Here is a 56,621-nt window from a genome sequence, read left to right on the forward strand (position 1 = left end):
GCACCAGCGCGACGTCCTCGTTGCGCTCGAGCTGCTCGATGCCCTCACGGCCGTTCTCCGCGTAGACCACCGTCGAGCCGTAACGCTCGAGCACGCTGGTCAACGCGAACACGTTGCGGATGTCGTCGTCCACGATCAGGATCTTGGCCCCGGTGAGCGGGTCCTCGCCCTTCCACGCCGGGATCTCCTGCTGCGGGAAGTGCGAGACCGGCATCTCCTCCGGCAGCGGGATCTCGGGGAGCTCCTCGGACTCCTCGAGCACCCCGACGATCGTCTGCCCCCTGGACAGGGAGTTCGGCGCCGCCGCGCCGCCGTCGCGTGAGGCCAGCGGGCCGACGTAGGACGGCGGGAGGTACAGCGTGAACGTGCTGCCCTGCCCGACCTCGCTGAAGACGTGGATCTCGCCGCCGAGCAGGCGGGCGATCTCGCGGCAGATCGACAGACCCAGGCCTGTGCCGCCGTACTTGCGGCTGGTGGTGCCGTCGGCCTGCCGGAACGCCTCGAAGATGACCTCCAGCTTGTCGGCGGCGATGCCGATGCCGGTGTCGACGACCTCGAAGGCCAGGATGCCGTCGGCCCCGCGCAGGGTGTCGTCGACGAAGGCGACCGTGCGGGGCGCGTGGATGACGCGCAGTCGCACCTCGCCCTTGGGGGTGAACTTGATCGCGTTGGAGAGCAGGTTGCGCAGCACCTGCTGCAGGCGCTGCTCGTCGGTGCGGAGCTCCTGCGGGATGGACGGGTCCACCTCGACCGCGAACGACAACCCCTTGTCCTGGGCCAGCGGGGCGAAGGTCGCCTCGAAGTAGTCGACGAGCTTGGGCAGGGAGATCCGCTGGGGGTGGATGTCCATGCGCCCCGCCTCCACCTTGGACAGGTCGAGGATGTCGTTGATCAGCTGAAGCAGGGCCGAGCCCGCGCCGTGGATGGTCTTGGCGAACTCCACCTGCTGCACGGTGAGGTTGCCCTCGGCGTTCTCGGTGAGCAGCTTGGCCAGCACCAGCAGGCTGTTCAGCGGGGTGCGCAGCTCGTGGGACATGTTCGCCAGGAACTCGGACTTGTAGCGGGAGGAGACCGCGAGCTGCTCGGCGCGCTCCTCCAACGTACGGCGGGCCTGCTCGATCTGGAAGTTCTGGATCTCGATGGCCCGGTTCTGCTTGGCCAGCAGGGCGGCCTTGTCCTCCAGCTCGGCGTTGGAGCGGCGCAGCTCCTCCTGCTGGCGCTGGAGCTCGTCCGAGCGCTCCTGCAGCTCGGTGGTGAGGCGCTGCGACTCGGTCAGCAGGTCCTCGGTGCGGGAGTTGGCGATGATCGTGTTCATCGTGACGCCGATGGTCTCGACGAGCTGGTTCATGAAGTCGTGGTGGATCTCGCTGAAGTGGCTGAAGGAGGCCAGTTCCAGCACGCCGAGGACCTGGGTCTCGAACAGGATCGGCAGCACCACGATCTGGGCGGGCACCGAGCTGCTCAGACCGGTGTCCACCGTCAGGTAGCGGGCGGGGACCTCCTGCAGGACGATCCCCCTGCCCTCCAGCGCGGCCTGCCCCACGATCCCCTCGCCGGTCGCGAAGCGCTGCCTGATGCGGGAGCCGGGGCGCGCGCCGTACCCGGCGATCAGGTGGAGGTCGTGGTCGCCGGTGGGCTCGGCCAGGTAGAAGGCCCCGTAGTGGGCCGAGACCAGCGGGGTCAGCTCGCTCATGATCAGCTTGGCGACCTCCATCAGGTCGCGGTGGCCCTGCATGAGGCGGGAGATCCTGGCCAGGTTGGACTTCAGCCAGTCCTGCTCCTGGTTGGCCGTGGTGGTGTCGCGCAGGTTGGACACCATCGTGTTGATGTTGTCCTTCAGCTCGCCGATCTCGCCCTCGGCGTCGACGGTGATCGAGCGGGTCAGGTCGCCTCTGGCGACGGCCGTGGTGACCTCGGCGATCGCGCGGACCTGGGTGGTGAGGCGGCCCGCCAGCTCGTTGACGTTCTCGGTGAGCCGCTTCCAGATGCCCTCGGCGCCCTCGACGCGGGCCTGGCCGCCCAGCTTGCCCTCCGAACCGACCTCGCGGGCGACGCGGGTCACCTCGGAGGCGAAGGAGGACAGCTGGTCGACCATCGTGTTGATGGTGGTCTTCAGCGCGAGGATCTCGCCCTGCGCGTTCACGTCGATCTTGCGGGTGAGATTGCCGTTGGCGACGGCCGTGGTGACCTCGGCGATGTTGCGCACCTGGTAGGTCAGGTTGTTGGCCATCGAGTTGACGTTGTCGGTGAGGTCCTTCCACACGCCCGAGACGCCCCGGACGCGGGCCTGGCCGCCGAGCTGCCCCTCGGTGCCGACCTCGCGGGCGACGCGGGTGACCTCGTCGGCGAACATCGACAGCTGGTCGACCATGGTGTTCAGGGTGTCCTTGAGCTGCAGGATCTCGCCCTGGGCGTCAGCGGTGATCTTCTTGGACAGGTTGCCCTGGGCCACCGCGGTCGACACGGCCGCGATCTGGCGAACCTGGGTGGTGAGGTTGTTCGCCATGACGTTGACGTTGTCGGTGAGGTCCTTCCAGGTGCCGGAGACGCCGCGCACCTGCGCCTGGCCGCCGAGCTGCCCCTCGGTGCCGACCTCCCTGGCGACCCTGCTGACCTCGGAGGCGAAGGAGGACAGCTGGTCGACCATCGTGTTGATGGTGGTCTTCAGCGCGAGGATCTCGCCCTGCGCGTCCACGTCGATCTTGCGGGTGAGGTCGCCGTTGGCGACGGCGGTGGTGACCTCGGCGATGTTGCGCACCTGGTAGGTCAGGTTGTTGGCCATGAAGTTGACGTTGTCGGTGAGGTCCTTCCAGACCCCGGAGACGCCCCGGACGCGGGCCTGGCCGCCGAGCTGCCCCTCGGTGCCGACCTCGCGGGCGACGCGGGTGACCTCGTCGGCGAACATCGACAGCTGGTCGACCATGGTGTTCAGGGTGTCCTTGAGCTGCAGGATCTCGCCCTGGGCGTCAGCGGTGATCTTCTTGGACAGGTCGCCCTGGGCCACCGCGGTCGCCACCGTGGCGATCGCGCGGACCTGCGTCGTCAGGTTGCCCGCCATGAAGTTGACGTTGTCGGTGAGGTCCTTCCACACGCCCGAGACGCCGCGCACCTGCGCCTGGCCGCCCAGCTCGCCCTCGGTGCCGACCTCGCGGGCCACGCGGGTGACCTCCTCGGCGAAGGCGGACAGCTGGTCGACCATCGTGTTGACCGTCGTCTTCAGCTCGAACATCTCGCCGACCGCGTCGACCGTGACCTTGCGGCTCAGGTCGCCCTTCGCGACCGCGGTCGTGACCAGCGCGATGTCGCGGACCTGCGCGGAGACGCGACTGGACATGGTGTTCACGGCCTCGGTCAGGTCGCGCCAGCTGCCCGACATGCCCCGCACGTTCGCCCGGCCCCCCAGACGGCCCTCCGTGCCGACCTCGCGCGCGACCCGCGTCACCTCCGAGGTGAACAACGACAGCTGGTCGACCATGCCGTTGATCGCCTTGCCGAGCCGGCGCACCTCGCCCCGCGCGCTGCGATCCAGGTCGATCCTGCGGGACAGGTCTCCCTTGGCCACCGCGTCGATCACGTCCGCCGCCCCGCTGACCGGCCCGACCAGCGCGTCGATCAGGGCGTTCACCGAGTCGACGCTCTCCGTCCACGACCCGACGCCGGGACCGGGCGTGAGACGCTCCCCGAACCGACCCTCCCGCACCACCTCGCGGCGCACCCGGTGCAGCTCGTTCGCGAGGTGCTCACGCCGGTCGGCCAACTCGTTGAGCAGCAGGCGGATCTCACTCAGGATCCCCGGCGGGGCGTACGGCACCCGGCGGCGGAAGTCACCGTCGCGCCAGGTGATCAGTGTCTGGAGAATCGGCTGCAGGTCCGATTCGGTGTAACGTCGTTCCTCGACGCCAGACACGGTGTTGGCCGTGGTCATGTGACCTCCTTGACTCCCGGGGGGCGCAGCCGCGAGTCATCCCAGTCTGTCACGGTGCGCAACTCCGAGTCCCGCCTTCGATTTACCCCATGTCAGCAGCAAGTGTGGTAGGCACGGAACAGTGACCAACGCTCCCCGGGCCGTCCTGGCCGCGACCTTCGCACCAGGAGACACGGCCGTTCCCGCAGCCAGGCGGTTCACCAAGGAGGTGATGACCGCCTGGGCCGCCGTGTCCGCGCTCGCCGCCGCCGAACGGCTGGTCGAGGAGCTCGTCCCCAAGGCGGCCGACACGCCGTTCGAGGTCGTCTGGAGCCACCTCGGCGACGGCCTGCGGGTCGAGATGCGGCAGAGGGGCGCGTCGGAGACGGCCGTGGGCCGTGGGCCGTCCGTGCCGGTGGAGGAGTGGGGCGTCACCTTCACCGGAGACCAGCGTACCCACTGGGCGAGGCTGCGCCTTTCCGGTTCGGCGGAGGGGCAGGCCGCGGAGTGGTCGGCCGACGAGCCGAGCCGGGGACCGCTCTGGATGGGCTTCCTCGCCGACGCCAGCGACCTGCTGGCGGGCACCCTCAACCCGGACATGGTGCCCGCGATCATCTCCCAGATCGTGGTGCCCCGCCTCGCCACCTGGTGCGCCGTCTACACCTGGAGCGACGGCGGCGTCCCGCAGCGCCCCGCCTACCTGTGGCACACCGACGAGCGGCGCATCGACGAGCTGCGCGAGGAGCTCGACACGGTCCAGGTCCCGCAGGCGGGCGGCTCCATGCAGCTCGGCGACTCGCAGGTGCTCGTCATCCCGCTGCTGGCACGGGGCAGGGCGCTGGGCGCGATGTGCCTGGGACGCCCGGACCGCTTCGCCGAGGACGTCTTCCAGTACGCCGAGGACATCGGCCGCCGCGCCGCCCTCGCCATGGACAACGCCAGGCTCTACGCCACGCAGGCGGCGGCGAACCGGGCCCTTCAGCGCAGCCTGCTGCCGCCTGACGAGCCCGGCGAGATCCCCGGCCTCGACCCCGCCGTGGTCTACGAGCCCGCGGGAGAGACCAACGAGGTCGGCGGCGACTTCTACGACCTGTTCGCCGCGGGGGACGGCTCCTGGCGTTTCGCGGTCGGCGACGTCTGCGGGACAGGCCCCGAGGCGGCGGCGGTCACGGGCCTGGCCCGCCACACGCTGCGCCTGCTCGCCAGGGAGGGATACGGCGTCGCCGCCGTCCTCGACCGCCTCAACCAGGCGATCCTGGAGGAGGGCGACAGAGCCCGCTTCCTGACCCTGCTGCACGGCGAGATCAAGCCCGTGCCGACGGGGCTGGACGTGTGGATGGTCTCCGCGGGCCACCCCGAGGCGCTGCGGCTGCGGCCGAGCGGCGTCGTCGACACCGTGGTGACCTCGCAGTCGCTGCTCGGAGTCTTCCCCGAGGCGACGTTCAAGGCCCAGCTCGTCCATCTCGACCCCGGCGACGTCCTGCTCGCGGTGACCGACGGGGTGACCGAGCGCCGTCAGGACGGCAGGCTGCTCGACGACGACGGGGGACTGGCCAAGCTGTTCGCCGAGTGCGTCGGGCTGTCCGCGCGGGCGGTCGCGGAGCGGATCCGCCGTGCCGTGCAGGACTTCGCGCCCGAGCCGAGCGCGGACGACATGGCGATCGTGGTCCTGCGGGCCCGATAGCCGTGTTTATCTGCGACGCTACGCGTCGCGGGCTTGGGCGCCCCCGGGTCGGTGTCTTCCCTCGTCACTCCGTCGCTTCGCTCCTGCTGTCTCACTGCGACGCTGCGCGTCGCGGGCCTGGGCGCTTCCGGGTCGGCGTCTTCCCTCGTCACTCCGTCGCTTCGCTCCTGCGTTCCTCAGTCCAGACACCGACGCGCCCAAGCCGGTTTATCTGCGACGCCTGGCGGCGTCGCGGGTCACGTCTCCGTGTTGACGTGCTTGCGGGCGAAGTCGAGCTGGGTCGACATCTGGGCGATGCGCTCGGAGACGACCAGTGAGCCGTGGCCCGCGTCGTAGCGGTACACCTCGTGCCGGTGGCCGCGTTCGGCGAGCCGGGAGACGTAGGTCTCGATCTGCCCGATCGGGCAGCGCGGGTCGTTCTCCCCGGCCAGGATCAGCACCGGTGCCTCGACCTGGTCGACGTAGGTGATCGGCGAGCACTTCACGTAGCGCTCCGGCTGCTCGTCGGGCGAGCCGCCGAGCAGCGCCCTGTGATAGGCCCGCAGCGCCTCGGTCTCCTCCTGGTAGGTGGCCAGGTGGTCGGCGATGGGCACCGTGGCGATGCCCGCCGCCCACATCCCGGGCTGGGTGCCCAGGCCGAGCAGCGTGAGGTAGCCGCCCCACGACGCGCCGGCCAGCACCAGCCGCGCCGGGTCCGCGAGGCCACGGTCGATCATGACCTTCCGCACCGCGGCCACGTCGGACAGCTCGATGTGCCCGACCTCGCCGCTCAGGGCGTCCCGCCAGGCGGACCCGTAACCGGTCGACCCCCGGTAGTTGACGCGCACGACGGCGAAACCGAGGTCCACCCACGCGGCCACCTGGGGCACGAAGGAGTCGTCGTCCTGGGAACTCGGCCCTCCGTGCAGCAGGAAGACCGTCGGGAACGGCCCCGACCCCCGTTCCGGGCGTGAGACCAGCGCGTGGATGCGTCCGCCGGGGCCCTCGACGTCCACGTCCTCGACCGGCACGGACGGCGGCGAGGTCGGCCCGCCGTGGCTCAGCACGATGTGGCCGTTGGTCGACCTGATCACCGGCGGGTGGGCGCCGCTCGACCAGGAGTACTCGACGGAGCCGTCCGGCCTGGGGCCGGCGGCGTCGATCACGCCGTGCGGGGTGTCGATCGGGAACATCCTGCCGCCCGCGAGGTCGTAGCGGTGCAGGTGCGTGCGGCCCCGGTTGGCTCGTACGACGAGCAGCGAGCGGCCGTCGTCGTACCAGTCCGCGGTGATCTCGCCGGGGTCGCGCAGCCAGATCTCCCGCTGCTCGCCGCTCTCCGGATCCCACACCAGCGGCTCCCTGCGACCCCTGCGCTCGTGCAGGGTGAGCAGCCTGCGGTCGCCGCGCACCGGCGCGAAGCGCAGGCCGAGCACACCTTTGCCCACGCCGTCGTGCAGGTCGCCGACGACGGCGCCGCTCCGCCTGAGCACCCGCAGCGCGGGGTGGCGGGAGTCGCCGTGCTCGCTGTGACTGATCGCGATGAGGGAGCCGTCCAGGGACACGGCGGCCACGGACGCGGCCTCGGAGTGCTCGTAGATCACCCGGGCGGGTTCGCCCGGCCGTACGACGTAGACCTTGAAGCCCTCTCCCGGCCTGGCCAGGCCGATCACCGCCTCACCCGTCGCGGACAGCGCGATCCCCGAGGGGAAGCCGGGCGACAGGTCGATGGGCTCGTCGGGGCCGCCGGTGAAGGGCTGACGCATCCAGCCGCCCCACTCGTCGCCGTCGGTGTCGGAGAACCACCAGATCCACTGGCCCGTGGGGTCGATCGTGCCGTGCGAGGTGCCTTTGGGGCGGGCGGTCACCTGGCGTGTCGAGCCTGTCGCGCGATCCCAGGCGTAGATCTCCCACGCGCCCGAGGCGTTGCTGCGGTAGACGGCCCTGGCGGGAGCCTGGCGCGCCCACACGGGCAATGTCACGCGGGGCGCTCGGAACCTGGACTGCCAGCGTTCCTCCGCCTTCATATTGTGCTTCCCCTCGTCAAGGCGTGACTTCAAGCGTCCAGGCGCGGGCTCGCCGGATTGCCGTCCAGTATGTCGCTTCCAACACTGATTTGCTTAGTTAATGTGCGGGAATTTCAGGCTAAATGTCACTCCAGTAACATCGAACTCGAAGCTATCTGTCAAGCTCAGGCCTTGATCAGGAGCGGCATAGAAAGATAGACATACGGAAAGAAGCGGTCACCTCACTGGTTTCTGGGAGTTCCCCGATCCTTGCCCGCATAACTTGTGAATCGGTGTGCCAGGCGCTCGGTCCCATGCCCACGACCGCCTCGACCGCATCGTGACCGAGCGTCATGCCGAATTCGTGGAGGCTCCGCTCCGACTCGACGAAGTGCTCGTTCAGGCTCTCCGAGACCCGCCGCTCCTTCGACTCGTCGACCGACAACAGCCCGAGACGCTCGACCAGAGGTTCCAGGTGCCGGGACGTCGGGGTGACCACGACCAGCGCGCCGCCGTCCCCGAGCACCCGGGCGAACTCCGCGCCGTTCCTGGGGGCGAACACGTTCAGCAGAACGTCGACCGCGTCGCTCCTGACGGGCAGCGGACGCCACACGTCGGCCACGACGGCTCCCAGCCGGGGATGCGCCCGCGCGGCACGCCGGATCGCGTGCTTGGACACGTCCAGCGCGATCCCGACGGCGTCGGGCAGCCGGTCGAGCACCCTCGCGAGGTAGTGACCGGTTCCCGCCCCCGCGTCCGCGACCACCTTCGTGCCGCCGCGGCCCGAACCCCCGGTCCCGGCTCCGGCCCTGGCACGGCACGCCCGCGCGATCGCCTCCGCCAGGGGGTCGAAGTGCCCGGCCCCGAGGAACGCCTCCCTGGCCGCGACCATGTCCGTGCTGTCAGCCGTTCCCGGCGCGCGCGAGCCCGTCAGCAGGCTGACGTATCCCTGTCTGGCGACGTCGAAGGCATGCCCCGCGGGGCAGCGCACGGCTCGCTCGCCGAGCTCCAGATCTCCTCCGCAGACCGGGCAGACGAGGTGTTCGACGATGTCTGTGAGGCTCACCAGGCAACCAACTAACTGAAGATCGTTTCCGCTGACACCGGGTGGCCGCGGGTCGGCACAGCCGGAAACGGCCCCGAGCGGGTGCGGTCGACACCGGCGTCAGACCCCGGTCGGCCGACTCGGCCGATCCGCGTCCGACCCTACCGACGCGCCCGCGCCTGTCACAAACACACCTCCGGCAGGAGAGGGAACGACGCGCCGGTCGGCCGTCTCCCGAACCGCGGCGGGGAGGGGACGGCAAGCGCCGTCCAAGGCGATCACAAGTCACGGCCCCTACAAATCCGGAGTATGAGAAGAACATCCTTTGCGGGCGTGGTCGTGGCGGCCCTGCTGACGAGTGTCTCGGCGGTCTCCATGACGGTGGCCCTCCCCGCGTCCGCGAGCGCCTCCACGAGCGCGGACCATCGGCTGGGGTCGATCAGGTCCTCGGCCGCCCACGGCGGTTACGCCAGGGCGACGATCACCGTCACCGGCTTCAGCGCCGAGACGTTCAGCGTGTACGGCACTCTCTACGACCGCGACGGCCACCGCGACCACTGCGCCTACATCCGGGCGAGGTTCCACTACAGCGGCGGAGGCACGGGATGGGCGCAGCCGCGCTGGTTCTGCGTTCCCAGCCATGTCTACGACCTCACCTCGGACGGCGAGATCAGGAGGGTGGACGTCAAGATCTGTGTCTACGACCGCAAGAGGCGTTCGATCTCGCACTGCCGGGTCGAGACGATCAGGGACGAGGACCTGGCGAACTGAGGACCGGGCAGGGCGGGGCCGGATGTGAGGGCCGGGTGTGAGGGCAGGGGGCCGGGTCAGGCGGCCTGGACCCGCAGGAGGAAGGCGGCGTTCGAAGGGGTCTCCCTGAGCCGGTCGGTGAGGACCTCGAGGGCCCGCTGCCGGTCGAGCCCGCCCAGCGTGCGGCGCAACCGCCGGGTGAGGTCCAGTTCCCGGGGGTCGAGGAGGATCTCCTCGCGGCGGGTGCCGGAGGCGTCGAGGTCGACCGCCGGGTAGAGGCGCTTGTCGGCGAGGGCGCGGCTGAGACGCAGCTCCATGTTGCCGGTGCCCTTGAACTCCTCGAAGAGGCTGTCGTCCATCCGGGATCCGGTCTCGACCAGGGCGGTCGCGAGGATCGTCAGCGAACCGCCGTCACGCAGGTTGCGGGCCGCGCCGAAGAAGCGGCGGGGCGGCAGCAGGGCCGCGGCGTCGAGGCCGCCCGCCAGGGTGCGCCCGCCGCCGGGGGCGAGGTTGTTGTACGCCCTGGCGAGGCGGGTCAGGGAGTCGAGCAGCACGACGACGTCGTGACCGGTCTCCGCCAGGCGCTTGGCGCGCTCGACGGCGAGTTCGGCCACGGCGGTGTGATCGCGGTCGGCGCGGTCGAAGGTCGACGCGGCGACCTCGCCGCGGACGGACTCGCGCATCTCGGTGACCTCCTCGGGGCGTTCGCCGACGAGGACGACCATGAGGTGGCACTCCGGATGGTTGCGGGTGATCGCGTCGGCCAGGTCACGCAGGACCGTCGTCTTGCCCGCCTTCGGCGGCGCGACGATCAGGCCGCGCTGGCCCTTGCCGACCGGCGCGAACAGGTCGACGACCCTGGTGGTCACCGACTCGGTCTCGAGGCGGAGCCGGTCGCGGGGGTGGACGGGTGTCATGTCCGCGAAGTCGGCTCTGTTCCGCCAGGACTCGGAGCCGTTGACGCTCCGCACCCCGATCAGCCTCTCGTACGGCCTGCGCGTCTCGGCGACGACGTGGTCGCCGGGGCGCAGGCCGTACTGCCTGATCTGGGAGTGGGGGACGCGCACGTCGCCGGGCCGGGGCAGGTAGCCGCCGACTCTGAGGTGTCCGGTCTTGTCGTGGACGTCGAGCAGGCCGGACACGGTCTCGACGGGGGCGTCGCTTTCGCGGGGACGGGGAGGTTTCGCAGTTGTCTGGGTGGTCATGGATGACCTCTCGCATGGGAGAACCTGGAAGATCTTTTCCAGGGAAGGAATGACCGCACGCCTGAAAAGGGGCGGTGATGAGGGAAAATAGGCGGATCATCGCACGCGGCTCTGCCAGCGGTGCGTCACACCCACCATCACAGTAGCACTGTCAATCCGTCTGGAACAGGAGATCGGATGCCACACGAGCCCGTAACCGTCGCCGGTGTCGAGGTGTTCCCGTTGTGCGACGCCGTGGGGCCCATGGGGGAGGCGATCCGGCGTCCGCTGACGGAGATGTTCCCCGGCGGCTGTCACGGGGAGTCGGACGAATGGGTGCTGCACTTCCACTGCTACCTGCTGCGTGACGCGGTGGGCAGGACCGTGCTCGTCGACACCGGCGTCGGTCCCGAGGACTCGCTCGCGTCGAGCTGGGCGCCGGTCCCCGGGAGGCTCGGCGCCGAGCTGGCGCGGGTCGGCGTGGCGGCCGGGGAGATCGACGCGGTGGTGATCACACACCTGCACAGCGACCACGCGAGCGGCGCGGTGATCGGCGGGGCGCCCGTCTTCCCCAACGCCAGGCACCTGCTCCAGCGGTCCGAGATCGACACGGCCTCGCAGGAGGTCCTCGACCGGGTCGTCAGGCCGCTGGGCGAGCGCGTCCAGGCGGTCGAGGGCCAGGCGGACGTCCTTCCCGGCATCCGGCTGTTCCACACCCCCGGGCACACCCCGGGCCACCAGGTCGTCCAGGTGGGAGACCTGGTGCTGACCGGCGACGTGGTGCTTCATCCCGTGCAGCTGGACGACCCGGGGATCCCGTACATGTACGACGACGACCCCGAGCTCGCCGCGGTCACGCGGGTGAAGCTGCTGGAGCAGGTGCGGGCGGAGGGGGGCGTGATCGGCACCGCCCACTTCGCCGAGCCGTTCACCCGCGTCGGCGGATGAGCAGCAGCAGGACGGCGACCAGCGTGTACGGCAGGCCGCCGGCCGACGACCCGACGCCGCGAGGGAAACCCGGGCCCGGGGGTCTCCGCGGTCTCCGGCCCGGGGCATCCCGTGGTCTTCACCTTCGGACCTCTCCGTCAGACTCGGGCGCTCCGCGCCGTCGCCGGATCTCACCCGCTCACGGACTCCTCGTGGCTCACGAACTCCGCGCGGCGAGGAGCAGTCGCCGGGCCTTGCCGCGGTAGCGGAGGACCTGGAGCGCGCCCAGTGCCCAGATGGGGTACTGCGCGGCGAGAGCCACCCGGAAGGTGTCCAGGGTGGTCTCTCCCATCAGGTCCAGGATGATCCCGACAACGGCGATCAGGGTCATCGACGCGACGAACCCGCCGCCGTTGACGATGCCGCTGGCCGCGCCGATCCTGGCGGCGGGGTTGAAGGTCCTGGCGTAGTCGAAGCCGATCATCGACCCGGGGCCGTTGGTCGCCAGGACCACCATGAGCAGCGCGAGCAGCCAGAGCGGCGCCCGCCCAGGCCAGGCCAGCACGGCGGTCCACGTGCCGGCCGTGCTCCCGACCACGAGGAACACCATCCGGGACCGGTGGTAGGGGAAGCGGCCCGCGAGATAGCCGAGCAGCGGCCCGCAGACCATGCCGCACAGGGTCAGCGTGGTCAGCAGCACACCCGCCGTCGCGGGGGACAGCCCCTGGCCCTGGACCAGGAACGGATACCCCCACAGCAGCAGGAACGACGCGGCCGAGCACTGCGTCGCCGCGTGGGTCCACATGCCGAGCCGGGTGCCGGGCTCGGCCCAGGCGGCTCCCAGGCTCGGCCGGTGCTCGGCCGGGCCGGGGCGGGAGTCGCGCAGCACCGTGAGCAGCAGGAGGGCCGAGAGCACGCCCAGCACGGCGGCGCCCAGGAAGGTGGGGGTCCAGCCGTAGGCGTGCAGGGACTGGATCAGCGGAACCGCGGAGGCGATCGCGCCGACCTGCCCGATCAGGCCGGTGAGCTGCACCATCACCGGATTGCGGTGGGGCGGGAAGTGGACGTTGACGAGCCGGATCACGCTGATGAACGTCATCGCGTCGCCGCAGCCGATCAACGCCCTGCCCGCGATTCCCGGCAGGAGCCCCTCGGCCAGTGCGAAGACCAGCTCGCCGCAGGCCATCACGACCGCTCCGACGACCAGCATCCGCTTCGAGCCGACCCTGTCGACCAGCACCCCGACCGGCACCTGCATGACCGCGTAGACCAGCAGCTGCAGCATCGCCAGGGTGGAGAGCCCGGCCGCGCCGACGTCCAGCCGCGCCGCGGCCTCGATGCTGGAGACGCCCAGGGACTGACGGTGGAAGATCGCGATGACGTAGGCCAGAACACCGACGGCCCAGAAGATCCCTGCCGTGGACCGTGGAGTCATGAGGTAAATATTACTTTTGGGGGATTTTTGCGATGAGTTGGGGTTACGGGGCCGCCCGGCACCGCGACCGTCCAGGCCCTGCGAGGCCGTTCTCCCTCTGAGGGCTCACGCCTGCAGGTGAGGGCTCACGCCTGCGGGGAGGCGTCCGAATCCTCGGGTGACCGCTCGTCCCCCCGGCGGCGCGGGTAGCGGATGAGAAGGCTGGCGTGGACGTCCTGGTCGCCGACCGCCGCGTAGACGTGGGGGACGTCGGACAGCCAGCTGATGTGCTCGCCCGGCCCGGCCAGCAGCGGGGAGTCCGCGGGGCCGACCCTGAGCGTCCCGCCGAAGACGGTGATGTGCTCGGTGACGCCCTCGTGGTGGGCGGGTGAGAGCTGCCTGGCCCCCGCCGGGATCATCAGCCGGTAGAGCTCGTAGGTGACGTTCTCGTCCTCGAAGACCTTGAGCAGGACGCCCGCGACCGCGGTGCCCCTGATGGTGGCGCCGGAAACGACGGGGTCGGCGCCGAGGGCGACGGCCAGGGGCACGCCGAGTTCGGCGGTGACCGCCCAGAGCGTCTCCAGGGTGGGATTGCGGGTGCCGTTCTCCAGTCCCGAGAGCGTGGCCTTGCCGACACCGGCGCGACGGGCGAGCTCGGACAGCGAGAGGCCGCGTTCCTCGCGCAGACGGCGGATCCGCGGTCCGACGTCGTGGCTGCCGGTCTCCAGGGCCGGACGGGGGGTTTGTGAGCCGCAGTCCATGAGGCTATGGTGCAGCATGACGGTCGTTCCGTATACGGAACGATTGTCGCGTGTCGGCGCCATGTCCGAGATCTGTGGAAGGGCGGGAGGTCGCCCGGCTGTCCGGCGGGCCCTCGACGGCCTGGCGGCGTGCCGACGCGCCGGCGCGGTGGCCCGTGGAGAGGACGGAAACGATGACACGCCTTCTGCAGCCGACGCTGGCCGGGGTCGTCACCGCGCTCGTCGGCTTCGCCAGCTCCTTCGCCGTGGTCCTGGCCGGGTTGCGGGCGGTGGGCGCGGACCAGCGGCAGGCGACGTCAGGCCTGCTCGCGCTCTGCCTGGCCAACGGCGTCGTGGCGATCTGGCTGGGGCTGCGACAGCGGGTGCCGATCACCATAGCCTGGTCGACGCCGGGCGCGGCGCTGCTGGTCGCGACCGGCGCGGTCGAGGGGGGCTTCCCCGCCGCCGTCGGCGCGTTCGCGGTCTGCGGGCTGCTGATCACCGCCGCCGGGCTCTTCCCCGTGCTCGGCCGCCTGATCGCGGCCATCCCCACCCCGATAGCGGGCGCCATGCTCGCCGGAGTCCTGCTCAACCTGTGCGTCGCGCCGGTCAGGGCTCTCGGCGAGGTGCCGCTGATGGCCGGTCCGGTGGTGCTCGCCTGGGCGCTGTTGAGCCGCTTCGCCCGCAAGTGGGCGATTCCTGGCGCCCTGCTGGTCGCCGTCGTGGCGATCGCGCTGACCGGTCCCGGCCTCGGCGCCGTCGACGTGCGCCCCGTCGTCGAGCTGACCGTCCCGTCATGGAGCTTCTCGGCCATGGTCAGCGTCGCGTTCCCGCTGTTCCTGGTCACCATGGCCTCCCAGAACGTGCCGGGCATGGCGGTCCTGGCCCAGTACGGCTACCGCCCCCCGCTGCGCGGGATCCTGGTCGGCACCGGCCTGGCCAGCGCGCTCGGCGCCCTCCTCGGCGGCCACGCGGTGAACCTGGCGGCCATCACCGCGGCCCTGACCGCCGGTCCCGACGCCGACCCCGACCCCGGCCGCCGGTGGATCGCCTCGGTCACCGCGGGAGTCTCGATGATCGCGCTGGGCGTCGGCTCAGGGCTGGCGACCGCGCTGGTCCTGCTCTCCCCGCCGGTGCTCATCGAGGCCGTCGCGGGCCTGGCCCTGATCGGCGCGCTCGTCTCCGCCCTCGCCTCGGCCCTGGCGGAGCCGGAGAGAAGGGAGGCCGCCGTGGTCACCTTCGTGGTCACCGCGTCGGGGCTGACCCTGATCGGGATCGGCGCCGCCTTCTGGGGACTGGTCGCCGGCGGGCTCATGACACTCCTGCACGCCCGCCGCCGCGTGCCGTCCCCCGCCGCGCCTTCCACTCCTCCGGATCCTCCCGGCTCTTCCCTTTCCGCTTCTCCCGCGTCCTCCGGTTCTCCTGGTTCTTCCGTGCCTTCCTGAGCCTCCGGAGCCCCCGCGACATCAGGTGGGCGATGCTGCCCAGCCACACCACAGGGATCTTGGGCGGGGTCCGCAGCTCCTCGCCCGAGGCCAGGTCGCGAACCGCGAAGGTGTCCTCCTTCGCGCTGTAGTAGGCGATCTTGCGGCCGTCCTGGGTGATGGCCCGTGGGCTGTCCAGCGGTCCTCCTCCCTCGTAGCCGTTGAGGCTGGAGAGCGCCTGTGGCACATGTTCACTCGGGGAGCAACGGCCGCATGAAGGTCCGTTCGTAGCGGAGCACACACCCGCTTTCGTCTCTGATGCGATCGGCCTCGACGAAGTCGGGGTGGGTGCCGAAGAGGCCGCGGTATTCCTCGTAGGCGGCGAGGCTGGGGAAGCTGAACAGGGCGAGGGCCTTGTCGCTGGCGCCCTCCGACGGCAGGAAGTAGCCGTGATGCGTGCCACCGTGGAGGTTGACCAGTTCGATCCAGCGGCGGCCGAAACGTTCGAACGCGTCGATCTTCGCGGGATCGATCACGTACTCGACGACACAGGTGATCATGGAACCATTCCTACCCTGAGCGGCGATCACCTGATGGCTCGAAGGCTCATGAAACGACGATCGCCGGTACGGCGGGCTGCCGTACCGGCGGATCGAAGAGGGAAATCCGGTTACCTGGTCGACGAACGGCTGTGGCGGCCGGCGACGAGCTGGTCGGTCGAGTGCTGACGGGGAACGTCGATGCGGGGGTGGGGGCCGGTGTCCTCGAGGCGGTCGTCGACGCCGTCGCGGTCACGGTCGACCACGGGGGTCGTGCGGTCACGGCCGGCCACGGGGGTCGTGGACGTCGCAGGAGCCGCGACGGGGGCGGAGGGGGTCTCCTCCAGCTTGCGCTCCAGCTCCCGCTTCTCCTCCTCCAGGCGGGCGACCTGGTCACGCGCCTCAAGGCGGGAGTCACGGAGCCTGCGTCGCCGCACGGCCGAGTGCCGCATCCCGGCGAACAGCATCGCGAGGCCGAGCAGGAAGACCGCTCCCGTGATGGCACCCGCGAAGAAGAACTCCAGCTGGGAGAGCTGGATCGTCTGGTCGAAGACCGTGAACGTGGCGGTGCTCGCCGCCGTCGTGGTCTCATCCCAGGAGACCGCGATCACCGTCGCGCCCGCGAGGACGATCAAGAGTAGTCCCAGAACTAGCATGTGACCTCATCTCGGGCTTGTCATCTGCTGTGGTAGTCTCCGCTGCCCCGTGCGGGCGGGATTATTCACCGGCCGCCGACGGTTGGCAGGAGACGTGGCGGAGATCGACGTCGTGGTCATCGGGGCGGGGCAGGCCGGACTGTCCAGCGCCTACTTCCTGAGCAGGGCCGGACTGGATTTCGTCGTGCTCGATCGCTCGCCGCGCCCCGGCGGAGCCTGGCAGTTCCGCTGGCCCTCGCTGACCCTCGGCGCGGCCCACCGCGTGCACGACCTTCCCGGACTGCCGATGGGGGTCGTCGACACCACCCGCCCCTCCTCCGAGGTCGTCTCCGAGTACTTCGCCGCCTACGAGCGGACCTTCGACCTGCCCGTCCGCCGTCCCGTCGAGGTGCGTTCCGTGCGGGAGGGAGAGGGAGGGCGGCTGCTGGTGCGGACCTCGGCGGGCGACTGGTCCGCCCGCGCGCTGGTCAACGCCACCGGCACCTGGGACCGCCCCTTCTGGCCGCGCTATCCGGGCCAGGAGACGTTCCTCGGCAGGCAGCTCCACACCGCCGACTACGTCAGCCGCGAGGAGTTCGCGGGCAGGCACGTCGTGGTGGTCGGCGCGGGAGCCTCCGCCGTCCAGCTCCTGATGGAGATCGCGGAGGTCACCACGACCACCTGGGTCACCCGCCGTCCGCCGGTCTTCAGGGAGGGGCCCTTCGACGAGGAGACGGCGCGCGCGGCCGTCGCCCGGGTCGACGCCCGCGTCCGCGCCGGCCTCCCGCCGGGCAGTGTGGTCGGCGCCACCGGCTACCCGCTGACGCCCCAGGTGCGCGCCGCCATGGAGGCCGGGGTCCTGAACCGTCTGCCGATGTTCGACCGGATCGTCCCCGACGGGGTGGTCTGGGACGCGGGCGACGACGGGGGAGACGACGTGGGCGACGACGGGGGAGACACGGCCTTCGCAGGAGACGTCGCAGCCTCGGGAGGAGGACGCTTCGTCAGGGCCGACGTGATCCTGTGGGCCACCGGCTTCCGGCCGGTCGTCAACCATCTGGCGCCGCTCCGCCTGCGCGAGCCCGGCGGCGGCATCCGGGTCGAGGACACCCGGGCGGTCCTCGACCCCCGCGTCCACCTGGTCGGATACGGCCCCTCCGCGAGCACCATCGGGGCCAACCGCGCGGGCCGCGCCGCCGTACGGCACATCCGCCGTCTGCTCGCCGCGCCGGCGGCGGCCTGAGGCGGGCGGGGGAGACCGCTCGGATGTCCGCGGAGAGCGGGCGCGTCAGGGTTTGAACCTCCGATTTCGGACTAGGGTTGACGGACATGGACCGCACCCGTCTGTACCGCAACGGCGTTCTGGAGGCCGAGGGTTTCCCCATCGACGACGTCTCCGACCACGTCGGGGACAAGTCGGCTGTCGTGTGGTTCGATCTGTGCTCGCCGACGGCCGCGGACCTGGGAAAGATCAGCGAGGAGCTGGGGCTGCACCAGCTCGCCGTCGAGGACGCGCTCCACAGCCACCAGCGTCCCAAACTGGACAGCTACGACACCCACCTGTTCATCACCGCCTATGGCGCGAAGATGGTGGACAGGAGCCTCGACCTCATCGAGCTGTCGATCTTCGTCACCAAGAACGCCCTGGTCACGGTCAGAGAGAACCCCGGGTTCGACATCGACGAGGTGGTCAGGCGCTGGGACGCCAATCCGGAGATGGTCAAGTACGGCGTGCCGTACCTCCTGCACGGCCTGCTCGACTACGTGGTCGACGGATACTTCGACGTGCTGCAGACGATGGACGACCGGGTCGAGGCGCTCGAGGACGACCTCTTCGCCGACGATCCGGGTGACCGCGTGCACATCCAGCGGCTGACCTACGAGATGCGCAAGACGCTGGTGCGCTTCCGGCGGCTCGCGGTGCCGATGCGCGAGATCGTCGGCAGTCTGCTCCGCAGGAGCGTGGAGATGCTCGACCCCGCGCTGACCCCTTACTACCAGGACGTCTACGACCACACCCTGCGCGCCGCAGAGTGGACCGACTCCCTGCGCGAGCTGGTGGGCAACGTCAGGGAGGCCCACATCAACCAGCAGGGGTTCAGGCTCAACGACATCATGAAGAGGATCACGAGTTGGGCGGCCATCATCGCGGTGCCCACGATGATCACCGGTTACTACGGCCAGAACGTCCCCTATCCGGGCTTCGGTCAGTCGATCGGCTTCTGGACCTCGACCCTGGCCATTCTCGTGGCCTCCTCCATCCTCTACACGATCTTCAAGAAGAAGGGCTGGCTGTAGGCCCCGCCGACGAGGGGGCGGCCTCCACGGGCGCCCCGCCCGCTTCGGCGAACGCCGCCGACCGTGGCGGGCGGCGCGCACGCCGGTTCACGGTCGCGTGGCCAGGTCTTCTATTCTCGGAGGACATTTCGACCAGCAGGCGAAGGAATCCCCGTGACCTTTTCGGCTCTGAACCTCGACGAGCTGACCGCTCAGCGTGACCGCGCCCTGAGTGACTACGACGCGCTCGTCCGGCGCGGGTTGTCGCTCGACCTCACCCGGGGCAAGCCGTCGGCGCGCCAGCTGGACCTGGCCGCCGCCATGTTGACGCTGCCCAGCGGCCACACCGCCGCGGACGGGACCGACTGCCGTAACTACGGCGGCCCGCAGGGCCTTCCCGAGGTCCGGGCGATGTTCAGCCGCCTGCTGCAGGTCCCCGTCGCCCAACTGGTCGCGGCGAACAACTCCAGCCTCTCCCTGATGCACGACTCCATCGTGCACGCGATGCTCGGCAGGCTGCCGGGCTCCGAGCGCCGCTGGGCGGACGAGCCGCGGATCGCCTTCCTCTGCCCGGTTCCCGGATACGACCGCCACTTCGCCCTGTCCGAGCGCTTCGGCATCGAGCTGATCGCCGTGCCGATGGACGACGAGGGCCCCGACATGGACGTCGTGGAGCGCCTCGTGCGTGAGGACGCCCAGGTCAAGGGCATCTGGTGCGTGCCCAAGTACAGCAACCCGAGTGGCGTCTCCTACGGAGAGGAGACGGTGCGGAGGCTGGCCGCCATGCCCGCGGCCGCTCCGGACTTCCGGATCTTCTGGGACAACGCCTACGCCGTGCACCACCTCACGGACACCCCGGTGGAGATCGCCGACATCCTGGCGCTGTGCGCGGAGAACGGCAACCCCGACCGCGCCTTCGTCTTCGGCTCCACCTCGAAGATCACCTTCGCCGGTGGCGGCGTCGCGTTCTTCGGCTCCTCTCCGGCCAACGTGGCCTGGATGACGGGGAACACCGGCAAGCGCACCATCGGTCCCGACAAGATCAACCACCTCCGCCACGTGGAGTTCCTCCGCGACGAGGACGGCGTCCTCGAGCACATGCGCCGCCACAGGGAGCTGATCCGGCCGAAGTTCGAGGCGGTGGACCTGATCCTCACCAAGGAGCTGGGCGGCACCGGCCTGGCGTCCTGGTCCAGCCCCCTCGGCGGTTACTTCATCAGCCTCGACGTGCTGGAGGGGTGCGCGCGCCAGGTCGTGAGCCGGGCGGCGGGGGCGGGCATCGCCCTGACCCCGGCGGGCGCCACCCACCCCTACGGCGACGACCCCCGCGACAGCACCATCCGCATCGCGCCCACCTATCCGGAGCTGGACGAGGTCGAGCTCGCGATCAGCGGACTGGCCACCTGTGTGCGCCTGGTCGGCACGGAGAAGCTGCTGGAGCGGGCCCGGTAGTCCCGAGCAGGCCCGGCGGCCCGGGCGCCGACCTGGAAACCGGCCGGGCGGCGGCTCCGGAGCTCCCGCGCCGGCCCGGGGACACTCCCGCGTCGGCCCGGGGACACTCCCGCGCCGGCCCGGGGACACTCCCGCGTCGCCCGGGGACACTCCCGCGTCGCCCGGGGACACTCCCGCGTCGCCCGGGGACACTCCCGTGTCGCCCGGGACAACGGATGCGGAGTTCGCGCGTCGGCCCGGGCAGCGGGGCATTGGCCCAGCCGGTTATGCGGTCATTGGCTCTTATGGGAGCGCGACGCGCTCCCTAGGGTTGGTCCTCGCGATGTCCGAACCGGACGGGAGGGCGATGCGACGACCACCGTCCACGTCGTCGGAGCCGCTGTCCACGCCACCGGATCGGCGGTTCACGGACCGTCGGCCCGGCGGTGGTGACCAAGGAGCTCCATGTTCAAGCGGATCCTCCCGTCCTCGGGACCGCCGCGGGTCCTCGCCCTGGCCCAGCTGGCCAACTCCGTCGGCGACGGCGCGTACTACGTGTGCTCGGCGCTGTACTTCACCCGGATCGTGGGTCTCTCGCCGACCCAGGTGGGGTTCGGCCTGACGCTGGGCTGGGGGGTCGGGTTCCTGGCGGGGGTTCCGCTCGGGCACCTCGCCGACCGCCGTGGGCCCAGGGGCACGGCGGTCCTGCTGGCCGTCGCGACGGGCGCCGCGGTCGGCTCGTTCATGTTCGTCAGGTCCTTCGCCCTGTTCGTCGTCGCCGCCTGCGTCTACGCGTGCTGTCAGTGCGGCCTCGGAGCCGCCAGGCAGGCGCTGCTCGCCGGGCTGGTGGACAGGGCGAAGCGGACCGAGGTCAGGGCCTACCTGCAGGCGACGGTGAACGCCGGGCTGGCGGTCGGCGCGGCGGTCGGCGGGCTGGCGCTCCACGTCGACACCCGGCAGGCCTACCTCGCGGCCCTGGCGACGGACGCGCTGAGCTTCCTCGCCTCCGCGCTGGTGCTGCTCAGGGTTCCCGCCGTGCCGCCCTCGCCTCCCGCTCCCGCGGGTGAGCCCGCCTTCGCGGTGCTCAGGGACAGGCCGTACGCGCTGGTCTCCTTCCTCAACATGATCACGCTGCTCAACATGCCGCTTCTCAGCCTGGTGATCCCCCTGTGGATCGTGCAGCGGACCCAGGCTCCCGGCTGGACGGTCTCGACGCTGCTGGTGATCAACACGCTGAGCGTCGTGGTCTTCCAGGTGAGAGTGGCCCGGCGGGTCACCGACCTGGCCACCGCGTCGCGGGCCGTACGGCGGGCGGGCGCGCTGATGCTCGTCTCGTGCGCGGTGTTCGCCCTCTCCGCGGCGGGTTCCTCGGCCTGGGTGGCCGCGGCCGTGCTGCTCGTGGCCGCGGGGATCCAGGTGGCGGGGGAGATGACGCAGGCCTCAGGCTCCTGGCAGATCGGGTTCGACCTGGCCCCTCCGGACAGGCAGGGCCAGTACCAGGGTTTCTTCGGCGCCGGTACGGCGGTCGCGAGGATGCTCGGCCCCCTGCTGCTCACCGCGATGATCGTCGAGTGGGGCCCGCCGGGCTGGTTCCTCCTGGGAGGTCTGTTCCTGCTGGCGGGGTCCGCCATGGGCCCCGCGGTGCGCTGGGCGGAACGGACCCGCGTCACGGCGTCCCCCGCCTCCGACGTTCCCCCGGTGCCGGACCCAGGGGTCAGGGACGCGGGGCGAGTCCCTTGAGCGCCTGTCGACGGCGTTACCGGCGAGCCTCCGCCTGAGCCGTCAGGGCGCGCCGAGCGTGGCCCGCATCCGCGCGACGGCCCGCAGGATCTCGTCGCGGTGCTTGGCGTTCTTGATCCAGGCGGGCAGGGCCTCGACCAGCGTTCTGGCCCCGGCCGAGGCCCGCGGGACGCGGTGGCCGGAGCCGTCGGTCGGGACGGGGCGCTCGCGGTGCCTGGCCGCCACGTACTCCTCGAGCAGGTCCAGGTGCCGCCTGCCGTACGCCCACAACGTCCGGCCGCGGCAGGGGGAGCACAGCCACAGCGGGAGACGGAAGTACGGGTCCTCGGGGTCGTCGTAGCGGCCGACCCGGTCGCCCTCCCAGTCGCGGACGTGCCCGCACGCCGGGCAGAGCAGCCTGCGCGGGGCGAAGAGGCCGCGCCCGGGGCCGCCCTCCCGGGGAAGGACCGCGGCCATGCCGTCGCACCGGGGGCAGCGGACGAGGATCTCCTCCTCCAGCAGGCCGTACCAGGAGGCGCCGGGATCGCGGAACCGTTCGCTCACCACCGTGACGTTAGCGCGATGTCCGGGAACGTCCACCGTACGGGGCCGGGTCCCGGCGGCCCGTGTGGCCCTGTTCGGCCTCCCGGCCAGGGTGCCGCGGGTTCTCGGGGCGCGGGCTCCGGGCTCAGGCGCCGCCGGGCCGCAGGACGCCGAGCAGGACGCGGAACTCGCCGATGCGCAGTGCCCGGGCCGCCAGGCAGTAGAGGAGCGCCCCGCAGGATCCGCCCGAGAGCACGACGACGAGCGACCCCGTCCACCCGGTCCCGGCGACGTCTCCGGCCAGGTGGGCGACGGCGGCCGTCACCCCGCCCGCCGCGACGGCCGCGACGAGCATGCGGCCGTGCGCGCTGAGCAGGCGGTGGCCGTCGACCCTGCCGATCCTCCGGCGCAGGACGGCGGCCGCGGCGAGGAACCCGACGGCGTAGGCGACGGCGTATCCCGTGGCCATCCCGGCCAGCATGCGCGGTCCCGGCACCAGACGCGCGGAGACCACCGCGCCCGCGGTCGCGGTCACGGCGACGAGGAGGCTGATCACGGCGGGGGTGCGGGTGTCCTGCAGGGCGTAGAAACCGCGCAGCATGATCTGGTAGCCGCAGAACGGCACCAGGGCCAGGCCGTAGGCGGCCAGGACCGAGCCCGTCAGGGCGGCGGCCGAGGGGTCGGCGTTGCCGTGGGCGAACAGGACGGTGGTGACCCGAGGGCCCAGCACGACGAGGGCGGCGGCCGTCGGCAGGAGCACCACGCCGGACAGCCGCAGGCTCTGGGACAGCTCGGCCGTCACCTGGGGCAGGTCGTGTCTCGTCGCGGCCTGGCTCAGCCTCGGGAGGACCCCGGTGATGATGGACACGGTGACGACCGCGTACGGCAGCTGGAACAGGGTGTAGGCGTTCGCGTGGACGCCGAGCGCGCCGGAGCCCGCGGCGGAGGCGAGCCGGTTGACGACGACGAGCGCCGCCTGCGAGGCCGCCACGGACAGGAGCGTCCAGCCCGCCATGGCCGCGATCCGCCTGGCCCCGACGCCCCTGGGGTCGGCGCGCAGCCGCATCCGGAACCCCGTGCCGCGGGTCGCGACCCAGAGGACGAGCACCTGTACGGCCACGCCCGCGCTGGTGCCGAGGCCCAGCAGCCACGTCTGGCCCGATGTCAGCGTCTCCAGCCGATCGGTGCCGCCGACCGCCAGGTAGGCGGCGGCGGTCGCGATGACGACGAGGTTGTTGGCGACGGGCGCCCACATCGGCGCGGCCTGGCGGCCCCGGGTGCTGAGGACGGCGGCCACGGTCGCCCCCACGCCGTAGAGCAGGATCTGCGGCAGGAAGAACCGGGTGAGGGTGATCGCCGTCTGCCGCTGGCCCGCGCTGAACTCGGACGTGCACAGGTCCACGAGCTGCGGGGCGAACAGCATGGCGACCGCCACGGTGACGCCCAGCCCGTAGACCACCAGCGACAGCAGCCGTTGCGCGTACAGCTCGTCGGAGTGCCGCACGAGCAGGGGCACCAGGACGCCGGTCAGGGCTCCGCCGAGCACCAGGTCGTAGATCGAGTTGGGAAGCGTGTTCGCGGCGGTGTAGGCGTCGAACAGGCATGATCCCAGGCCGAGCGTCGCGACCAGCGCCAGCGTGCGCGCGAACCCGGTGATCCGGGAGACGAGCGTGGCCACCGCCATCGCCCGCCCCGCCCGCGCCAGTCTCGGTTGCTCCCGCACGGTCGCCCCCTGTCTCCCCGTCCCGGTCCTTCCCCGCGCGGGTCCGCCTGTGCGGTTCCGCTCGCGCGCGGGATCGACGGCTCCAGGCGATGATCCCTGAACTGTCGGAAAGACGGGGTGGAAACCCGTGATGTCCCGTCAGAACGGACGGAGGCCGCCCGCGCCGAAGCCGGTCTCGTGGTTCCACAGGTGGGTGCAGCCGGGGCACTGCAGATGGAGGAGGCTTCCGGTGTTGCCGATGAGGTAACGCCAGTGCTCCGAGCAGTTCCTGCCGTCGGAGCAGTCGCCGCAGTCCCTGTCGTCGCGGCATCCCGGGCAGGGCACCCACGCCCTGCGGCCCAGGTCGGCCTGGGGATCAAGCGGCAGCATGCCCGGGCCTCCTGCGCGGGAGGACCTCGGCCGCGACGAGCATGTCGTAGATCTCCTGCTGCCGCTCGTCGAGGCCGGAGTAGAGGAGGTCGTAGGCCTCCTCCTCGCCCCGCATCGCCTCGAGCGGATTCCAGTCCGCCTCCAGCGCCTCCATGACCGAGGCCCGTCGCCGGGCCTCCTCCAGGGTGAGGTCGATCTCGAGGACGACGTGTGCGCTGTTGCTGTCCTGGCTCATGACGCGGCTTTCCGGTGGGATGGAGAACGTGTCACAGGTGTGATCAGCGGGCGGGCGCGTGGAGGGCCTGGGAGAGGCTGGGGAGCGGCCCGGCCTGCGCGAGACCGATGTGGCCGGTTCTTTGCGATCACCTGAACGTTCGTCGGAACGGAACCCCCAGCGGGGGAGTTCTTTATACCTTTATATACCTTATGTCGTTTTCCTTGCCTAGTTCGTGACACACTTCACGACCGCCCCTGTCTCTTTTGCGGCGCGACCTCGGCGCCTGTCGCCTCTCGCTCCCCTGCGGTCGCCGTGCCGTTGCGCGACGAGGGTGGGACGAGTTGACCTCACCTAAAGTTGAGGTTTTAGGGTTCAGGTGTCGCCACCCGAGAACACCGGAGACGCCGGGGCGCTCGCGACGTCACGGCGTCCACGAGGTCACGGCGTCCACGACACCGCGGCGTCCGCGACGTCACGGCTCCTGCGGCCTCCGGCTCCCACGGCGTCACGGTGTTCGCGACACCGTGGCGCTCACGGTCCCGCGCGGTTCCCGGCGTCCGCCGCCGCGGTTCTGTCGGTGGCGGATGAGATCGTTCGAGACGTCGTAAACCTGTTCGAAGCATCGGCTCGGAGAGCGGCCGAGACCCTCACCCCCGGAGACAAGCGATGGACATGGAAGTCACCGCGTGGACGTCGCTTTACCACGCGATGCACGCCCAGGAGGACCGGCGGCCCTTCTCCAGGGCCACCCTGCGGCGCATCGGCGGGTTCGCCGTGCCGCACCGCAGGCAGCTGGTGTGGTTCCTGCTGCTCAGCGTCGTGACGGCGGTGCTGGCGGTCGCCACCCCCGTGCTCGCGGGCCGGGTCGTGAACGCGATCGACAAGGGCGCCGAGGTGAGCCTCGTCGTCCGGCTCGCCGCGCTCATCGCCGTCATCGCGGTGGCGGAGGCGGGGCTCGGGCTGGTGACGCGCTGGCTGTCGGCGAGCATCGGCGAGGGGCTCATCCTCGACCTGCGCACCACGGTGTTCGACCACGTGCAGCGCATGCCGATCGCCTTCTTCACCCGCACCCGCACCGGCGCGCTGGTCAGCAGGCTCAACAACGACGTCATCGGCGCGCAGCGGGCGTTCAGCGACACCCTTTCCGGCGTGGTCGGCAACCTCGTGACGCTCGTGCTCACGCTCGTCGTGATGATCGGGACCTCGTGGCAGATCACCCTGATCGCGCTGCTCCTGCTGCCGGTGTTCGTCCTGCCCGCCAGGCGGATGGGCACCCGCCTCGCCCGGCTCGAGCGCGAGTCGGCCAACCACAACGCCGCGATGACCACCCAGATGACCGAGCGGTTCTCCGCGCCGGGGGCGACGCTCGTGAAGCTCTTCGGCAGGCCCGCGGAGGAGTCGGCGGAGTTCGCGGCGCGGGCCAGGAGGGTGCGGGACATCGGGGTGCGCACGGCGATGGCGCAGTCGGTGTTCATCACCGCGCTCGTGCTGGTCTCGGCGCTCGCGCTGGCCGTCGTCTACGGTCTCGGCGGGTTCTACGCCCTGCGGGGGCAGCTGGACCCCGGGGCCGTCGTCGCGATGGCTCTGCTGCTCACCCGCCTCTACGCGCCGTTGACCGCCCTGGCCAGCGCGCGGATCGAGGTGATGAGCGCACTGGTGAGCTTCGAGCGGGTCTTCGAGGTGCTCGACCTCAAGCCTCTGATCGCCGAGCGGCCTGACGCCCGGCGGGTGCCGGAGGGGCCGGTCTCCGTGGAGTTCGACGGGGTCCGCTTCGCCTACCCGTCAGCGGACAAGGTGTCGCTCGCCTCGCTGGAGGAGGTCGCGACCCTCGACACGCGCGGCGGCGTCGAGGTGCTGCACGACGTGTCGTTCCGTGTCGAGCCCGGGCAGATGGTCGCGCTGGTGGGATCGTCGGGGGCGGGAAAGTCGACGATCGCGCAGCTGGCGGCACGCCTCTACGACGTCGACGGCGGCGCGGTGCGCCTGGCGGACGTGGACGTCCGCGATCTGACCGCCGAGTCGGCCCGTGAGACGCTCGGGATGGTGACGCAGGACGGCCACCTGTTCCACGAGTCCGTCCGTGCGAACCTCCTGCTGGCCCGCCCGGAGGCCTCCGAGGAGGAGCTGTGGGAGGTGCTGCGGCGTGCCCGCCTCTCCGACCTCGTCTCCGCGCTGCCCGACGGGCTGGACACCATCGTCGGCGAGCGTGGCTACCGCCTCTCCGGCGGAGAGCGTCAGCGGTTGACGATCGCCAGGCTCCTGCTGGCCCGTCCCCGGGTGGTCATTCTCGACGAGGCGACCGCGCACCTGGACTCCACGTCGGAGGCGGCGGTGCAGGAGGCGCTCGGTGAGGCGCTCGCGGGGCGGACCTCGGTGGTGATCGCGCACCGCCTCTCCACGGTCAGGGCCGCGGACCTCATCCTCGTGATCGAGAACGGGCGGGTCGTGGAGCGCGGCACGCACACCGACCTGCTCGCCGCGGGCGGCCGCTACGAGGAGCTGTACCGGACCCAGTTCGACCAGTCCGTCGCCGAGGAGCCGGTCCACTGACCCTCCCGGAGAAGGCACCGGCCTCAAGGACATCCCTGATAGTCGGAGCGAACCAGGGAAAATGAGGCGGAGGGCGTGGCGGGCAGGCGGTCGAGTCGTTTCCCGTGATCCTCGCGGCCGGCGGACACCGCGCCTGTCACGGACGGCGCGCAACCATGGTGTGATGACGTCGTGAGCCGCGCCGCAGAAGAGAGCAACCGCCGCATGCTTCGGGCACGGGACGCGATGGACCGCGCCTACGCGCAGCCGATGGACGTCCCGTCCCTGGCCCGGATCGCCCATGTGTCGGAGGCGCACTTCACGCGCACCTTCCGGGCCACGTTCGGCGAGACGCCGCACCGCTACCTGCAGCGCCGTCGTGTGGAGCGTGCGATGTCCCTGCTCCGGGACACCGACCTCAGCGTGACGGACATCTGCTACCGGGTCGGGTTCGGCAGCCCCGGGACCTTCAGCCGCACCTTCCGCGACATCGTCGGACGCTCACCGAGGACCTACCGCAGGGAGGCCGTGGTCACGGGCGTGCCGACGTGCTTCGCGATGGCGTGGATGCGGCCGAGCGCCTGACCGTCCACACCGTCCGCGCCGTCCGTCGACTGAGCGGTTTCGGATAAGTTTTCGGACGGCTCGCTCGGTAGCGTGATGCGCATGTTCAACGCCATCACGCACTCACAGATCTACGTCCTCGACCAGGACGAGGCCCTCGACTTCTACGTCGGCAAGCTCGGCCTGGAGGTCAACACCGACATCGACCTGGGGATGATGCGCTGGCTGACCGTCAGCGTCCCCGGTCACCCGGAGCGCCAGATCATGCTGGAGAAGCCCGGCGGTCCGGCGATGTCCGAGGAGACAGCTCAGCAGGTCCGCGAGCTGGTGACCAAGGGCGCGACGGGCGGTCACCTCATCTTCAGCACGGACGACTGCCGCAAGACGTACGAGACCTTGCTGAGCAAGGGCGTCGAGTTCACCGAGGAGCCCACCGAGCGCCCGTACGGAACCGACTGCGGCCTGCGCGACCCCTTCGGCAACCACATCCGCTTCACCCAGCCGAAGGCCTGAGGGCCGTACGACGGGTCACGGCCGGGCGAGACCACGCGGTCCCGCCCCTGGCGGAGGCCGGTACGGCTACGCCACCTCCGAGGCGGGAGCCGACCAGGTGTCGCAGTCACCGGGGGAGGCCTTGGCGAAGCCCTCCTCCATCCAGTGGACGATGGAGGAGCCCTTGCCGTACTCATGGGTCTTCCAGAGGTCGTCGCCCCCGCTCCACATGCCTGCGAGCAGGACGTGCCAGTCGTTCTTGGGGCGCTTCAGCGACTTCCACACGCTGCGGGTGAAGGCGGCGCTGAGGCACTCCGCCTGCAGGTCGTGCCTGCGAGTCTGCTCCTGGCGCTCCCCGGTGGTGCGGTGGGGCAGTCGCGCGTAGGCGTCCTGAATCCCGGACATCTGCTGCACGTGGTGACCGTACTCATGACCGATCGACAGGAACGAGTAGAGCCTGGACGGATCCTCGAGGATCACCGGGGAGATCAGGAACGCGATGGTCTCGTCCTGGGGGCAGTATTCGGACAGCAGGCTCTTGGCCCACGGCTTTCCGCAGAAGGCGCGAGGCTTGGTGAAGATCTTGACGAGGGGCGGCCTGAAGGGTTTTCCCATTTTCGCGAACTGCGCCGACCACGTCTCGTCCAGGCATTTCTTCACGGTCAGCAGATAACGCTTCACCGAAGCAGCGTCTCCGGCTTTCTGCGGAGGCGTCCGGCATTCCGTGGTTTCGAGTCTCCCCGACGAGTAGAGGGGATTGTCGGTGAGCTCGGGGGAGTTCTCGACGGGGTGCCGGGCGGCATGGGCCGTGCCGGGGAGCAGCGCGCCGACCAGCAGGCAGGACAGCAGAAGCGTGAGGGGAGCTCGCATAGTACGGGGGAGATTAGAGGAGATGACCATGCTCTGTCACGTGATATCCGAAGACGGCGCGCTCGTCGGATCCCCATTCGGTCCAGGACGTCCCCGGCCGTCGGTGAGAGCGGACACCTCGCATGACGCGGCGTTTACCCGGGCTTTCGCCGCCCGCTCCTAGCATGGAGCGGTGACGCCCTTTCACCGATATCTCGCGGAAGAGGTCGCGGTCGACCACGCCGAGGGGCTCATCCCGCGTCGTGAGGCGCTGCGCCGGCTGGCACTCCTCGGGGTGGGGCTGCCCGCCGCCGGCGCCATGCTCGCCGCCTGCGGAGCCGGTGGGGAGAGCACCGCGACCGCGGCCACCCCGTCGGCTCCTGACGCCACGCCGTCCGCCTCCGCCTCCCCGGCGGGGCCGTCCCCCCTGCCCGCCGAGGCGATCACCTTCCCCGGTCCAGAGGCCGGAATCACCCTCCAGGGCGCCTGGGCGGCGGCTGCGGAGCCGAAGGGCGCGGTGCTGGTCATCCACGAGAACCGAGGGCTCAACGACCACATCCGGTCGGTGGCCGGACGCCTGGCCGCCAGCGGCTACTCCGCCCTCGCACCCGACCTGCTCTCCAGAGAGGGCGGAACCGCCTCCTTCGCCGACCAGGCACAGGCCACCGCGGCTCTTGGGCGGGTCCCGCAGGCGCGCTTCGCCGCGGACATGAAGGCCGCCCTCGACGAGCTCGAGCGACGAGCCCCGGACAGGAAGCTCGGCGTCGTCGGCTTCTGCTTCGGCGGGGGCATGGTCTGGCTGCTGCTCTCCTCGCACGAGCCGCGCCTGTCGGCCGCCGTCCCCTTCTACGGCCCGCTCCCCGACAACGCCGACTTCTCCGGCTCCAAAGCCGCTGTCCTCGCGATCTACGCGGAGCAGGACGACCGGGTCAACGCCACCCGCGACCAGGCCAGGGCCGCCCTGAAGAAGGCGGGCCTCAAGCACGAGATCGTCACCTACCCCGGCGTCAACCACGCCTTCTTCAACGACACAGGACCGCGTTACAACTCCGAAGCCGCGAACCAGGCCTTCCACCGCGTCCTCGACTGGTACGCCCGCTACCTGGGCTGAGCCCGAGGGGCCGCGAACGCGCTTCCCGCCCTTCGGGGCGGAGCCGGTTTGGATTTCATTGAATGCGCGACGGGTTTTTCTTGAACGTACGTCATCTCCCCGTAAGAGTTGGTCGGCTCCGACTGCCATAACGTCTGAATTCAGATGTCGTTTCGATGTCGCACGCAATGTCGATCCGGCATTTCATCGGCCCGGACATCGCCGGGTGCGACCAATTCGACATGGAGTGATCTGCCATGACCAAGTTCAGGAACGCTCTCGCGTCGGGCACGATGGCGGCTTTCGCCCTCATCGCGCCCGCGACACTGTCGGCCCGGCTCGCCGACCCCGACCCCATGGGTGAGAACGCCTCGGCCGCGTCCGCCTTCGCCGTTCGGCTCGGAATCGACGACATCGGCGGCGCCCTTGGCGGGGGCACCAACCCCGGAGGCGGCGGCAGTGCCAGAAACAACTGAGGGGGAAAGGCGCAGGAATTCGTTGTTCCTGCGCCTTTCAGAAACCCGGGACTCCGCACGGCGATCACACGTCACCGCGACGGCACCGCGACGGGGCTCGGGGCGGGAGCCGGACGGTCTGACGCCGGAGGCCTCCCGCTTCCCTGACGCGCCGCGCCCGTGGGCGCGGCGCGCGAGTGACAGGTCCGGGTCAGGGAAGCCGCAACGTGACCCACGGGACGGTGTCTCCCGGCAGCAGGTAACGCTCGGTCTCGACGAACCCGTGCTTCTCCGCGAACCGCAGTCCGTCCTCGTTGGACGACAGGATGACGGTCTCGATCACCTCGGCGCCGAGCTCTCGCGCCCGGTCGAGCCCTCGCGCGTAGAGCTCCTCGCCGAATCCCCGCCCGCGGTGGGCGGCGAGCACGCGGGCGATCACCGTGACCGTCGACGTGTCGTCCTCCGGCGGGCGCACCGTGCTGCAGCCCACGAGAACGTCACCGAGGTACGCGACCTCCAGGTGGTGACGCCGGGCACGCTCTCGCACCTCGTCCAGGGACAGGACATGGGTCGGGATGATCACATTGTGGACGTGCCGCCAGTCTTCGAGCGCGGCGTCGCCGTTCGGGCGTTCGATGCGAAGGTCGGACATCGAAGCAGGAAACCCGAACGCGCTCCGGCGCGTCAACCGGCTTTCCGGACCCGGCGAGCAGGACGGCGGCCCCGTCGCCGATCCGGGGTGAGTCCGGGGGCGGACAGGCCGGCGAACGGCAGCCGGGCGTACCGCGCCTGCACGCCGTCGGCACGGTGGCCGAGGATCCAGCCGGCGCGATCACCGGGGGCGGGTTGAAGGGCGAACGTCCTTTCCGGTCAGGACGATCGCCTCTGGAGGAGTCGCCCGGGCCGGGATCCGCTGGAAGCAGAGCCAAGGGGGATGAGTCATGATCGAATCGATCGTCGTCGGGACGGACGGCTCACCTGCCGCCACGGTCGCCGTGAGCTGGGCGGTCGACGACGCGGGGCGTCGGAGGCTGCCGGTGCGGATCGTGCACGTCGTGGAGCACTGGCCGTACGGCATCTCGGCCTTTCCTCCGCCCGGCTGGCAGGAGGCGATGACTCACGCCGGCGAGCAGGTGATCGCCGAGGCGGCGAAGACCGCCGCGGGACGCCGGCCGGACGTCGACGCGACGACCGCGCTGATCGGCGGGACGCCGCTTGAGATCCTGCGCGAGCAGGCCTCGGAGGCCACCGAGCTCGTGATCGGCAGCCGGGGGCTGGGCGGCTTCACCGAGGCCCTGCTGGGGTCGGCCGTCCTGCGGCTGGCGGGTCACGTGCCCGGCGCTGTCGTGGTCGTCAAGGCCGAGGAGAGTGAGCGGCGCGGTGAGGTCGGTGAGGTCCTGGTGGGAGTCGACGGCTCCCCGGCGGGCGAGCCCGCTGTGGGCTTCGCCTTCGAGCAGGCCCGGCTGCGCGGCTGCCCCCTGCGCGCCCTGCGCGCCTGGCAGGTGCCGCCTCACGCGTTCATGCCGGACATCGTCGACGTCGCCGGGATACGGCAGGAACAGCAGCAGATGATCGACAGCTGGCTCGCTCCCTGGGTGGAGAGGTTCCCCGAGGTCAGGGTCGTGCCGGAGGTGACCTGCGCCAACCCCGCGTCGGTTCTGACGGAGGCCTCGGCCCAGGCCGATCTGCTGGTCGTCGGATCCCGCGGCCTGGGCGCCGTCGGCTCGATGGTGCTGGGCTCCGTCAGCCGGGGCGTGCTCCCGCACGCGCGCTGCCCGGTGGCCGTGGTCCGGTCATGAGCGCCCGCTGAGGAGGGGCGTCGGCTGCCGCTGGGCGCGGTCGGGGCCCGGCGCCGAGGACCACACCGGCGGACAGTCCCAGGCCTGCCGCGCCCGATCGGGAGGAGAAAGCCCGAAAGAGCCGGAAACAGGTCCGTCCACTGCCGCGGTCCGAATGCGGTTCACAAGCAAAAAGCCTGGTCATCGTTTCCGATGACCAGGCTTCCGACTTCGGGAAGAACAACTACGTCGGGGTGACAGGATTTGAACCTGCGACCTCTTCGTCCCGAACGAAGCGCGCTACCAAGCTGCGCCACACCCCGGTGCACGCCGTTCTTGCTCGTGCTTGGAAAAGTCTAGCGGACTTCGCGGGTGCTTGCGTCACCCCTTTGGCGGGGCAGCAGTGTGAGGAGGGTGGCCTCGGGGAAACAGGCGAAGCGGACCGGGGCGTAGGGGCTGGTGCCGAGGCCGGCGGAGACGTGGAGGTAGGCGGAGTCGTGGCGGCTCAGGCCCTTGACCCTGGCTCTGTCGATGCCGCAGTTGGTGACCAGGGCGCCGTAGAAGGGGACGCAGAGCTGGCCGCCGTGGGTGTGGCCCGCGAGCAGCAACTGGTAGCCGTCGGAGGCGAAGCGGGTCATGTTGCGGGGCTCGGGGGAGTGCATCACGCCCAGGCGGAGGTCGGCGTCCGCCGGGGCGGGGCCGGCGATCAGGTCGTAGCGGTCGAGGTTGATGTGGGAGTCGTTGATGCCGCCGACGGCCACGTCGAGGTCGCCGACCTTGAGGCGGGCGGTGGTGTTGTTCATGTTCAGCCAGCCCTCGACGGACATGGCGGTGCCCAGCTCCTCCCAGGGGAGTGAGGGGATCTTCTGGACGTGGTCCCCCTTCGAGGTCCGCCAGAGGTAGCGCGCGGGGTTCTTCGGCTGCGGGGCGTACATGTCGTTCGAGCCGTAGACGAACAGGCCGGGACGGGTCAGCAGCGGCTCGAGGGCGTGCAGCAGCGGCGGGATGGCGTCGGGATGGGCGATGGAGTCGCCGGTGTTGACCACCAGGTCGGGCTTGAGGTCGCCCAGTGAACGGACCCAGTCGACGAGCATCCGACGCCCCGGCGTGAGGTGCAGGTCGGACAGGTGCAGGACGCGCACGGGACGCTGGCCGGGCTCCAGCACGGGCACGTCGAAGCGCCGCAGGCGGAAGGCGTTGCGCTCGACGACCGAGGCGTAGGCGAGACCGGCCAGGCCGACACCGAGCAGGGACAGGGGCACCGCGGCTGCTTTCCTCACCTTCTCATCATGCCCGACATCGAGCCGTCCAAAGGAAACTCGGGATACGGCGGGGCTGGTGAGGCGGCAAGATGGACCGCATGAGCGCATTGAAAGACAAGTTGAAGGCCGATCTCACGGCTTCGATGAAGAGCAGGGACGAGGTCCGCACCCGGACGATCCGCATGGCCCTCGCGGCGGTGAACGTCGAGGAGGTCTCGGGCAAGGAGGCGCGTGAGCTCTCCGACGACGAGATCGTCAAGGTGCTGGCCAAGGAGGCCAAGAAGCGCCGCGAGGCGGCGGAGGCGTTCAGCGGCGCGGGCCGTGCCGAGCAGGCCCAGGCCGAGGTGGACGAGCAGGCCGTGCTCGAGGAGTACCTCCCGGCCCAGCTGTCCGACGAGGAGCTCGGCGAGCTCGTCGACGAGGCCATCGCGGAGAGCGGCGCCTCCGGGCCGCAGGCCATGGGGCAGGTCATGAAGATCCTGAACCCCAAGGTCGCGGGCAGGGCCGAGGGCGGCCGGGTGGCGCAGGCCGTGCGCAGCCGCCTGACGGCCTGAGCGCCTCGCGACGCCGCCTGAGGGGCTCGGAGGCGGCCTCGAGGCCGCTCCCGTACGGCAAGAAGCCCTCCCCGATCGCGGGGAGGGCTCCGGTGCGCTGTGAAGGGCTGAGGGCGGCCAGGGGGCCGGGAGGTCAGGCCCTACGGGTTGATCTGGTCGATGAAGCCGTTGTTGTCGTCGTTGTCGTTGTCGTTGTTACGACCGAACCAGCCGCCGTTGCCGTCGTTCTCGATGTTGCCGTTGCCGTCGGGGCGGCCGTTGTCGCCACGCACCGGGCCGTCGCCGCGGTCGGACTTCGGGGGCGGCTTGGGCGCGCACCTGGAGCAGCCGCCGAAGCGGTCGTTGTCCACCGGGGTGAAGGGGGTCGGGTCGACGCCCTTCAGCGCGTCGATCATGGAGTACTTCCAGATCCGTCCCGAGATCGTGGCGCCGTAGATGTAGGGGTAGTACGTGCCGCCGATGGTCACGCCCGTCAGGTCGTGCTTGAAGGCGCCACGCGGGTCGCCGATGCTGACCGCGGAGGCCAGGTCGGGGGTGAACCCGGCGAACCAGGCGGCGGTGTAGCCGTCGGTGGTGCCGGTCTTGCCCGCCGCGGGACGGCCGATGCCGCCGTACTCGCTCATCGTGCCCTTGGTGAACACCCCGGACATGATGTGGGCGGCCGCGTCGGTGACCTTCTCGTCCAGGACCTGCTCGCACTTCGGCTTGTACTCGGTGGCCTTGTTGTTGCGGTCGCGGATCTCGGTGATGGCCATCGGCTTGCAGTAGGCGCCGCGTGCGGCGATTCCCGCGTACGCGGCGGCGACCGTCACCGGGTCCATCTCGTTGATGCCGAGCGTGAAGGTCTCGTACTCGCCGAGCTTGTTGCCGTCGGCCCGCTTGATGCCGAGGCTCTTGGCGGTCTTGACCACGTCGCAGAGGCCGACCTCCTCCTCCAGGCGCATGAAGAAGGTGTTGACCGAGCCCAGGGTGCCGGTGGTCAGGGTCTTGAAGCCGCCGCCGCCCTCGCTGGAGTTGTGGATGTCGTGGTTGGGGTCGCCGACCGCGTTGCCCTTGCAGTCGCGGAAGGCGCCGTAGCTCGGGGCGTTGTAGGCCGAGCCCGTGCTGAAGCCGTCGTTGAGCTTGTAGCCCTTGCTCAGGGCGGTGAGCAGGGTGAAGACCTTGAACGTCGACCCCGCCTGGAAGCCGGTGCCGCCGCCGTGCATGACGTCGCCGGCGAGGTTGTAGCTCATCTGGTTCTTCTTCTTGTTGCGCCCGAAGTCACGGCTGGCGGCCATCGCCTTGATGGCGCCGGTGCCGGGCACGACCATCGCCTGCGCGGCGACCGGCTTGTCGCTGGGCCTGACGAGCTTCTTGATGGCCTTCTCCGAGGCCGCCTGCGCCTTCGGGTCGAGCGTCGTCTTGATCGTCAGCCCGCCCCGCTGGAGCAGCTTCTGCCGCTGCTCGGCGGACTTGCCGAAGATCTCGTTGTTGAGGATCTCGTTCTGGGCGTACAGGCAGAAGTAGGGGTACGGGCTCTCGTCGCAACCGCCCGGGACCGGGATGTCCTTGTAGCCGAGCTTCTTGGCCTTCGCCTCCGCGGCCTCCTGCGGCGTGATCTTGCCGAGCTGCTCCATCCGGGCCAGGACGGTGTTGCGCCGGTCGAGCAGCCGCGCGCGGGCCTCCTTGCCGGCGTTCGGGTCGGTCCTGCTGGGGTTCTGCACGGCCCCGGCCAGGGTCGCGGCCTCGGACAGGTTCAGCTTGGAGGCGGGCTTGTTGAAGAAGCGCTTCGAGGCGGCCTGGATCCCGTGGGCGCCCGCGCCGAAGTAGGCGATGTTGAGGTAGCGCTCGAGGATCTCGGACTTGGTGTACTTCTCCTCGACGTTGAGCGCGTAGCGCAGCTCGTTCAGCTTCCGGGAGAGGGTCTGCTCGATCGCGGCCTTCCGCTCCGCCTCGGTCTCGGCGGAGTTGACCAGCACGAGCTTGACGTACTGCTGCGTGATGGAGGACCCGCCCTGGACGTCGCCGCCGCCCGCGAAGTTCTTCACGGCGGCGCGGAGCGTGCCCTCGGGGTCGATCGCCCCGTGCTCGTAGAACCGGAAGTCCTCGATCGAGACGATCGCGGTCTTCATGACGTCGGCGACCTGGTCGAGCTTCACCGACTCGCGGTTCTCGAAGTAGAACTGGGCGAACTGCTTGCCGTTCGCGTCGAGCAGGGTGGTCTTCTCCGCGAGCGGCGGCTCGCTGAGCTCCTCGGGGAGCAGGTGCAGCTCCTCCGTGGCGGACTTCACCGTCATCCCCGCGCCACCGACCGCGGGAAGCGCGACGGCTGCGACCAGCACACCCGTGGCGACGGCCGCGGCGAGCAGCCGCACCGCGCTTCCGATGCTCCCGAGCGCGGACCCCTGAGCTTTGCCTTCAGCTTGCACGAATCCAAGAGTACGTCGGACGGATGACCCAAACGGTAACGGAACACCATTTCGTCTTGACTCGCCCCTGTATCGGACGCAGGTGACTAGTCATTCCCGGCCACATGGCCGACGATGACCATGCGAGAAATTGGTCCCGCCGGGGTCTGTCGGCCTGAACGTCTGATTGCGTACGTTCTCTTTCTGCGGCAACTGAATACGGAGGCTCGACGCCCGCGCCCGTCGGCCCCAAGTCACGACTGACCACCTAAGGGGAGTGGGGTCGAATGTGGATCACGGATTGGACCTCCCGTGCGGCCTGTAAGGGTGCGGATCCTGACGCGCTGTTCGTTCAGGGCGCTGCCCAGAACCGAGCAAAGCTGATCTGCCGAGGATGCCCGGTCCGGACCGAGTGCCTCGCCGATGCGCTGGACAACCGCATCGAGTTCGGGGTGTGGGGCGGGATGACCGAGCGCGAACGTCGTGCGCTGCTGCGCCGGCGACCGGACGTCGACTCCTGGCGAGACCTGCTGGAGTTGGCCAAAGAGGAATACGAGCGAACGAACGAGCTGATCGCAGGCTGAGTTCACGCCGATCGGTACGGCTGGCAACGGAGCCAGCCGTACACGCACATCCGCCGCCGGTCACGCTCGCGAATCCGCGGGCGGCCGGAGGCGTTCCACCCGGCGTCGTGTGCGTCCCCCACAGGGTGACGATCACCGGCACAGGGTGACGATCACCGGCGCGACCGTCCCTGAAGTCCTGACGCTCCCGGCGGCCCGCCGCCGCGGACGGTCACTGGGCGGCCAGCAGCTCGCCGACCCGGCGCAGGCCCTCCAGGTCGTGCACGTCCTCGGACATGGCGGGAACCTGGGCGACGGGAACCGTCGGGTGCGCGGAGACGAAGTGCTCCTGCTCGCGGTGCTCGCGGGCGGCCAGCTGCATCCGTCCCGCGTGCAGGCGCAGGACGGCGGAGGTGAGCTCGTGCTCGCCCCGTGACTCCAGGTCCTCCGCGGCGGCGGTGCTGCGCGCGGCCGACAGCACGGCGGCCGGTGCGCGGTGCACCCGGTTGACCACGAGCCCGGCCAGGGGCATGCGCTCCTCGGCGAGCCTCTCCACGAAGTAGGAGGCCTCGCGCATGGCGTCGCGTTCGGGGGCGGCCACGACGACGAAGGCCGTTCCCGGGGCCTGCAGGAGCTTGTAGGTCTGCTCGGCCCTGGCCCTGAACCCGCCGAAGACGGCGTCCAGCGCGGAGACGAACGTCTGCAGGTCCTTGAGCACCTGCGCGCCCAGCAGCTTGGTCAGGGCTCCGGCGACGATGCCGAACCCGGCGTTGAGCAGCTTGAACGCGCTGCGTCCTCCCGCCTTCGCCGGAGCCATGAGCAGCCTGATGAGCCTGCCGTCGAGGAAGCGGCCGAGGCGTTCCGGCGCGTCCAGGAAGTCGAGCGCGGAACGGGACGGCGGGGTGTCGACGATGATCAGGTCCCAGTCGCCGGCGCGGCGGAGCTGGCCGAGCTTCTCCATCGCCATGTACTCCTGCGTGCCGGAGAAGCTGGACGACAGAGACTGATAAAAGGGATTTGTCAGGATTTGGCGGGCTCGTTCGGGGTCCGCGTGCGCCTCGATGATCTCGTCGAAGGTGCGCTTCATGTCGAGCATCATGGCGTGCAGCCTGCCCTCGCCCTCCACGCCCGCGACGGGTCGCGGGGTGTTGTCGAGCTCGGTGAGCCCCATGGACTGGGCGAGCCGCCGTGCGGGGTCCACGGTGAGCACCACGGCGTTACGGCCGCGCTCGGCCGCGCGCAGCCCCAGCGCCGCCGCCGTCGTGGTCTTGCCGACGCCTCCCGAGCCGCAGCAGACCACGATCCTGGTGCCGGGGTCGTCGATGATCGCGTCCAGGTCGAGGACCGGAGCGGTCCTGTGCCTGCCGGATCGCTCCCGCTCGCTCATGCCGCTCCCTGCGCGTGGATCGATTCGGCCAGTTCGTACAGCCCCGCCAGGTCGACCCCGTCGGCCAGCAGCGGCAACTCGTAGCGGGGCCTGCCCGAGGTGTCCAGCGACCGCCGCTCGCGGCGTTCGAGCCTGGTGCGGCGGGCGTGCTCGGCGATCTCCTCGGCCAGGGCCTCGGCCACGGCGGCGGCGTCGGAACCGCCCTCCGCGAGCCCCGCGGCCTTCAGTCCGAGCGCGAGCTCCGCCGGATCGAACCGGCCCTTCGCGGCCGCCTCGAGGACCGACGCGGGGAGCAGCGACTCCCTGACCATGTTCGTGAAGATCCCTCCGGGCGGGAGGCCCGCCTCCCGCAGCTCGTCGAGCCCGTCGAGGGTCTCCTGCACCGGCATCTCCTCCAGGAGCGTGACGAAGTGCACCGCCGTCTCGGGGGAGGCCACGACGCCGTTCACCAGGTCGGCGTGGTTCTTGATCGGCCCGACCCTGGCGAGCCCCGCCACCTCGCTGGTGACGTTGAGAAAACGGGCGACCCGGCCCGTCGGCGGCGCGTCGAGCACGACCGCGTCGTAGATCCGCCTGCCGTCCTTGCCCTTGCGCCGCACGGCCTCGCTCGTCTTGCCGGTGACCAGGACGTCGCGGAAGCCGGGGGCGATGGTGGTCGCGAAGTCGACGACGCCGATCTTGGTGAGGGCCTTGCCCGCCCTGCGCATGCCGTAGAACATCTCGAGGTATTCGAGCATGGCCTCCTCGGGGTCGACGGCCAGCGCGTACACGTCTCCGCCGTCGGGCGCGACGGCGATCTTGCGCTCCTCGTACGGCAACGGCGGCAGGTCGAAGACCTGCGCGATTCCCTGCCTGCCCTCGACCTCGACCAGCAGGACCTTGCGCCCGCCCGAGGCGAGAGCGAGGGCGAGGGCGGCGGCCACGGTGGTTTTCCCTGTGCCGCCCTTACCGGTGACGACGTGGAGGCGTACGCCGTCCCAGTCGGTGTCGCGAGCTCTCACGCTTCGAAGGCTACCCAACGGACATCTGGCGATTGGCCGGGACCGTCCACCGCGAAACCAGCGGGCATCGCCCGGCGCGCCGCCGAGGCGCTCCCCTCGCGGAGAGAGACGAGGTCCCGTCCACTCCGGCGTCCGGCGGGGCGGCGGGGAACGGGAGCGGAGTATGCCGATTCTCACACTGTTCCCGCTGTGGAACAGTCAATGGAACAGCGCGTTCCCGCCTGCCGCGACGGCTCTCGCTAATGTGTCCCACATGACGAAATGGGAGTACTCAACGGTGCCTCTGCTGGTCCACGCGACCAAGCAGATTCTCGACAACTGGGGCCAGGACGGCTGGGAGCTCGTCCAGGTCGTGCCGGGGCCGAACCCCGAGCAGCTGGTCGCCTACCTGAAGCGGCCGAAGCAGTGACGCCGGGAGCCGTGACGCCCGAGGAGAGGCTGGCCGAGCTCGGCCTGACGCTCCCCGAGGTGGTGACGCCGCTGGCGTCCTACGTCCCCGCGGTCCGCTCCGGCGACTACGTCTACACCTCGGGACAGCTCCCGATGATCGACGGCAAACTCGCGGCGACCGGCAAGGTCGGCGCGGAGGTGACCCCGGAGGAGGCCCGTGAGCTCGCCAGGACCTGCGCGCTCAACGCCCTCGCGGCGGTCGGGTCGGTGATCGGCGACCTGTCCGGCATCGTGAGGATCGTCAAGGTCGTCGGCTTCGTGGCCAGCGACCCCGGGTTCAGCGGCCAGCCGCAGGTGGTCAACGGAGCCAGCGAGCTGCTCACCGAGGTCCTGGGGGAGGCGGGCAAGCACGCCCGCAGCGCGGTCGGCGTCGCCGTCCTCCCGCTGGACGCGCCTGTCGAGGTCGAGCTGATCGCCGAGGTCCGCTGACGACTCCTCCATGGAGGGGGGCCGTTGTCCGTCGCGGGAGCCGTGCCACATCATGGACTCCGAAACCGAGCGTTGTTCGGGTGGAGGGGTGAATGGGCGGCATTCCGCTTCGCGGTGAGATCGGCGAGCGCGCGCGCGACATCCTGGCCGGGCGGGTCGACCCCGTTCCGGCCCGTGATGCCGCGACGGTGGTCCTCCTCCGTGAGGGCGGCGGCTCGGGGGTCGAGGTCTACCTGCTGAGGCGCAGGGCGAGCATGGCCTTCGCCGCCGGGGCCTACGTCTTCCCCGGCGGCTCCGTCGACCCCCGTGACGCCGACCACGCGGTCGCCTGGGCGGGCCCCGCGCCGGCGGAGTGGGGGCGGGTCTTCCGCGCCTCCGAGGGGACCGCGCGCGGCCTGGTCTGCGCCGCGGTGCGGGAGACGTTCGAGGAGTCGGGCGTGCTGCTCGCCGGGCCGTCCGGCGACGCCGTGGTCGCCGACACCACCGGCGACGACTGGGAGGCCGACCGGCTCGCCCTGATCGACAGGAGCCTGTCGTTCGCCGACTTCCTGGCGAAGCGCTCCCTGGTCCTCCGCGCCGACCTGCTGCGTCCCTGGGGTCACTGGATCACCCCCGAGGCGGAGACCAAGCGCTTCGACACCCGGTTCTTCGTCGCGGCGCTCCCGCCCGGCCAGCGCACCCGCGACGTCGGCGGGGAGGCCGACCAGGTCGTCTGGGTACGGCCGGCCGACGCCCTGGAGCAGTCGAGGCGGGGGCGGATCCTGCTGATGTCCCCGACCCGCCGCACGCTCGGCGAGATGGCCGCTCACCGGACCGTGGCCGACGTCCTCGCGACCGAGCGTGAGATCGTCACCTTCATGCCCGGCATCGCGGAGGTGGACGGAGAGATGCGCATCGTGCTCGACGACGACAACGACTACGGGTCCGGTGCCCGGTGAGCGGGCGAGGCCGTCCCGAGGACGTCGTCACGTCCGGGAACGCGGGCCGCGAGCGGTTCGGAGGGGAGGCCGGATGAGCGGGCTGCGGATTCCTCTCGACGGCCCCGACGGTTCGGGGACCGCCCACGCGCTCAACCTGCTCGCCCCCAACCCGTCCGCCATGACGTTGGACGGCACCAACACCTGGGTGATCGGCGACGGAGAGGACGTGCTGGTCGTCGATCCGGGACCGGACGACGAGTCCCACCTGCGGCGGGTCGCAGGCCATCTTGAGGGGCGCAGGGTGACGGCGATCCTGCTCACCCACGGCCACGAGGACCACAGCGGCGGCGCGGGGAGGTTCGCCGAGCTGGTCGGCGCGCCCGTCAGGGCGCTGGACCCCCGCCACAGGCTGGGCGAGGAGGGGCTGGCCGACGGCGACGTGCTCACGGTCGACGGCCTCGACCTGCACGTCGTCGGCACGCCCGGCCACTCGTTCGACTCGCTGTGCTTCTGGTTGCCCGAGGACGGGGCCGTGCTCACCGGTGACACCGTGCTCGGCAGGGGCACGACCGTGATCGCCCCCGACGGGGACCTGGGAGACTACCTGCGGTCGCTGGACCGCCTGCGGGCCACGGTCGACCAGGTGGGCGCGCGTGCGCTGCTGCCCGGGCACGGCCCGGTGCTGCCCGACCCGATCGGCGCGCTCGACGGCTACATCGCGCACCGCAGGCAACGGCTCGACCAGATCCGGCGGGCGCGGGCGCAGGGGGCCACGACGGCGAAGGAGGTCGTCGAGGTCGTCTACGCGGACGTCGACAGGTCGCTCTGGCCCGCCGCGGAGATGTCGGTCCGGGCCCAGCTCTCCTACCTCGACGGCCTCGGTGGCCTCGACGGGTGAGGCGGGCCCCTGCCCGCCGTCCCGTGTCAGCGCGAGCGGTTGTGCAGGCGCTCCAGGTCCATGATGACCACGGCCTTGGCCTCGATGCGCAGCCAGCCGCGCTGGGCGAAGTCGGCCAGGGCCTTGTTCACGGTCTCCCGCGAGGCCCCGACCAGCTGGGCCAGCTCCTCCTGCGTGAGGTCGTGGTGGACCCGGACGCCGTCGTCGATCCGCTGGCCGAAGCGCTCCGCCAGGTCGAGCAGGGCCTTGGCGACCCGTCCGGGGACGTCGGTGAAGACCAGGTCGGCCAGCACGTCGTTGGTACGGCGCAGCCGCTGGGCCAGGGCGCGCAGCAGGTGCAGGGCGACCTCGGGGCGACCCGTCAGCCAGGGGCGGAGGTCGTCGTGGCCGAGCCCCGCCAGGCGGACGTCGGTCAGCGCGGTGGCGGAGGCCGTACGCGGGCGGGGGTCGAACAGCGAGAGCTCGCCGAACATCTCACCGGGGCCGAGCACGCTGAGCAGGTTCTCCCGCCCGTCCGGAGCGGTCCTGGAAAGTTTGATCTTGCCTTCGAGGACCACGTAGAGGCGGTCTCCGGTCTCGTTCTCGCTGAACAACGTCTGTCCCTTGGACAGCTCGACCTCCGAGACACTCGTGCGCAGCGCGGCGGCGCCCTCGCGGTCGAGCGCCGAGAACAGAGGCGCTTTGCCCAGCACGTCGTCGGTGTTCACTGTGCCTCCTGTTTCACGGCTCACGCAGTCATTGTGACCTATCCCACCGAGCCGCTCTCAGGTGGCCCATGGGCGTAGGCCGTCCGGGGCTCCGCGACCTCGCCTCCGCCGGTGGGTCCCGGCTTTCCAAGGTCCGTCGCACTCGGATCACAAGCCGCATTCTTCCCGAAACCTACCCGGATGCACATGGTGCACCCGATGTCGGCGCCTCTCGCGTGCGGGGACAGGCGCCGACCCTCTTCCTGCGTCCTTTCTCTGCCTCTCTGTCCTTTACGGTCCTTCTTGCGGTCCTTCTCCGGTCCTTCTCCGCCGTGAGCCGTGAGCCGTGAGCCGTGAGCCGGGCGCCGTCAGTCGTCGGCCGCGCCGCGGAGTTCCCAGGCACCGCGACGGCGCAGGACGAGCAGGTAGTAGGCGGCGAAGACGACGGCGATGCCGACGGTGATGTAGAGGCTGGGCCGTCCGACCTCGGGGTCGAGGAAGTTGCGGTAGACGACGTAGCCGATGGCCGCCAGGGCCAGGATCGGCGCGACGGGGAACCACGGCATGCGGTAGGCGGCGTGCCCCGTCGAGCCGTTGCGGCGTCCCGTGATGGTCGAGACGCAGAGCGCGGCGTAGACGGCGATGATCGTGGTGGCGGTGACGACCAGCAGGAACTGCTCGTCGGCGTAGCAGAACCCGGCCCCGATGACCCCGGCTCCGATGGTGGCGATCCACGGGCTGCCGTAGCGAGGGTGGATCGAGGCGAGCGCCCGGCTCACCGGGGACGGCCAGGTGCTGTCGCGGCCCGTGCTGAAGATCATGCGGGCGGTGACGAGGATGATGGCGAGGACCGCGTTGAAGATGGCCAGGGCGACGATGAGGCTGAGGACGTTGTTCAGCGTCGACCCGGCGCGGGCGGTGATGAAGTACTCCATCATGTTGCCCGCGCCGAAGAGGTCGGGGAGCGAGGGCGACCCCATGAGCACGGCGGTCACCGGGATCAGCTCGGCGGCGACGGTGATGCCCAGGGCCCACAGGATGGTCTTGGCGATGCCCCGGTGGGCGTCCTGGGTCTCCTCGCCGAGATACACCGCGGCGCCGTACCCGTTGTACGCGAAGAGCGCGACGGCGGTCGCCGCCCCGATCACCCCGACGGAGGCCGCGACGACCGTGCCGTCCTGTCCGGCGGCCACCGGGTGCAGCACGAGGTCGGCGAGGGAGCGCTGGGGGTTCAGGAAGCCCAGCGCGCTCACCACGACCAGGGCGATCATCTCGATGGCCAGGAAGATCCCGGTGACCCAGGCGTTGAGCTTGATGTCGAAGACGGCCAGCACGGTGGCGACGACGGTGGTCACGGCCGCGACGGTCGGGGCGTGCAGACCGGGGAAGAGCACCGCCAGGTAGGTGCCGACGCCGAGCGCGATCACCGCGATGATGAGCAACTGGGTGACCATGAACAGGCCGAGGACGACGAATCCCGGCAGGCGGCCGAAGGTGCGGGCGACGATCGCGTACTCGCCTCCGCTGAGCGGGTAGGCCGAGCCGAGCTCCGCGTAGACGAAGGCCATGAGGATTCCCACCACGCCCGCGACCAGGAAGGCCGTGAACGCCCCCGAGCCCGCCTGGCCGATGACGCCCGGCGCGATGATGAACACCGACGAGGCGGGTGAGATCGCCGACAGGGTGATGAACAGGGTGCCCAGGAGCTTCAGGCCCCGATGCAGGTGGGGGTGGGCGGCCTCCGCCGTGGGGACAGATGGGGACGGGCTCGTGTCATGGGGGGTCACGGCGCCTCCTTAGGCGTGGTTCCTTGATGACGCATCAAAGAACTATGAGGGGAGGTGCGTCAATACACCCGCCTGTAAAAGATGCGTTTCGCTGACCCCGGTTGCGTTTTCTGACTGATGTATAGAGAATCACCGGCATGGCACGACCCAGCCGAGCACATGAGAAACGCGCCGAGCTCATCGAGGCGGCCCGCCAGGCGGTCCTGCGGCGCGGCGTCCTCGACCTGCGCCTGCGGGACGTGGCCGAGCAGGCGGACATGTCGACGGGGTCGGTGCTCTACTACTTCCCCGCGCTGACCGACCTGCTGCGCGAGGTGCAGCGCGAGGCGGTCGAGCGGTTCTGCGTCGACAGGGAGAGGGCCGCCATGGCCGAGCCCGACCCCAGACGCCGCCTGATCGGGATGATCCGCGCGGGTCTGCCGACCGGCAGCGACGACGAGCTGTGCGTGCTGCTCTACGAGCTCGGCACGTACGCCCGCAGGGACCCCGCCTACTCGGCCCAGCACATCCGCCTGTGCGAGCGGCAGGTCGCCCTGTACGCGGCCGTCCTGGAGGCGGGGGCGGCGGCCGGGGTGTTCACGCTGACCCGCGAGGCCACCGTCCTCGCCCGCAACCTCGTCATGCTCGAGGACGGTCTCGGGCTCCACATCACCCAGGCGGTGCCCACCATCGACACCCGGCAGGCCGAACGCCTCCTGTTCGCCCACGCCTCCGACGTGACCGGCTGCGACCTGGAAAACCTGGAAGGATCAGAGGAACGATGACCCGCGCGCGCGAACTCGGCCTGCCGCTGCCCGGCCGTACCGGACCAGACAACGCCATCACCGACGTGCCGGGGGTCGAGGTCGGCTACACCACCCTGGTCGAGGGGGAGGCCGTCCGCACCGGCGTCACCGCGCTCCTGCCGCGAGGCCGCGAGGACTTCGACGTGCCGTGCGCGGCGGGGTGGTTCTCGCTCAACGGCAACGGCGAGATGACGGGCACGTCCTGGCTCAGCGAGACCGGCTCCCTCAGGCTTCCCGTGCTCATCACCAACACCCACGCCGTCGGCCCCTGCCACCGCGGCGTGATCGACTGGGTCGCCAGGGAGAAACCGGCGGTCGCGGAGCAGTGGCTGCTCCCGGTGGTCGCCGAGACCTGGGACGGCTACCTCAACGACATCAACGGCCCCCACGTCCAGCCCTCACACGCGATGGCGGCCATCGACGCCGCCAGGCCCGGTCCCGTCGCCGAAGGCTCCGTCGGCGGAGGCACCGGGATGAACTGCTACGGCTTCAAGGGCGGCAGCGGCACCTCCTCCCGGCTGGTCGAGTACGGGCCCGACACCTACACGGTGGGGGCGTTCGTCCAGGCCAACTTCGGCTCCCGCAAGGAGCTCACCGTCTGCGGCGTGCCCGTCGGCCCGGCGCTCGCCGACGACAACCCCATGGAGGGCGGCGCCTGGAGGACACCCGCGGGGGCGGGCTCCGTCATCGCCGTCATCGCCACCGACGCGCCGCTGCTGCCGCTGCAGTGCACGGCGCTGGCCCGCCGCGTCCCGCTCGGCCTCGCCCGCACGGGGACCACCGGGTCGCACTTCTCCGGCGACATCTTCCTGGCCTTCTCCACCGGCAACCCCGGCGCGCTGACCATGGGCTTCCCCGACGGCGAACCCGGCTACGAACAGCTGCGTTTTGTTCCCTGGAGCCGCCTGGACGACTTCTTCGAGGCCGTGGTCCACGCCGTCGAGGAGGCCGTGCTCAACGCCCTCCTCGCCGCGGAGACCATGATCGGCCGCGACGGCCGCCGCTCTCCGGGCCTGCCCGTCTCCCGCCTCCTCGACCTGGTGAAACGCCCCTGAACCGGCCACAGGACACCTGCAACACGCCGGTCGGTGTCCGGCGGGCGCGCCGGACACCGCTCGCCGAGCCCTCGGAGGCCCTACGCTTGCGGCATGGCGACCACGAACACGGCGGCGCCGGGGCAGCCGCGCAGGAGGAAGCCGGAGACCCAGCTGGGGCTGGTGCGGCGGGCACGGCGGATGGACCGGATCCTCGCCGAGCTCTACCCCGACGCCCACTGCGAGCTGGACTTCCAGGACTCCTTCCAGCTGCTGGTCGCCACGGTGCTGTCGGCGCAGACCACCGACGTCCGGGTCAACCTGACCACCCCCGCCCTCTTCGCCAGGTATCCCACGCCCGAGGACATGGCCGTCGCCAACCCGGAGGAGCTGGAGACGCTGATCAGGTCGACCGGGTTCTACCGGGCCAAGGCCAGGTCCCTGCTCGGCCTGGCGACCGCCCTGCGGGACCGGTTCGGCGGACAGGTGCCCGCGACCCTGAACGACCTGGTCACGTTGCCCGGCGTGGGCCGCAAGACCGCCAACGTGGTGCTGGGCAACGCCTTCGGGGTGCCGGGAATCACCGTGGACACCCACTTCCAGCGGCTCGTCCAGCGGTTCGGGTGGACCCAGGAGACCGACCCGGTCAAGATCGAGCACATCGTCGGCGCGCTCATCCCCAGACGCGACTGGACGATGGCGTCCCACCGCCTCATCTGGCACGGCCGCCGCAGGTGCCACGCCCGCAAACCCGCCTGCGGCGCGTGCCCCCTCGCCGACCTCTGCCCCTCGTACGGCATCGGCCCGACGGACCCCGTCCAGGCCGCCAAACTGGTGCGCTCAGGTCCTCCCGCCTGATGTGAGCCGTTCAGGCCCTTCCGCCTGATGTGAGCCGTGAGGAAAGCCTCCCGTGACCGGGAAGCGCGGGACGGGGCGTCGTGTTGCAGAGACCGGAGGTGTGCCCGTGGAAGTGCCCGGATGGTTGGAGACGCTGGCCGAGCGGGTCGCGAGGACACCCGTCCCCCTGGCCCTGCGCCCGCCCGAGGTCGGCGGCCGCCCGGCCGCCGTGCTCATGCTGTTCGGAGAGGGACCGCTCGGCCCCGACGTGCTCCTGATCCAGCGCAGTTCCCGAGGACGCAGACACGCGGGGCAGCCCGCCTTCCCCGGCGGCGGGGTCGACCCCGAGGACGGCGGCCCGATCGCCGCCGCGCTGCGCGAGGCCGAGGAGGAGACCGGCGTCGACCCGGCGGGCGTCCACGTGGTCGGCACCATGCCCGAGCTGTACGTCTGGCGCAGTGACAACCGGGTCACCCCGGTGCTCGGCTGGTGGCACACGCCCAGCGCGGTGCACGCCGCCTCGCCCGACGAGGTCGAGTCGGTCGAGCGGGTCCCGATCTCCGAGCTCGTCGACCCGGCCAACCGCCTCAGCCTGCGTCACCCCGGCGGCTCCGCCGGGCCCGCGTTCCGGGTGCGCGGGCTGCTGGTGTGGGGCTTCACCGCGGGAGTGCTCGACAGGGTGCTCGCGGGCTCGGGCTTCGAGCTTCCCTGGGACCGGTCACGGGTGGAGGACCTGCCCCCGCACGTCGTCAACCTCGCCTCCCGCTGAGCCTCCCGCTGAGGCCGGGAAAGAGGCGGGGAGAGCAGGACAGGGGCGTGTGAGCGCGGGCGAGTGTGAGCCACGCGGGCGTGTGAGCGGCGGGGCGGGCAGGACAGGCGAGAGCCGACGCGGACGGGTGAGGGGCGGGGCAGGGCGCCTTACCCGATTTCCTCGATCTCGCGTCCCGTCGACAGGGCCAGCCCGAGGCGGGCCCACTCGGCCACGTCGTCGTCGGGGTCCTGGGTCAGCCGCTCCAGGGCGATCAGGCCCGCGGGGTCGGGCGGGCTGCCGATGATGTTCGGCAGCGCGTAGGCCGCGCCGTACCTCACCCTGGGGTCCGCGTGCTCGCCCAGGGCGACGACCGAGGGCAGCGCGCGGCGGTCCCTGAGGTGGCCGAAGGCGATCAGCACCGAGTAGAGCACCATGCAGTCGTCCTCGCTGGCCGCCAGGAACCGCAGCACGGGCAGGCTCCGGTCGACGAACGGCAGCCTGCCGATGATGTCCACCCCGAGCATCCGCTCCGCGGCCGTCTCTCCCGCGCACAGCCGTCTGGCGGCGGTGAAGGTCTCCAGGTCGCCGCGTTCGTGCAGCATGGCGATCGCGTTCCAGCGGATCGTGCCGTCCTGGTCCCGGTCCCGCAGCGCGGTCTCGATGAGCGTTTCCACAGCCGGCGACCCCCCGATCGTTGCCATGTGGCCACGATAACCGTAGGGACCTCCCACAAGGGGTGCACGCGCGGGCCGGTGGCTGGATACCGTAAAGGGGTGAGTGGTGATCTCCTCGACCTCATCCTGATCGCCCTGATGGTGGCCTTCGCGGTGTCGGGATACCGTCAGGGGTTCATCATCGGGGCTCTGAGCTTTGTCGGATTCGTCGGCGGCGGGGTGCTGGGCATGTTCATCGCCCCCCCGATCGCCGGGGCCGTGGTCGACGGCGAGACCGAGCGGGCGCTGCTCGCCATCGTCATCGTCTTCCTCGCCGCGACGATCGGGCAGTTCGCGTCCTCGACGATCGGCGCGGTGGTCCGCAGCCACGTCACCTGGGAGCCCGCCAAGGTGGTCGACGCGGTCGGCGGCACCTTCGCCAGCGCCTTCTCCGTGCTGGTCATCGCCTGGCTGATCGGCTCGCTGATCGCCTCGTCCCAGTTCACCGTGCTCAGCGAACAGGTCAACAAGTCGCTGCTGATCAGCACCATCGACCAGGCGCTGCCGTCGGCGGCCAAGGAGTTCCAGAAACCCTTCAAGGACTTCATCGACACCTCGGGCTTCCCGAAGGTGTTCGACGCCATCGGAGGCGCTCAGTTCGTCGAGGTCGACCCGCCCGACCAGAGCGTGGCCAAGGCCCCGCAGCTCAAGCGGGCCCGCCGGGGCATCGTCAAGGTCCAGGGCGTCGCGTCCAGCTGCCGCAGGCACATCGAGGGCACCGGCTTCGTCTTCTCCCAGAACAAGATCATGACGAACGCCCACGTGGTCGCCGGGGTCGACCGGGAGCTGGAGGTCACCGACTACCTCAACAACGTCCACCCGGCCCGGGTCGTCCTCTACAACCCCGACAGGGACATCGCGGTCCTCTACGTCCCCGGCCTGAACATGCCGGTCCTGCGCTTCGACGGCACGGCGAAGAAGGGCGACGACGCCATCATCGCGGGCTTCCCGCACGGCCAGGGCTTCACCCTCCAGGAGGCCCGCATCCGGGTGCAGCAGAGGGCCAAGGGCCCCGACATCTACGAGCGCAAGACCGTCGTCCGCGACGTCTACTCCATCCGCGGCCTGGTCAAGCAGGGCAACTCGGGCGGGCCGCTGCTGACCACGGACGGCCGGGTCTACGGTGTCGTCTTCGCGGCAGCCCTCGACCAGCAGGAGACCGGTTTCGTGCTGACCGCCGCCGAGGTGTCGCCGGACGCCGAGGACGGCTCCAAGCTGTTCAACCGCGTCAGCACCCAGGAGTGCAACCAGAACGGCTAGGAGCGGGCGGTCCGGAGAGGCCGAGGGCTTCCGGACGTTTCAGAGCAGGTTCCTGATCCTGGCGACGGCCTGTTCCGGGGACGGATCCTCCAGGGAGTCCAGCTCGCGTGCCGTCCTGGCGATCTCCTCGTACGGCGCGCCGTACGAGGAGATCCTGTCGGCTCCCCTGGCGAACAGCGCCGAGGCCCCACGACGGTTGCCCCGCTGGAGATGGGTGAGCCCGACGCAGATCTGCGCCAGCCCCTGCCACAGCTCGCGCTCCTCCTCGGGGGAGTTCTTCCACCGGCCCTCGAGCACCTCGTGGGCGTGGAAGGGCCTGCCTTCGCCGAGCAGCCTGCGTGCCTCGGAGAGCGCCTCCTCCGCGTCGGGGGCGTAGTCGTCAGGGACGCGTTCCACCCCCTGCGCCCCGTGCGGCAGCGGGCGTCCGAAGGCGTCCCTGGGGCGGCGGTTGCGGGGCCGTCCCGCCGGGTCACGGTCCCTGCGGGGGCCTTCCCCTCCGTCGCGCGACGTCACTGGTCAGGCTCCGGGTCGGCCAGCCAGGAGACGAGCTCGGCGTCGAACTCCTCGGGGCGCTCCTCGTGGGGGAAGTGTCCCGCGTCCTCGATGAGCCGCCAGCGGTAGGAACCGGTCACGTAGCGGCTGGACCCCTGCGCGGTGCGGGGCAGGGTGTGCCCGTCGAGCGCGCCGTGCAGCTGCAGCGTGGGCGCGTGGATCTCCCCCCGCATGGTCCTGGCGTACCGGAGGCCGTCGGGGCGCAGCTGCGAGCGGGCGAACCAGCGGTGGTACTCCAGCGCGCAGTGGGAGACGGTGGGGATGCGGAACACGTCGCGGTAGGTTCGCGCGACCTCCTCCTGCGGCCAGCCGGGCCCCGACCACTCCTCGAGCATCCGCCCGATCCGGGCGCCCTCCTTGGCGGTCAGCCGCCACTCGGGCAGGAAGGGCAGCTGGAAGCCCAGGGCGTACGCGCTCGCCCTGAACTGGCCGAACGGGTCGGACAGCAGCGAGGAGCGGAGCCTGAGCGGGTGCGGGGCCGACACCGGGACCAGTCGCAGGACCGCCTTGGGATCCCGCACGGCCATGGTCCAGGCGAGCAGCCCGCCCCAGTCGTGGCCGACGACGATCGCGCCGCTCTCGCCGAGCGCCCTGACCAGTCCGGCCGCGTCACCCGCCAGCGTCGGCAGGTCGTAGCCGCGCGGCGGCTTGTCGCTGGCGCCGTAGCCCCGCAGGTCGACGGCGACGGCGCGGTAACCCGCGGCGGGAAGCGAGACGAGCTGGTGACGCCAGGTCCACCAGAACTGGGGGAACCCGTGCAGCAGCAGCACGAGCGGGCCCTCACCGGCCTCGACCACGTGGAAGCGGGTGCCGCCCGCGTGGACGGAGCGATGGGTCCACGGACCCTCGATCCTGACCAGGGACTCGTCGGGGTGGCTCACTGGCCCGGTCTCACCGGTTCGCGGTGCGTGCCGACCTGACCCGCGGTCGGCGGGGCGGGGACCGCGGGCGCGACGCCGGCCTCGGTCTCCCCGCTCTTGAGGTGCTTGAGCGAACGCACGGTCCTCTTCATCCCGGTCAGGCCCTTGAGCCTGCGCACCCCGAACAGGACCAGCAGGGCGGCGACGACCAGGTAGAACGCCGTGACGACCGCGAAGGCCAGCCACGTCCACACACCCAGGGCGACCAGCCCGTACGCGATGGCGAACGAGGCCAGGATCAGGCACAGGTGGGCGATGAACGCGGCGGCCCCGAAGAGCCCGGCGGCCACGCCCACCCGTTTCGCGTCGAACCTGAGCTCCGCCTTGGCCAGCTCGATCTCGGCGCGCACCAGGGTGGAGATGTGGTCGGTCGCGTTGGCGACCAGCGCGCCCAGCGACTCCTCCTGAGACTCGGCGGACTGCGGCTCCGCCGACGGACTGTGTGTCATGAACGAACTCCTATCGAGCACCGGTGTCAAACATCATCCTGTGCGCTGACGTGGTTGCGCACGCGCACCCGGAGCAGGATCGCCGCGAGCACCGAGGACACCAGGCTCGCCACGAGCACGCCGGTGGTCACCGCGTTCGTCCGTTCCGGATCGTGCCCGTAGGCCAGGCCGCCGATGAGCAGGGACACGGTGAACCCGATCCCCGCCAGTATCGAGACGGCCGCCATGTCCCGCCAGTGCAACTCCTCCGACAGTCTCGCCAAGCCGAGCCGTACGGCCAGCCACGCCCCGCCGAAGACGCCGAGGAACTTGCCCACCACCAGCCCCGCGACCACGCCGAGCACCACCCGGTCGTCGAAGATCGCGCCGAGCCCCTCCGCGTCGAGCACGACCCCGGCGGACAGGAAGGCGAACACGGGCACGACGAAACCCGCCGACAGGGGGCGCAGACGGTGGTCGGCCAGTTCGGCGGGGGAGCGTTCCTCGCCGGGGCCGCTGTGCACGCGGGTCATCAAGCCGAGGGCTACCCCGGCGACGGTCGCGTGAACACCGCTGATCTCGACGAAATACCAGGCGAGGAGGGCGAGCGGCAGGTACGCCCACAGGCCGCGGACCCGCCTGGCCTGCAGCAGGCCGTACAGGGCGATGGCGACGGCTCCGGCGGCCAGGGCCAGGAGGTTCAGGTGCTCGGTGAAGAAGACGGCGATGACGCCGATCGCGCCGAGGTCGTCGACCACGGCGCACGTGAGCAGGAAGGCGCGCAGGGCGGCGGGCATCGCGCTGGCCGTCACGGCCAGCACCGCCAGGGCGAAGGCGATGTCGGTCGCGGTGGGAATGGCCCAGCCCCGCCCGGCCTCCGGCGCGCCCCAGCTCACCAGGAGATAGACCAGGGCGGGCACGACCATGCCGCAGATCGAGGCGAGAACGGGCAGCGCGGCCTTGCGGAGGTTGGCCAGCTCGCCGTGGACGAACTCCTCCTTCACCTCGATTCCCGCCACGAAGAAGAAGATCGTGAGCAGGCCGTTCTGGGCCCACTGGCGGAGTTCGAGGTCGAGATGGAGGAAGGCGGGGCCGAACGTCGCGGTGCGCAGGGCCTCGTAGGAGGCGAACGACACGTTCGCCCAGATCAGCGCGGCGAGCGTGGCGAACAGCATGACGATGCCGCCGACGGTCTCCGTCCGCAACGCCTCGGCGAGCTCGCGGGAGTATCGGACGGTTGCCCTGAAGGGCCAGATCTCCACGACGCGGCGCATACGACCTCCGGGAATGCAGGCAGGGCTGATTCCCTCCCTGGCCGACCAGACTTCCCGGCACACCTGGTCGCCAGCCTACCGAAGGCTGCCAGAAGAGATTTCCGGCACCCCCGGACCGCCCCTTCACCCACCGGCTGCGGGCGGGGCGGGGCGGGTCGTCCATCGCGCCGGCACGGCGAGCGGCCGCGCCCCCGGAGAGCCTGTGCCTTGTGGGCGGCGTCTTCGAGGGCCGCAGACCTGGGCCGTGTCCTTGTGGGCCGTGTTCTCTGGTCTGTCTTCTCGCGGCCGGGCGTTCGGTGGACGAGCCTGGACGGCTGTGGGGCTAGTCCTCGCTCTTGGCGCTGGGCAGCTTCTCGGAGATGAGGTTCATCACCGTGCTGTCGGCCAGCGTGGTGACGTCGCCGACGCTGCGGTTCTCCGCCACGTCACGCAGCAGACGCCGCATGATCTTGCCGGAGCGGGTCTTCGGCAGCTCGGGCACGACCAGGATCTGGCGGGGCTTGGCGATCGGGCCCAGCGTCTTGGCCACGTGGTTGCGCAGCTCGGCCGCGATGTCCTCGCTCTCCTCGGCGCTGCCGCGCAGGATCACGAACGACACGATCGCCTGGCCGGTCACCGGGTCGGTCGCGCCGACCACGGCCGCCTCGGCGACCTTCGGGTGGGAGACCAGGGCCGACTCGACCTCGGTGGTCGAGATGTTGTGACCGGAGACGAGCATGACGTCGTCCACCCGGCCGAGCAGCCAGATGTCGCCGTCCTCGTCCTTCTTGGCGCCGTCGCCCGCGAAGTACATGCCCTCGAAGCGGGACCAGTAGGTGTCGATGTAGCGCTGGTCGTCGCCCCAGATCGTGCGGAGCATGGAGGGCCACGGGTCGCGGATCGCGAGGTAGCCGCCTCCGCCGTTGCCTACGCTGTTGCCCTGGTCGTCGACCACGTCGGCGGTGATGCCGGGCAGGGGCCGCATGGCCGCGCCGGGCTTGCCGCTCGTCACGCCGGGCAGCGGGCTGATCATGATGGCGCCGGTCTCGGTCTGCCACCAGGTGTCCACGACCGGGGTGCGGTTGCCGCCGATGTGCTCGCGGTACCAGACGTACGCCTCGGGGTTGATCGGCTCACCGACGCTGCCGAGGATGCGCAGGGACGACATGTCGTACTTGGCGGGGATGTCGTCGCCCCACTTCATGAAGGTGCGGATGGCCGTCGGCGCGGTGTAGAGGATCGTGACGCCGTACTTCTGCACGACCTCCCAGAACCGGCCCCGGTGCGGGGTGTCCGGGGTGCCCTCGTAGATGACGCTGGTCGCGCCGTTGGCGAGCGGGCCGTACACGATGTAGGAGTGACCGGTCACCCAGCCGATGTCGGCGGTGCACCAGTAGACGTCGGTCTCCGGCTTCAGGTCGAACACCGCGTGGTGGGTGTAGGCCGTCTGGGTCAGGTAGCCGCCGGTGGTGTGCAGGATGCCCTTCGGCCTGCCGGTCGTGCCGCTGGTGTAGAGGATGTAGAGCGGGTGCTCGGCGTCGTGCGGCTGCGCCTCGTGGGTCTCGGCCTGACGCTCGACGAGGTCGTGCCACCAGATGTCCTTGTCGGTCTGGGCGACCTCCTGACCGGTCCTCCGCACGACGAGGACGTGCTCGATGCCCGGGCACTCCTTGACCGCCTCGTCCACGGTCGGCTTGAGCGCGCTGGGCGCCCCACGCCGGTACCCGCCGTCGGCGGTGACCACGACCTTGGCGTCCGCGTCCTTGATCCTGCCGCTGAGGGCGCTGGCGGAGAACCCGCCGAACACCACGGAGTGGATCGCGCCGATGCGGGCGCAGGCGAGCATCGTGATCGGCAGCTCGGGGATCATCGGCAGGTAGACGGCGACCCGGTCGCCCTTGCCGACGCCCAGCTCCTGCAACGCGTTGGCCGTCTTGGCGACCTCGCGCTGCAGGTCGGAATAGGTGATGGTACGGCTGTCGCCCTCGGGCTCGCCCTCCCAGTGGTAGGCGACCTTGTCACCGCGCCCGGCCTCCACATGGCGGTCGACACAGTTGTAGGCGATGTTCAGCTCTCCGCCGACGAACCACTTGGCGAAGGGCGGGTTCCACTCCAGGGTGGTGTCCCAACGCTTCGACCAGGTCAGCCGGTCAGCCTGCTTCTCCCAGAACGCCAGGCGGTCCTGCTGGGCTTCGGCGTAGGCGTCGGCGGTCACGTTCGCGGCCGCGGCCAGGTCGGCAGGAGGGTCGAACCGCCGAGTCTCGTGCAGCAGGTTCGACAGGGTCTCCTGGGTCTCACGCGACTCGGAACCAGGGGTCTCCGGGGCCACTGCTCACTCCTTATGTACTGCTGTATGCACTGCTTGGTCTACTGTTCGTGTCCCACTTCACCAGGCCAGAGGTCTCTGCCACAAGAGGTCTAGACTGGTCTGTACCAATCGGTGATAGCGGATCATATGGTTCACAGGTGCCTTAACACCGGATGACAACCGCTGCAGAAACGTTGCTCTTTTGTCACCGTAAGAATGTAGCGGACGCTATTCCGGATGCTTTAGTCCGGTGCCCGGAAGAGCCTCGGCGCACCTTCGGCGGGCGGTTCGAAGGCATTGCGGGAGGGGACTTGTGGTCTGTCCGTAAGTCCCGACGCGTGTTCGTGACGGCTCCCCGCGGGCCGCGCCCCGGGGGCGAGGCGTCCGGTGTCCGGGGAGCGGTCCGGCTCGCGGGGATCGGGCGGATTCACGAGAGGTGGGCCGGTTCATGGAGATCTGGCCGGTTTATAGAGATCTGACCGGTTCGCGGGGATCGGGCCGGTTTCCGGGGACGAGGCCGCCACCGCCCCGCGTCCGCGTCGTGTCGCCCGCCTGGCCGTGACACCCGACCAGGGGGCCGCACCTGGCCCCTGAGGTGCTGGAAGCGGTCTCCCAGGGGTCGTGCCGCGCCTTTTCGACCGGCCGGTATGGTCGGGGAGCGTGAGCGACCCATTGGCTGTCATCGCTGAAATGCCCGGAGTGCCGCAGGCCGTCGACGACGCGCGCAAGGCTGTGGACCGGCTCTACGGCCATCGCGTGCTGCGGCGCAAGAGCCCGGAGGTCTCGGCCAGGTCGGCACTGCGCGGCGCTCGCGCGTCCGCCGCACTGGAGGGCGTGGACATTCCGCTTGAGGCCGTTCCCCAGGCCACCGACCCCGTCGTCCAGGGCGCGCTGCGCGTCTCCGCCGAGCTGGGACGCCTCGGCGCGACCTGGCGTACGGCTCCGCGACAGGTGCTGGCCAGGCTGCACACCCTGGCCGCCGCGGGTCAGGCCGACGAGCTCGGCCGCCCCCGGACCTCGGAGACGGCCCGGGACCCGCTCGGCGTCGGCCCCGCCCCCGGCCCCAAGGAGACCGTGGCGCGGGTCGACGGCCTGGTCGACCTGATCACAAGCCCCTCCAAGGCGCCCACACTGGTGCTCGCCGCCATCGCGCACGCCGAGCTGGCCGTACTGCGACCGTTCGGAACGGCGG

General features: G+C 70.7%; 52 protein-coding genes and 1 tRNA gene (2 of these 53 cut by a window edge). 26 read left to right on the forward strand and 27 right to left on the reverse strand.

Annotation, left to right across the window (positions count from 1 at the left end; all coding sequences use genetic code 11):
- A protein-coding gene (locus PKF00_RS05155; RefSeq protein WP_271216169.1) for a HAMP domain-containing protein crosses the window boundary here: on the reverse strand, positions 1-3,925 show its 5' portion. The gene continues 254 nt to the left of window position 1, outside the view; 3,925 of the gene's 4,179 nt are visible here — the first part of the coding sequence; the start codon lies at positions 3,923-3,925; the stop codon falls past the left edge of the window.
- A gap of 121 nt (positions 3,926-4,046) precedes the next feature.
- Between PKF00_RS05155 and PKF00_RS05160 the strand changes: the two genes are divergently transcribed.
- Positions 4,047-5,588 (forward strand): PP2C family protein-serine/threonine phosphatase, encoded by a 1,542-nt coding sequence (locus PKF00_RS05160; RefSeq protein WP_271216170.1) that lies wholly within the window; start codon positions 4,047-4,049, stop codon positions 5,586-5,588.
- A gap of 236 nt (positions 5,589-5,824) precedes the next feature.
- Here PKF00_RS05160 and PKF00_RS05165 read toward each other — a convergent pair whose 3' ends face one another.
- On the reverse strand, positions 5,825-7,591 hold the full coding sequence (locus PKF00_RS05165) for a S9 family peptidase (protein WP_271216171.1): 1,767 nt from the start codon (positions 7,589-7,591) through the stop codon (positions 5,825-5,827).
- Between the two features lie 175 nt (positions 7,592-7,766).
- Positions 7,767-8,636, reverse strand: coding sequence for a putative RNA methyltransferase (locus PKF00_RS05170; RefSeq protein WP_271216172.1), 870 nt, complete (start codon positions 8,634-8,636; stop codon positions 7,767-7,769).
- 288 nt (positions 8,637-8,924) lie between these two features.
- On the opposite strand from PKF00_RS05170, the gene PKF00_RS05175 reads away from it, so the two are divergent.
- Positions 8,925-9,386: a hypothetical protein gene (locus PKF00_RS05175; RefSeq protein WP_271216173.1), complete on the forward strand. Its 462-nt coding sequence runs from the start codon at positions 8,925-8,927 to the stop codon at positions 9,384-9,386.
- Positions 9,387-9,442: 56 nt separating this feature from the next.
- Here PKF00_RS05175 and rho read toward each other — a convergent pair whose 3' ends face one another.
- The gene (gene rho / locus PKF00_RS05180; RefSeq protein ID WP_309298372.1) at positions 9,443-10,570 is read right to left on the reverse strand and encodes a transcription termination factor Rho; all 1,128 of its coding nucleotides are present in this window, start codon (positions 10,568-10,570) and stop codon (positions 9,443-9,445) included.
- A 177-nt stretch (positions 10,571-10,747) separates the two neighbouring features.
- On the opposite strand from rho, the gene PKF00_RS05185 reads away from it, so the two are divergent.
- Entirely contained in the window at positions 10,748-11,497 is a 750-nt protein-coding gene (locus PKF00_RS05185; protein WP_271216174.1) for an MBL fold metallo-hydrolase, read from the forward strand.
- A gap of 196 nt (positions 11,498-11,693) precedes the next feature.
- Here PKF00_RS05185 and PKF00_RS05190 read toward each other — a convergent pair whose 3' ends face one another.
- The gene (locus tag PKF00_RS05190) at positions 11,694-12,911 is read right to left on the reverse strand and encodes an MFS transporter (RefSeq protein ID WP_271216175.1); all 1,218 of its coding nucleotides are present in this window, start codon (positions 12,909-12,911) and stop codon (positions 11,694-11,696) included.
- Positions 12,912-13,036: 125 nt separating this feature from the next.
- Positions 13,037-13,651 carry a helix-turn-helix domain-containing protein gene (locus PKF00_RS05195; RefSeq protein WP_271216176.1) on the reverse strand — a complete coding sequence of 205 codons (615 nt, stop codon included), beginning with the start codon at positions 13,649-13,651 and terminating at the stop codon, positions 13,037-13,039.
- 173 nt (positions 13,652-13,824) lie between these two features.
- Between PKF00_RS05195 and PKF00_RS05200 the strand changes: the two genes are divergently transcribed.
- The gene (locus tag PKF00_RS05200) at positions 13,825-15,075 is read left to right on the forward strand and encodes a benzoate/H(+) symporter BenE family transporter (RefSeq protein WP_271216177.1); all 1,251 of its coding nucleotides are present in this window, start codon (positions 13,825-13,827) and stop codon (positions 15,073-15,075) included.
- A 230-nt stretch (positions 15,076-15,305) separates the two neighbouring features.
- Here PKF00_RS05200 and PKF00_RS05205 read toward each other — a convergent pair whose 3' ends face one another.
- Entirely contained in the window at positions 15,306-15,614 is a 309-nt protein-coding gene (locus tag PKF00_RS05205) for an NIPSNAP family protein (protein ID WP_271216178.1), read from the reverse strand.
- 110 nt (positions 15,615-15,724) lie between these two features.
- Entirely contained in the window at positions 15,725-16,249 is a 525-nt protein-coding gene (locus PKF00_RS05210; protein WP_271216179.1) for a hypothetical protein, read from the reverse strand.
- Between the two features lie 103 nt (positions 16,250-16,352).
- Between PKF00_RS05210 and PKF00_RS05215 the strand changes: the two genes are divergently transcribed.
- From PKF00_RS05215 to PKF00_RS05230, 4 genes are all read left to right on the forward strand, one after another.
- Positions 16,353-17,471, forward strand: coding sequence for an FAD-dependent oxidoreductase (locus tag PKF00_RS05215; RefSeq protein WP_271216355.1), 1,119 nt, complete (start codon positions 16,353-16,355; stop codon positions 17,469-17,471).
- Positions 17,472-17,557: 86 nt separating this feature from the next.
- Complete coding sequence (locus PKF00_RS05220) at positions 17,558-18,526, forward strand: magnesium transporter CorA family protein (protein WP_271216180.1); 969 nt, start codon at positions 17,558-17,560, stop codon at positions 18,524-18,526.
- Between the two features lie 153 nt (positions 18,527-18,679).
- The gene (locus PKF00_RS05225; protein ID WP_271216181.1) at positions 18,680-19,957 is read left to right on the forward strand and encodes an aspartate aminotransferase type Ic; all 1,278 of its coding nucleotides are present in this window, start codon (positions 18,680-18,682) and stop codon (positions 19,955-19,957) included.
- Positions 19,958-20,401: 444 nt separating this feature from the next.
- Complete coding sequence (locus PKF00_RS05230; protein WP_271216182.1) at positions 20,402-21,676, forward strand: MFS transporter; 1,275 nt, start codon at positions 20,402-20,404, stop codon at positions 21,674-21,676.
- 42 nt (positions 21,677-21,718) lie between these two features.
- On the opposite strand, the gene PKF00_RS05235 is transcribed toward PKF00_RS05230, so the two are convergent.
- The 4 genes from PKF00_RS05235 to PKF00_RS05250 all read right to left on the reverse strand — a co-directional run bounded on the left by PKF00_RS05235 (position 21,719) and on the right by PKF00_RS05250 (position 24,525).
- Entirely contained in the window at positions 21,719-22,219 is a 501-nt protein-coding gene (locus PKF00_RS05235; RefSeq protein WP_271216183.1) for a hypothetical protein, read from the reverse strand.
- Positions 22,220-22,343: 124 nt separating this feature from the next.
- Complete coding sequence (murJ, locus tag PKF00_RS05240) at positions 22,344-23,921, reverse strand: murein biosynthesis integral membrane protein MurJ (RefSeq protein WP_271216184.1); 1,578 nt, start codon at positions 23,919-23,921, stop codon at positions 22,344-22,346.
- A 138-nt stretch (positions 23,922-24,059) separates the two neighbouring features.
- Positions 24,060-24,290 carry a hypothetical protein gene (locus PKF00_RS05245; protein WP_271216185.1) on the reverse strand — a complete coding sequence of 77 codons (231 nt, stop codon included), beginning with the start codon at positions 24,288-24,290 and terminating at the stop codon, positions 24,060-24,062.
- Positions 24,277-24,525: a DUF6400 family protein gene (locus tag PKF00_RS05250; RefSeq protein WP_271216186.1), complete on the reverse strand. Its 249-nt coding sequence runs from the start codon at positions 24,523-24,525 to the stop codon at positions 24,277-24,279. The genes PKF00_RS05245 and PKF00_RS05250 overlap by 14 nt, the downstream gene beginning before the upstream one ends.
- A 648-nt stretch (positions 24,526-25,173) precedes the next feature.
- On the opposite strand from PKF00_RS05250, the gene PKF00_RS05255 reads away from it, so the two are divergent.
- The 3 genes from PKF00_RS05255 (at position 25,174) to PKF00_RS05265 (ending at position 28,113) form a co-directional block, all read left to right on the forward strand.
- The gene (locus tag PKF00_RS05255; RefSeq protein ID WP_271216187.1) at positions 25,174-27,057 is read left to right on the forward strand and encodes an ABC transporter ATP-binding protein; all 1,884 of its coding nucleotides are present in this window, start codon (positions 25,174-25,176) and stop codon (positions 27,055-27,057) included.
- A gap of 171 nt (positions 27,058-27,228) precedes the next feature.
- Positions 27,229-27,621, forward strand: coding sequence for a helix-turn-helix domain-containing protein (locus PKF00_RS05260; RefSeq protein WP_271216188.1), 393 nt, complete (start codon positions 27,229-27,231; stop codon positions 27,619-27,621).
- An 81-nt stretch (positions 27,622-27,702) separates the two neighbouring features.
- Positions 27,703-28,113 (forward strand): VOC family protein, encoded by a 411-nt coding sequence (locus PKF00_RS05265; protein ID WP_271216189.1) that lies wholly within the window; start codon positions 27,703-27,705, stop codon positions 28,111-28,113.
- 66 nt (positions 28,114-28,179) lie between these two features.
- On the opposite strand, the gene PKF00_RS05270 is transcribed toward PKF00_RS05265, so the two are convergent.
- Positions 28,180-28,962 (reverse strand): neutral zinc metallopeptidase, encoded by a 783-nt coding sequence (locus tag PKF00_RS05270; protein WP_271216190.1) that lies wholly within the window; start codon positions 28,960-28,962, stop codon positions 28,180-28,182.
- 172 nt (positions 28,963-29,134) lie between these two features.
- Between PKF00_RS05270 and PKF00_RS05275 the strand changes: the two genes are divergently transcribed.
- Both PKF00_RS05275 and PKF00_RS05280 read left to right on the forward strand, forming a co-directional pair.
- Positions 29,135-30,052: a dienelactone hydrolase family protein gene (locus tag PKF00_RS05275; RefSeq protein WP_271216191.1), complete on the forward strand. Its 918-nt coding sequence runs from the start codon at positions 29,135-29,137 to the stop codon at positions 30,050-30,052.
- A 236-nt stretch (positions 30,053-30,288) separates the two neighbouring features.
- Positions 30,289-30,507: a hypothetical protein gene (locus PKF00_RS05280; protein WP_271216192.1), complete on the forward strand. Its 219-nt coding sequence runs from the start codon at positions 30,289-30,291 to the stop codon at positions 30,505-30,507.
- 190 nt (positions 30,508-30,697) lie between these two features.
- Here the strand turns inward: PKF00_RS05280 and PKF00_RS05285 are convergent, their stop codons facing one another.
- Positions 30,698-31,138, reverse strand: a complete 441-nt coding sequence (locus PKF00_RS05285) for a GNAT family N-acetyltransferase (protein ID WP_271216193.1) — start codon at positions 31,136-31,138, stop codon at positions 30,698-30,700.
- Between the two features lie 289 nt (positions 31,139-31,427).
- On the opposite strand from PKF00_RS05285, the gene PKF00_RS05290 reads away from it, so the two are divergent.
- Positions 31,428-32,285: a universal stress protein gene (locus PKF00_RS05290; protein WP_271216194.1), complete on the forward strand. Its 858-nt coding sequence runs from the start codon at positions 31,428-31,430 to the stop codon at positions 32,283-32,285.
- Between the two features lie 228 nt (positions 32,286-32,513).
- On the opposite strand, the gene PKF00_RS05295 is transcribed toward PKF00_RS05290, so the two are convergent.
- Together PKF00_RS05295 and PKF00_RS05300 are read right to left on the reverse strand one after the other, a co-directional pair.
- Positions 32,514-32,587 (reverse strand) — tRNA-Pro (locus tag PKF00_RS05295).
- A 33-nt stretch (positions 32,588-32,620) separates the two neighbouring features.
- A complete protein-coding gene (locus PKF00_RS05300) occupies positions 32,621-33,544 on the reverse strand; it encodes a metallophosphoesterase (protein ID WP_271216195.1) in 924 nt (307 codons plus the stop codon).
- Between the two features lie 80 nt (positions 33,545-33,624).
- Between PKF00_RS05300 and PKF00_RS05305 the strand changes: the two genes are divergently transcribed.
- Positions 33,625-34,080, forward strand: coding sequence for a GatB/YqeY domain-containing protein (locus PKF00_RS05305; protein ID WP_271216196.1), 456 nt, complete (start codon positions 33,625-33,627; stop codon positions 34,078-34,080).
- A gap of 140 nt (positions 34,081-34,220) precedes the next feature.
- On the opposite strand, the gene PKF00_RS05310 is transcribed toward PKF00_RS05305, so the two are convergent.
- Complete coding sequence (locus PKF00_RS05310; protein ID WP_271216197.1) at positions 34,221-36,488, reverse strand: transglycosylase domain-containing protein; 2,268 nt, start codon at positions 36,486-36,488, stop codon at positions 34,221-34,223.
- 266 nt (positions 36,489-36,754) lie between these two features.
- On the opposite strand from PKF00_RS05310, the gene PKF00_RS05315 reads away from it, so the two are divergent.
- On the forward strand, positions 36,755-37,051 hold the full coding sequence (locus PKF00_RS05315) for a WhiB family transcriptional regulator (RefSeq protein WP_012887233.1): 297 nt from the start codon (positions 36,755-36,757) through the stop codon (positions 37,049-37,051).
- 211 nt (positions 37,052-37,262) lie between these two features.
- Here the strand turns inward: PKF00_RS05315 and bagB are convergent, their stop codons facing one another.
- Positions 37,263-38,417 carry an ATPase BagB gene (gene bagB / locus PKF00_RS05320; RefSeq protein WP_271216198.1) on the reverse strand — a complete coding sequence of 385 codons (1,155 nt, stop codon included), beginning with the start codon at positions 38,415-38,417 and terminating at the stop codon, positions 37,263-37,265.
- Positions 38,414-39,418, reverse strand: a complete 1,005-nt coding sequence (gene bagA, locus PKF00_RS05325) for an ATPase BagA (RefSeq protein WP_271216199.1) — start codon at positions 39,416-39,418, stop codon at positions 38,414-38,416. The genes bagB and bagA overlap by 4 nt, the downstream gene beginning before the upstream one ends.
- Positions 39,419-39,671: 253 nt before the next feature.
- On the opposite strand from bagA, the gene sp36 reads away from it, so the two are divergent.
- From sp36 to PKF00_RS05345, 4 genes are all read left to right on the forward strand, one after another.
- Positions 39,672-39,827, forward strand: coding sequence for a Sp36 family protein (sp36, locus tag PKF00_RS05330; protein ID WP_012887236.1), 156 nt, complete (start codon positions 39,672-39,674; stop codon positions 39,825-39,827).
- A gap of 11 nt (positions 39,828-39,838) precedes the next feature.
- Complete coding sequence (locus tag PKF00_RS05335) at positions 39,839-40,297, forward strand: RidA family protein (RefSeq protein ID WP_271216200.1); 459 nt, start codon at positions 39,839-39,841, stop codon at positions 40,295-40,297.
- Positions 40,298-40,389: 92 nt separating this feature from the next.
- Entirely contained in the window at positions 40,390-41,235 is an 846-nt protein-coding gene (locus PKF00_RS05340; RefSeq protein ID WP_271216201.1) for an NUDIX hydrolase, read from the forward strand.
- Positions 41,236-41,308: 73 nt separating this feature from the next.
- On the forward strand, positions 41,309-42,115 hold the full coding sequence (locus tag PKF00_RS05345; RefSeq protein WP_271216202.1) for an MBL fold metallo-hydrolase: 807 nt from the start codon (positions 41,309-41,311) through the stop codon (positions 42,113-42,115).
- 26 nt (positions 42,116-42,141) lie between these two features.
- Here the strand turns inward: PKF00_RS05345 and PKF00_RS05350 are convergent, their stop codons facing one another.
- Positions 42,142-42,822, reverse strand: coding sequence for a Crp/Fnr family transcriptional regulator (locus PKF00_RS05350; protein WP_012887240.1), 681 nt, complete (start codon positions 42,820-42,822; stop codon positions 42,142-42,144).
- Positions 42,823-43,169: 347 nt separating this feature from the next.
- The gene (locus tag PKF00_RS05355) at positions 43,170-44,588 is read right to left on the reverse strand and encodes an APC family permease (RefSeq protein WP_271216203.1); all 1,419 of its coding nucleotides are present in this window, start codon (positions 44,586-44,588) and stop codon (positions 43,170-43,172) included.
- A gap of 137 nt (positions 44,589-44,725) precedes the next feature.
- Here PKF00_RS05355 and PKF00_RS05360 point away from each other — a divergent pair, with 137 nt between their 5' ends.
- The 4 genes from PKF00_RS05360 (at position 44,726) to PKF00_RS05375 (ending at position 48,013) form a co-directional block, all read left to right on the forward strand.
- Positions 44,726-45,352, forward strand: coding sequence for a TetR/AcrR family transcriptional regulator (locus PKF00_RS05360; protein WP_271216204.1), 627 nt, complete (start codon positions 44,726-44,728; stop codon positions 45,350-45,352).
- Positions 45,349-46,428, forward strand: coding sequence for a DmpA family aminopeptidase (locus PKF00_RS05365; protein ID WP_271216205.1), 1,080 nt, complete (start codon positions 45,349-45,351; stop codon positions 46,426-46,428). Before PKF00_RS05360 ends, PKF00_RS05365 begins: the two co-directional genes overlap by 4 nt.
- A 93-nt stretch (positions 46,429-46,521) precedes the next feature.
- Positions 46,522-47,265, forward strand: a complete 744-nt coding sequence (nth, locus tag PKF00_RS05370) for an endonuclease III (RefSeq protein WP_271216206.1) — start codon at positions 46,522-46,524, stop codon at positions 47,263-47,265.
- A 106-nt stretch (positions 47,266-47,371) separates the two neighbouring features.
- The gene (locus PKF00_RS05375) at positions 47,372-48,013 is read left to right on the forward strand and encodes an NUDIX hydrolase (RefSeq protein WP_271216207.1); all 642 of its coding nucleotides are present in this window, start codon (positions 47,372-47,374) and stop codon (positions 48,011-48,013) included.
- 149 nt (positions 48,014-48,162) lie between these two features.
- Here PKF00_RS05375 and PKF00_RS05380 read toward each other — a convergent pair whose 3' ends face one another.
- Complete coding sequence (locus tag PKF00_RS05380) at positions 48,163-48,696, reverse strand: HEAT repeat domain-containing protein (RefSeq protein WP_271216208.1); 534 nt, start codon at positions 48,694-48,696, stop codon at positions 48,163-48,165.
- A gap of 72 nt (positions 48,697-48,768) precedes the next feature.
- Between PKF00_RS05380 and PKF00_RS05385 the strand changes: the two genes are divergently transcribed.
- Positions 48,769-49,968 carry a MarP family serine protease gene (locus PKF00_RS05385; protein ID WP_271216209.1) on the forward strand — a complete coding sequence of 400 codons (1,200 nt, stop codon included), beginning with the start codon at positions 48,769-48,771 and terminating at the stop codon, positions 49,966-49,968.
- A gap of 39 nt (positions 49,969-50,007) precedes the next feature.
- On the opposite strand, the gene PKF00_RS05390 is transcribed toward PKF00_RS05385, so the two are convergent.
- From PKF00_RS05390 to acs, 5 genes are all read right to left on the reverse strand, one after another.
- Entirely contained in the window at positions 50,008-50,481 is a 474-nt protein-coding gene (locus PKF00_RS05390; protein ID WP_271216210.1) for a DUF309 domain-containing protein, read from the reverse strand.
- Positions 50,478-51,401, reverse strand: coding sequence for an alpha/beta fold hydrolase (locus tag PKF00_RS05395; protein ID WP_271216211.1), 924 nt, complete (start codon positions 51,399-51,401; stop codon positions 50,478-50,480). The genes PKF00_RS05390 and PKF00_RS05395 overlap by 4 nt, the downstream gene beginning before the upstream one ends.
- Complete coding sequence (locus PKF00_RS05400) at positions 51,398-51,889, reverse strand: phage holin family protein (RefSeq protein WP_271216212.1); 492 nt, start codon at positions 51,887-51,889, stop codon at positions 51,398-51,400. Before PKF00_RS05400 ends, PKF00_RS05395 begins: the two co-directional genes overlap by 4 nt.
- A 26-nt stretch (positions 51,890-51,915) precedes the next feature.
- A complete protein-coding gene (gene nhaA, locus PKF00_RS05405; RefSeq protein ID WP_271216213.1) occupies positions 51,916-53,142 on the reverse strand; it encodes a Na+/H+ antiporter NhaA in 1,227 nt (408 codons plus the stop codon).
- 322 nt (positions 53,143-53,464) lie between these two features.
- Positions 53,465-55,450, reverse strand: a complete 1,986-nt coding sequence (gene acs, locus PKF00_RS05410; RefSeq protein WP_271216214.1) for an acetate--CoA ligase — start codon at positions 55,448-55,450, stop codon at positions 53,465-53,467.
- 639 nt (positions 55,451-56,089) lie between these two features.
- Here acs and PKF00_RS05415 point away from each other — a divergent pair.
- On the forward strand, positions 56,090-56,621 hold the 5' portion of the coding sequence (locus tag PKF00_RS05415) for a Fic family protein (RefSeq protein ID WP_271216215.1). Its footprint extends 242 nt past the window's final position; only the first 532 of its 774 coding nucleotides appear in the window; the start codon lies at positions 56,090-56,092; the stop codon falls past the right edge of the window.

The sequence above is a fragment of the Streptosporangium carneum genome, assembly GCF_027922005.1.
GTDB lineage: Bacteria > Actinomycetota > Actinomycetes > Streptosporangiales > Streptosporangiaceae > Streptosporangium > Streptosporangium carneum.

Coding starts and splice junctions, on each gene's coding strand:
- PKF00_RS05365 (WP_271216205.1), top strand. CDS start 45,349: ATGACCCGCGCGCGCGAACTCGGCCTGCCGCTGCCCGGCCGTACCGGA.
- PKF00_RS05245 (WP_271216185.1), bottom strand. CDS start 24,290: ATGCTGCCGCTTGATCCCCAGGCCGACCTGGGCCGCAGGGCGTGGGTG.
- PKF00_RS05285 (WP_271216193.1), bottom strand. CDS start 31,138: ATGTCCGACCTTCGCATCGAACGCCCGAACGGCGACGCCGCGCTCGAA.
- PKF00_RS05200 (WP_271216177.1), top strand. CDS start 13,825: ATGACACGCCTTCTGCAGCCGACGCTGGCCGGGGTCGTCACCGCGCTC.
- PKF00_RS05280 (WP_271216192.1), top strand. CDS start 30,289: ATGACCAAGTTCAGGAACGCTCTCGCGTCGGGCACGATGGCGGCTTTC.
- PKF00_RS05380 (WP_271216208.1), bottom strand. CDS start 48,696: ATGGCAACGATCGGGGGGTCGCCGGCTGTGGAAACGCTCATCGAGACC.
- PKF00_RS05195 (WP_271216176.1), bottom strand. CDS start 13,651: ATGGACTGCGGCTCACAAACCCCCCGTCCGGCCCTGGAGACCGGCAGC.
- nth (WP_271216206.1), top strand. CDS start 46,522: ATGGCGACCACGAACACGGCGGCGCCGGGGCAGCCGCGCAGGAGGAAG.
- PKF00_RS05190 (WP_271216175.1), bottom strand. CDS start 12,911: ATGACTCCACGGTCCACGGCAGGGATCTTCTGGGCCGTCGGTGTTCTG.
- sp36 (WP_012887236.1), top strand. CDS start 39,672: ATGACGAAATGGGAGTACTCAACGGTGCCTCTGCTGGTCCACGCGACC.
- PKF00_RS05290 (WP_271216194.1), top strand. CDS start 31,428: ATGATCGAATCGATCGTCGTCGGGACGGACGGCTCACCTGCCGCCACG.
- PKF00_RS05165 (WP_271216171.1), bottom strand. CDS start 7,591: ATGAAGGCGGAGGAACGCTGGCAGTCCAGGTTCCGAGCGCCCCGCGTG.
- nhaA (WP_271216213.1), bottom strand. CDS start 53,142: ATGCGCCGCGTCGTGGAGATCTGGCCCTTCAGGGCAACCGTCCGATAC.
- PKF00_RS05340 (WP_271216201.1), top strand. CDS start 40,390: ATGGGCGGCATTCCGCTTCGCGGTGAGATCGGCGAGCGCGCGCGCGAC.
- PKF00_RS05255 (WP_271216187.1), top strand. CDS start 25,174: ATGGACATGGAAGTCACCGCGTGGACGTCGCTTTACCACGCGATGCAC.
- PKF00_RS05360 (WP_271216204.1), top strand. CDS start 44,726: ATGGCACGACCCAGCCGAGCACATGAGAAACGCGCCGAGCTCATCGAG.
- PKF00_RS05185 (WP_271216174.1), top strand. CDS start 10,748: ATGCCACACGAGCCCGTAACCGTCGCCGGTGTCGAGGTGTTCCCGTTG.
- PKF00_RS05265 (WP_271216189.1), top strand. CDS start 27,703: ATGTTCAACGCCATCACGCACTCACAGATCTACGTCCTCGACCAGGAC.
- PKF00_RS05250 (WP_271216186.1), bottom strand. CDS start 24,525: ATGAGCCAGGACAGCAACAGCGCACACGTCGTCCTCGAGATCGACCTC.
- PKF00_RS05210 (WP_271216179.1), bottom strand. CDS start 16,249: ATGCTAGTTCTGGGACTACTCTTGATCGTCCTCGCGGGCGCGACGGTG.
- PKF00_RS05220 (WP_271216180.1), top strand. CDS start 17,558: ATGGACCGCACCCGTCTGTACCGCAACGGCGTTCTGGAGGCCGAGGGT.
- PKF00_RS05315 (WP_012887233.1), top strand. CDS start 36,755: ATGTGGATCACGGATTGGACCTCCCGTGCGGCCTGTAAGGGTGCGGAT.
- PKF00_RS05175 (WP_271216173.1), top strand. CDS start 8,925: ATGAGAAGAACATCCTTTGCGGGCGTGGTCGTGGCGGCCCTGCTGACG.
- rho (WP_309298372.1), bottom strand. CDS start 10,570: ATGACCACCCAGACAACTGCGAAACCTCCCCGTCCCCGCGAAAGCGAC.
- PKF00_RS05230 (WP_271216182.1), top strand. CDS start 20,402: ATGTTCAAGCGGATCCTCCCGTCCTCGGGACCGCCGCGGGTCCTCGCC.
- PKF00_RS05270 (WP_271216190.1), bottom strand. CDS start 28,962: ATGCGAGCTCCCCTCACGCTTCTGCTGTCCTGCCTGCTGGTCGGCGCG.
- PKF00_RS05345 (WP_271216202.1), top strand. CDS start 41,309: ATGAGCGGGCTGCGGATTCCTCTCGACGGCCCCGACGGTTCGGGGACC.
- PKF00_RS05305 (WP_271216196.1), top strand. CDS start 33,625: ATGAGCGCATTGAAAGACAAGTTGAAGGCCGATCTCACGGCTTCGATG.
- PKF00_RS05205 (WP_271216178.1), bottom strand. CDS start 15,614: ATGATCACCTGTGTCGTCGAGTACGTGATCGATCCCGCGAAGATCGAC.
- PKF00_RS05400 (WP_271216212.1), bottom strand. CDS start 51,889: ATGACACACAGTCCGTCGGCGGAGCCGCAGTCCGCCGAGTCTCAGGAG.
- bagB (WP_271216198.1), bottom strand. CDS start 38,417: ATGAGCGAGCGGGAGCGATCCGGCAGGCACAGGACCGCTCCGGTCCTC.